The organism is Pseudomonas sp. RW409, assembly GCF_003184125.1.
In the GTDB taxonomy this organism is placed as follows: Bacteria; Pseudomonadota; Gammaproteobacteria; order Pseudomonadales; family Pseudomonadaceae; genus Aquipseudomonas; species Aquipseudomonas chlororaphis_I.
On the sequence record NZ_QHHP01000041.1, the window covers coordinates 189,468 to 247,138 of the forward strand.

Genomic DNA, 57,671 nt, shown 5'->3' on the forward strand with positions numbered 1-57,671 from the left:
GAATTTCGAGACTGAAAGCTCCGAAAAGGTGATCAGCCTTCTCACATCCGTACGCTTGCCTGTGCCTGCGGCGGGGATAGGGTTGATTCAGATCCCCCTCGGTTCGATTAAGCCGACTCGTACAATGGAAGGCACGTCAGTAGGTTTGCCCCACCGCTTGGTTGTAACCCTCAATAAACAAGTCGTAACGTCGCTGTGCCTGAGCAAAATCATCACTCAACTGTTGGGGCGAGGCGTTGCCTGCCCAGTGCTCGTCGAGTGTCTCCAAGGCTCTCAGATAATTGGCGGCAGGCCATTTGACCTCGCGCCACAACTGCTGGAGGCCATCACTCTCGTAGTCCGAGTCGGAGGCGCCCCTGCTCTTATCCCAGGTTTCCCGCAGCTGCTTGATGGCCTGGGCCAGGCTTTGTTGGTTCAAGGTTTGTGCTGCTGCGGCGTTGTTTATCAGCGTCATGGTGTCCTGGGTTTTCAGGATCAGCTCAAGAACAAAGGCCGCATGAAACTTGTCCCGGGCCTTCAATTGTTCAAGCTGGACCAAGCGGTTCTGGCGATCGGCGTCATCCACCTCTTTGCGCAACTGCGACGAGATGACCAGAAAGCTTTCCACCAGCGGTATGAACGTAGTGTCACGCTCGGCCCGGTCAGCGTCGGTGGATGGAGGGGTATCCCAGGTGGGGTAGAAATCGAACAGTTGGGTGGCCGAGTTCACCAGGAGCAATTCCTGAACATAGCGCACGTGCAAGGCGGCCAGGCTTGGAATTTCTTCGCGCAGGCTGGCCTTCTGGGCTGAGGTCAGCAGGCATAGATCAGGGCGTCGGGTTTTGTTGTCCAGGCTACTGAGCTGCGGTCCCCGCTGGCGCTGGAAAAGCTCGGGATAGCGGGAAATAAACTCTTTGCGGAAGTCGTCGCTCGCGGGGCCCCGGGCGCGGTAGTTGAAGTAGGCCAGGCGCCAAGGCGTGTCAACACGGTTGATGCAGTCGATCAAGGGACGCAACACCGAAGCGCGAGCTTGTTGCTCGGCGCCCGGGCGATGCAACCAGCCGTTGATGGAGGCGAGCGTACCGGTGTTGCTGAGCAGGCCGAGGGCAATCATTGTCAAGGGCACGACCAGACACAGCGCGGTCAGGGTTTGGCGAATCATGGTTTTTTCTGCCCATTGAGTGTATGTCCGTACCACTGCGCCTGTGTCGCCGGTACCTCGCAACCCCGAACAGTTTCGCGCAAGCCCGCACACAGGTGCATGGCGATGGGTTGCAGTCCCTGGTCACGGCTGATCATCTGGCTATTGCCATACACCAGCAAGCCCACTACCGCCAAGACTACAGAGCCCATCATCACGGCGGACAACACCACTGAAGCGTTGCGCTGAAGACGAATCCTGCTGATCAAGGACTTGACCAGGCTTTTGCCCGGTACTCGACTCAGAGCCCCCAGCGTCAGCAAAGTCACCCCATAGCCGAGCAGGCCGCAAGTGCCGCTCGCCGCCCAGACCGCCAGCCCCATCACCCAGCAGGGCAGGATCTGCCGCAAGAACATGGGCGCCGGACGACGGGGGCTCAGCCAGGGTGAAAGACGTTGAGTCCAGCGCTGATCCAGGCTCCAGTGACGATCGGCCACTGGTATCCATAACCACAAGACCACGACCATTGGAATGGCCATCATCGCCATCCAGAACAGCGCTGCCCCCAGGCTCGACGCCATAGCGTTGGTGCTGTTCAGTTGATCTCCGATTATCTGCCCGACGCCCATGCCTGCCAGGGCCGCATACATCGGCCAGGTGCTGCCGGCACCTTCCCAGGCACGCCAGAAATAAGGATCCCCCTCGGGCATCTCGCGACACAGGTGCGGGTACTGAGTGAGGATGCGCGCGCTCAAGAAGCGGCAGGCGTTCCAGTCGGCCTCCATGAAACGCCGGGCCAGGAGGTGGCGCTGCTCATGCGTCAGCGGGGCGAACAACATCTTGGCGGCGCGGCATTGCGGGTTGCGCAGGTCAAGCTTCGCCAGCCGTCGTTGCTCCACGATAAAACCGTGGTGATGGCTGCGCTCCAGTAACTGCTCCCATTCCGGGTGGGGGCAACGGCTGTGGGAACCCGTACTTTTCCAGCCTTGCTGAACGCAAATGGTTTCGAACAAGTCCTCGGACCAGAACCAGCTGGCAAGCAAGGTGCGCGCGAGCATGGCGTTCAACCAATCGTGGCGCTCCAGAGGCCTGAGCCATTCAGCCTTGCTCAGGTTGAGGAACATGTTGCTGAAGGCTTCGGCTTGCCCAAGATCCAGCAGGCGACACAAGGTCGTTTCGATACGCAGGTACGTTCGGGCCAGCAACTGCTCAAGAGCCTGGAGGGGCAGGGCGGGGTGATCGTCCCGCAGCCAAAGGTTGAGCCAATGGAAGTGTTCCAGCCCCCATTGACTCAGCTCCATTGCCTGCTCGGTGTCGTCCAGGCACAGGCTCAACAGCTGAACTTCAAACTCGTGTGCGCAATAACAGCTCTTGGCTTGTTGGTAGCGATCCGCCAGATTGGCGACGCTAGCGTTTTCCAGGAGCTGGGCGGCCAGTTGCTGGCCGATGCTGGGGCCGCTTGAAACGGGGACCTGCTCAAAGGGAGGAAGCGTTTCTAGCAGCACAACTTCAGGTGCTTCGAGCGCCATGAAGTCGTCGTTATGGCTCCAGTCCAGGGCCTGCTCGTAGGCTTCGCGCAAACGCTGGAAGCCTTGCGGGTCTTCATCAGGGCGATGCTGCTTGAGCAGCAGCGCGTACTGACGCTTGATGCTGCGGGTGTCGGCGCCCGGTGCAAGCCCGAGGAATTCCCAGCAGCTCATCGCCAGAGACCCTGTTCCAGTTCATCGAGATGGCGGGTCATTTGCAGGCGGTTTTCACGGATCAGACGTTCATCCTGGCTTTCCAGAATGTGCTGGAAATGGCTGGCCATCTGGTCCAGTTGCTGGCGCAAATCTCCCAGGCTCTCTTGGTATAAACGCTCGAGCCTGGCGATCAGCAGGCTGTTGACCTGTTGTTCCCGTGGGTGGATTTTCAGGTCGGCCAACTCGGCCAACCGCGCCTTGATTTGCTTAGGATCAAGCACTCCAGGGTTGTTTTCGATGACCAGGCTGCGGGTTTCGCCGGTCAGCGGAATATGCACTTCAGCTTCCAGCAACCCGTTGTTGTCGTAGGTGAAACGTACCTGAAGGCTGACTTCTCCAGCCGGTGCCGGCGGCACGGCGATGTCCATTTCACCGAGGAAGACGTTGTCCTTCACCCAGCGGCTCTCGCCCTGATAGATCTTCACCTGCACCTGTTTCTGCCGGTCATGCAAGGTGGACACCGATTTGACCTTGCTCACCGGCACCACGTTGTTGCGTTCGATAATGGGCAGGAAGTGGCCGCTTTCGATACTGCCCGCCACACTGTTGGCGATCTCGACCCCCAGGGTATAAGGGCAGACATCGGTCAACACCACCTCTTCCAGCGCCGCATCCCGCGCTTTAAGGGCGGCCTGGACCGCCGCGCCCAAGGCAATCGACTGATCGGGGTCCAGTTGGATCGAAGGAAAGCGTCCGAATAACCCAGCGACCATTCGGCGAATCATTGGCATGCGCGTGGTACCACCCACCAGCAGCACCTCATCCAGCTCCGAAGGGCGAATGCGCGCATCGCGCAGCGCCGTTTCGATCGGTGTGCGCAGCCGGGTCAGCAGCGGCGCATAAAGCTCGGCCAACTGCTCCTGGGTGAAGGTCTTCGACCACTCCAGGGCGCCGTGGTGCAGGCTGAAGGTGGCGGTTTCCTGGTTGCCCAGGGCGTGACGCACCCGTTCGGCTTCGCGGCGCAGGCGATGGGCGAGGTTGGGGTCATCGAGCTTGGGCATGTTCGCCGCACTAGCCTGGCCAGACAAAAAGGCCTGAACCAGCAAGGTGTCAAAGTCTTCGCCACCGAGGAAGTTGTCACCGGCACTGGCGCGTACTTCCATCACCCCGTCAAACAGCTCCAGGATCGACACATCGAAAGTGCCGCCACCCAGGTCGAAGACCAGGAACGAGCTGGCGTTGTCACGCTGGTGCAGACCATAGGCCAGTGCCGCCGCGGTGGGCTCGTTGATCAGCCGCTCGACCTTGAGGCCTGCCAACTCTCCGGCGATCTTCGTGGCTTTGCGCTGGGCGTCATTGAAATAGGCAGGAACGCTGATCACCGCCTCGGTGACCGTTTCGCCATAGTGACGCTCGACATCTTCCTTGAGGCTGCGCAACACCAGTGCCGAAAGCTCCTCGGGGCGGAACAGTTTTTCCCCCAGGCGCACTTCCTGGGCACTGCCCATATGCCGCTTGAACAACGAAACGGTTTGCTTGGGGTGGGTTTGCAGGCGCTCTTTGGCGGCCTGTCCGACCAGAATCCGCCCTTGATCATCCAACCCGACCACACTGGGGGTGAGGAACCGATCCAGGGCATTGCCGACCAAGTGCGGCGCGCCTTCACGCCACACGGCGATCAAACTGTTGGTGGTGCCAAGGTCAATACCGACGATCATCGTGTGCGCAATTCCATGTCTATACAGCTCTGTCGATACCAGAGTGATGGCTATTTAATATTGCGCATTCTGAGTGATATCACAGAGATATCGCAAGGCGGTTGAGAACTCTCTGTAGTTGAAGTCGGGCTTTCATTGAAGCGGCTGAGCCGCGGGTGTTGCCTGTTAGCACATCGATTTGCCAACGGACGCTCCGCCATCGACAAACAATGTCTGGCCGGTGATAAAGCCGCTCTGTTCCGATAACAGGAAGGCGATGGCCGCAGCGACTTCATCCGGCTGACCGAGCCTGCCCATGGGAACGCTTGCCAGGTAACGCGCTTCACCGTCGCTGCCCAGCGGATTGCCGGCGCGGAACAACTCGGTTTCCGTGGGGCCTGGAGCAACGGCGTTGACGGTGATCCCGGTGGTTGCCAACTCCAAGGCCCAGGACCGCGTGAAGCTGACCAGTGCGGCTTTTGCCGCGGCATAGGCGGTGCGGTGTGGGATCCCCAGGATGGTCAGGCTGGAGATGTTGACGATCCGTCCCCAACCGCGATTGCGCATACCCGGCAGCAGTGCTTGCGTTGCCTGCAAGGCGCTATGCAGGTTGATCCGCATGACCTCATCAAAGTCGTCGAGCTGTATATCGCCCAATGCCTGCGGGCGCACCAGGCCAACGTTATTGATCAATCCATCGAAGTCATAACGAGAAACGAGCCCCGCCAGCGTTTTTTCGGTCTGCGCCCGGTCGCCCAGATCGAGGGAAATGAGGGTGCCGGGAAAGTGTGGATCATTGCTGTTGCGAGCGATGCCGACTACATGGTGGCCCGCTTGGGACAACTGGTTCGCGAGTGCACGCCCGATGCCTTTGCTGGCGCCAGTGACAAGGAAAGTACGAGTTTTCATTGCAGAGCTCCAAACACCCGGCAACATCCGGGATCGGGGAGGGGGGCAGCGCCAGGATGTGGCGCGCAATCAACCAGGGCGGAATCGGAAGCATGCCCTGTCTGGATACTCTATTGATCTGTGTTGTGGCGATAAACCACCGCCAGGGGAATTCATTTTGACCTGGAAAGCAATGATCGCCGGGACAACAAGGTTGAAGCGGGCGGGTAAGTCACAGCACCTTGCCGAACAGTCGGTTTTCATGGGTTTCATCCTGGAAGGAATAGGACGGCGACCCCATCTGCACATAGCCTTGCCGAGGGTAAAAACCCAGTGCGCGATCGTTGCCAATCCAGACCGTAGCCCAAAGCAAGGATGCGCCGCCAAGGCGAGCGTACCTTTCAGTCTCCTGAAGCAACCTGTGGCCGATTCCTCGGCCGGTAAATCGCTCTTGTACATAAAGGCGCTGCAGCTCGGCAGCATCGGGCGTCGAGATCAATTCATGGGCGGTGCGCATGGCTACCTGGGCAAAGCCGATGAGATGATGATTAACCTCGGCAACGATAATCGAGGTGTCAGGCCGGGCCATCAGGTTTGCGATGGTCGCGGGTGAAAACGCTTCCAGCACCTCCCGGGCGATTGAAGCGCGGATACCTTCGGTGGCATAGGTATCGAGAAAGACCTGCATGCCAACCACGCCAATACACGGCGCATCCTGGAGCAGCGCATCGCGAACAATGATTGGGGAAGTGTTGGTGTCGATCATTGTTCAATCCTCAATTCTGCCAGCACTGTGCGTATCGTTCGCACACCCCATAACGCTTGTCCAATTCGGCCATGCGCGCCCAGTTTTCCGCCATTACCTCCTTTTGCAGTTGGTCATTGAGCTGGCGGTAGTACTGCAACATGGCACCGTTAGTGGCCAGCGCCTGAGTGACGTCGGTTGCCTGGGTATCAGGCACCAGCGCCTTGATGGAGGGTGTCTCCAACCGGGAGAGACGCGTGCGGTACTCAACTTTGTACTGCTCAAGCGCGTTGGCCTTTATCCCTTGCGCTTGAACCAGGTAAGCCGCGACGTTCTGTCGATATTGGGCCCAATAGGCATCCGGCAGATCAAGGTTCATCTGCAGTTTGCGCTTGTCGACCAGCAGATCGACCGTCTCGACCTGAACGCTCTCGCTCAGAGAAGTGACCCCGGGTTTCATCTCCGTGATGATACTCTGCGAGACAATCTGCTCGATCAATCCGTCACGTTCCGGGGTGCCCGGCAGGCCTTTTGCAGGCACAGGGAACAGGGCGTTAGCGCCCATGCAGCTAGGTATTCCATTATTCACCAGCGGGACTGGTGAGCGCGCCACTTGGCCCTGCACCCGGTGCAGGCGTTTAAGCCTGGTCACGCACTGACTGCCGGCGCTATTGAACGTCAGCTCGTATTCAGCGCCACTTTGCGGCTTGAAGGAGAAGGCCGTACCACACACCGAGCCTGTCCCTTGGGTATTCAAGTGCAGCAGCTGCTCTTTTTTCGGAGATAGCCGGATTTCCAGATAAGGCGTTTTCTCAGAGGCCGGTGGCATCGACATGTCCACTCGCCTGCGGGTATTGGCGAGGAACAAGTTATTGAGGATGCCCGTGGTTTGCCCACCGCAGTGCTGCTCATCGAGCACGCTCAACGTGGCACTGCTCATGTCACTGATAAAACGCAGCTTGGCGGCGTCTGGTTCGGTTGCGTCCGGGTAACTGCCCGATACACTGCAGCCACTCAGGGTCAATGCGCAAGCCGCGGCACCCAATACACGACCGGTAAAAAAACGACTCATAGAGAGGTGTCATCCTTAACGCTTGAGTTGAGAAGTGCCGCATCATAATGGGAAAGCCACATTTTGTTTCGATGGACCGAGGATTGAATGCACAAGATAAGTCAGCTGTTTGTGATTGGAGTCACAGCCTTGGTGAGTGCCTGCTCGGCATTGCCGCCCGAAATGGCCCTGGACTCAAAAGTCTATTCCGCAGAAAACGCCGGCCTGGTCCTGGGTGCGCTGATCGAGGGCGGCCCCTATGGCACCTGGATCAGCTTTCGCGACGTCAATACCGGCAAAACCTACGGCTGGGCCCCTAAGGATTATTACTCGGCATGGCTGCCCGCAGGCACCTATGAGGTGAGCGACCTTGGCTCGCGTCGCGGCGTCATGGGGCCGTACTCGAAACCCCTGCGCTTTACCGTGACGAATGGCCAACTCAATTACTTGGGCGAGATGACGTACGGATGCCCACTCGCTGCGCACCCGGCAGCCATCTATGGCGTCAAGAACTGCGGCATTCTTGCGCTAGCAACCTGTACGGTCGACCGCCCCAGCATTGCCGTGTGTGTGGTGGACAGGCAGGAACAGTCAGTTCGAACCTTCGTGAAGCAGCACCCGCAATACTCCGAGCTTCCAGTCAGGCCGGCAGTGATGTCGACGCATTGAGGAGGTGAATCAGCTTGCGTAACCGCGACCGACATTGTGATTCCCTCCGTAGGAGAGGACAGCGTAGCAGTAGCTTTACCGTGAATTTGAGGAGTCGGCTCCCTCTGGTATTGTTTCCGCCTAGGCAGGCCATCAGGCCTGCCTGGTTGTTCGAGAAAACGGTTGTCCAGACTAACGTACGGTCATCTTTTTCCGATCTTCTTCTGCTTCAGCCTGGAAGACCTCAATGAGTTTCTGGTTGTAGTCGTCCAAATAGGTCTGCAAACCCTCCCGATCAACGAGTCGCACCCCTGCGGTGGTAGCAAGCTCCTTGGCTGACTTCGTGTAGTACGAATTGGTGACGACCATGGCTTCGTCACAACCGTAGAACGCCTTGGCAGAGATCGCTTGCTGAACGGCAGCGTTGCCAACGGAGCCCGTGTAGTTTTTGGCTTGGATCACCATGTTCTTGCCAAAGCGGCTCACGAACAAGTCGGCCCCTTGATCGGCAGTCTTCTTGGTTTCCTTTACGTCGAAGCCAATGGTTTGGAAAATCTCGACCAGGAACGCCTCGAACTGGAACCCGTCCATCGCGTCCACCAAATACATGGTGATGAATCGATTTGGATTGAAATGCTCAAGCTGGCTTCCCAAGCGCTCGACAAGGATATCGAAGTAGATACCTTCGCAAAGACTGAGCCCGGAGCGGAAGGCGGGCAATGAAATCAAGGGAGTGTTGGCCGTAGCGTTCGCTTGAGCGTTGAACTGGACACCCTGGTACGCAAGATCGTTCTCCCAGAGGTAGTAGTAGAACAGAGCGAGATCGGATCTGAACGTCGTTCCGGCCTCATCGATCCATGATCGGAGGGTCTCGGCCAAGTCGGCTTTGATGTGGCGGCTGAGCTCTCTGGAGAAGCCAAGATAGGTCGAGTTGAATGCAGTGGTCAGAAGCAGTTTGTCCAGGAGCGAGGGCAAGCCTTCAAGCTCATCGAACCCCTTGCGGATCAGCACCTCGCGAAACAGCTCACGTTCGGTGTACACACCATCAAGCCTAGGGCCTGGTACGCCGGCGTCGTTGCTGCTGGAAGAGGTTTCACGGGTAGTGTGGATGAAGTTCGTGAAGTAAGGCTGCTTGAGCTGCGCGTATTTTCTCAGCACATTGTTCAGCAGATCGTTCAGCTGTGCCTGCTCTTTCTTCTTGCCCAGGAAATCTTTGATGAGCCCCTTGGATTGATACTGAAAGTCCGGGTAAAAGGAAGGATCGAGTGGCGTCAGATGTTGAGCACGCAGCTCCGCGGAGGGTGATACTTGAGAGCTGTTGCACCAAGGGCAGGTTGTCTCAAAAGTTGTTCTGTTGCATCCATTGCATTGGTAAATCATGGGCGTCCATTCCGGGCTGAAGACTGAGATGTGGTGCTAGCCGGTACGTCTCAATCTTGATCAGATGCCGCCAAAGGGTAGGTGATCGTCCTGAAAGGTCTCGGTGCTCGATAGCAGAAAATAGCCTATTGCCATCTACCGGTCTACGTCGGTCATTTGAACTCGATACCTGTGTGTCAAAGCAACTCAGAACTAAGACTGATGATCGACATTTAACAAGTGGGCGATGTCATTTGTTCATAAGTCGCTCGCAAACCCACCACACTTGGCTCAATGCGCTCAAAATGAATGTGCTTGTTCATCGGTTTATGTTCATGGATCGCGAATGGCGGGCTTTGGCACAGTTTCCTCACACGACCACCAGGTTTCTTCGACTGTTGGGCGCAGCGCTATTTTTGGCGGTATCGCCGTTATCACTCGTCCGTCGCTTTTTTGATCCTTGAAGCAGGGAAGGGTGTGGTACCTCCTGACGCTGCTGAACCGCTTATTAAGGACAAGTGCGCAGGCTGTTCGGCATTACTCGCGTTATGCCTTAAGATAGCCGGTTGCCGAAAGAACCGTCATGGCCATAGCCATGAAGGGCTTTCATCCTTTACAAATAAGTGTGGTGAAGATGAACAAGCCTTTCATTTCGCTGTGCCCTGAAATTACTCGGGCACATGCGCTGACGTTGAAGGATTGGTTGGAGGATGAGCGCGTCACTTGCTATCTGAGCGATTCACGTGACGTTTCCCGCTCCATCGAGCAAGTCATTGATCGGACTCAATTACCGATCCTGACCCATTTATTCAACCGGGGCGGCCGATTCTTCATGGCCTATGACCGGCATGACGCCCCGGTGGGCTTTGTCCGTCTCATCAAGACCGGCTCGAATTGCGAGATAGTCCTGGTCATCGGAGACAGCGACAAATGGGGGCGAAACCTTGGCGCCCGCACGATCCGCGAAGGCATGAAACTGGCCTTCCTCGACATGCGGGCCGAGAAGCTCATCGCGAAGATCCACCCGGACAACGCGCGCTCGCTGAAAGCCTTTCTGCGCAGCGGCTTTCTGCTTGAGAGCGAAACGCCGGCATTGAAGTCATTTTCCATGACGGCGGGGCGCTATCTCCAGTTCTTGCGCGAAGGTGCCGTTGGCGGCTCCACGGGGATCTACATCACTGAAATCGACAAGGCCAGGCTCGAGAGTCTGATCGCGCTTGAGCAAGGCCCGGCCGTTGTTGAACTCGAACATGAGCTTGAGCGAGCCATTGTCGTCAAGCCGCAGCAGGTGGCGCGCAATGTCGTCACGATGAACTCCAGGGCTTTGCTGCAGTTGGACGACGAAGAGATCGAAGTGGCCTTGGTCTACCCTGACGACGCGGACAGCAGCGCCGGGAAGCATTCCGTGTGTTCCGACATCGGCGCTGCCATCCTGGGCTATCAGGAGGGGGACGCCATCGACTGGCGAATTTCTGATCGGACCCGCCGGATTGAGATCAGGAAAGTGCTTTACCAGCCGGAGGCCGCGGGTGATTTCCACCTGTAATTGCGCCTTTAGCTCAGTGTTCGTCCATCAGGCGCGAAGATCCCCCAAAGGACGGGGCCGCGCTTTCCGTGCCTGATGCCAACCGTCTGCCACAGGCCGCGCCGTTCAATGACGCCGGCGACATCTGCAAATACAACCTCGATATTAGCCAGGGTGGTTGAGTTCTGACGGGCACGCGGGATGTAACGAGTAACACACTAGGACAGGAACTGCTTGAGCAACCGCAGGTTCTGGTCCCGGGTACGCGAATCGATCTGCGGAAAAGGTGCCGTTTCAGTGACGAGAATGGGTAACGGCGCCGCATCTCCAGTTTGCACGAGCAACGGTACACGCTGACCGGAAGAGAAACGACACTGAATCAGCTTCATCGGTAACCACCTCATTAATGGCCCTTTAAGAAAGTGGATGATAGAAGCGGGTTTGCCGAATCAAGGTCTTACGAAGCACATGAACACATCTGACATAGTATCTGATTTAACATAATATACATTATGCGTATATCTATATGGAGGCTTGGGGGGTGTGGGTGTCGTCGTCACTTTAAAATCAGAAAAATCATCTTAAAAAAATATTCTCGAAAATTCATGGGCCTAGGAATTCACGAAAATGATTCTTCGTGGTTTAAGCACATGAAGTAATCGGTGCTGTCCCACTCAGTACATTGGACTGAACCATGGACTACATCCATGAGACCCAGCCGACATTTTAGCTCTTCGCGGCCTCACGTGAGCATGCCTGTCGTCGGCTTTCGCCTCACGTTCACGGTTTTGCTCACAGATTAGCGCTACAGGCTCTGGTGCGGCCTCTGCCGTCGCCATAATGCCTGACTTACGTCATGCACAGCGAAGGCCCACCTGCAAACACGTCGCTGCGTGAAATCTGCAGCGTTCAGCGTGGAGTTCGTGCGCAGAATTCAAGGGCTGCCATATGTGGAAAAGACAAACGCCGGCTGATGTATTTGCAGATGCTGAAGGTTTGGCGGTTCACACCTTACGCTTGAAGGCTGTGGAGCTTTCCTGCCACCAAATACCCTGGAAGCTCGCCAGAATCTGGCTGGATGAAAAGCTCAGTAAAATGCTAGTCCAGTAACGTTGTTAACCACAATTTTGACTTGTTAACCACGGTGGTTAACAAGTCAAAAACCAAGTTTACAGAATAATACTGAACCTGCGTGTTAGCCTTGATTTGCCTAGGGCGCCTAGGATTTCAAAGCTCCGTATTGCGGTTCGAATTCCGTGGTTTGCCAGTCGAAATATTTACATCTATTCGGGCTGCTCCATTTTTAGGCACCCTGCTAGGTTTTGTACGAAAAGTATTGCCGCATACAACGTAGGCTGCAGGCCAGCGTGACCATGGCTGCAAAGCTCCTGGCCAGCTTGTCGTAGCGAGTCCCTATTCTGCGGTTCTCTTTTAGCCAGCCAAACATCCGCTCAATGATGTTCCGCTGTCGATACTTTGGACGATCAAAGAGTCGGGACAAGCCCGGTCGGGGTTTGCGTGGCATGGCGCGCAGCGGGATCACCGGCTGCATTCGGTAACGGTCGCAGTAATGACGCAGGTGTTCTGCGTCATAGCCTTTGTCAGCCAGTAACCAGCGACTACGCTTGCGTGGTCGCCCCGGCTTACCGGGAATTCGCACCTGATCCAACAGCGGTTGGGCGTGGGCGATATCGCTGGCTTGCCCCGACGAAAGGATGAAGCGTAAGGGAACGCCATTGGCGTCGCAGACCATGTGGATCTTCGTAGTAAGGCCGCCTCGACTGCGTCCCAGGGCATGGTCTAGCGGTTCTTCAGGCCCCCCTTTTTCCCGGCGCCTGAAGAGGCTCGGGTTGCACGTACCGCTGTGGAATCGATCATCCAGGTGTCCAGATCAATCAGTCCTTCCCGGTTCAGTCGAATATGCAAGCGCTCCAGTACTCGGTCGAACGTGCCGTCGTCGCGCCAGTCACGAAAATGCTGATACACCGTTGACCAGGGCCCAAAGCGTTCCGGCAGGTCACGCCAGGCTGCGCCCGAGCACAGGATCCACAGGATTGCGTGGAGTACCAGACGATCATCACTGCGTGGTCGACCCATTTTCTGCTCTGGAGAAACCAGATCCCTGATCAATTCCCACGATGCGTCGGAGAGTTCGTAACGCTTTGCCATGCGGGCCTCCAGCCAATCATGGCGGCAATTCTAACCGCACCGACTTTTCGTACAAAACCTAGATTAGGTAGGAGCTGATCAGAGCGTCATTAAGCGTCAAGTCTGACGAGTGATTTATGCTCTTGAGGATAGTCTATGCACCACCAATCGCCAAAGGCACCCTAACAGGCTCTAGATGGAGAACAAAGGCGTGGATGCACGATCCAGTTTATGCAGTCACCCGTTTCGCCAACATTTGCAGCGGGCGACTGTCCGATGGTCGACAGAAATCTGTGCCCCAAAATCGGCACAAGAGCTCACTTATGCCCCTCCCTCCGACGGGCCTTGTAAACGTTTATATGCAAATCCAAAAGTAGTGCAAACGGACGCGCAGCGCAAGCAGACCGTTGGGCCTACTGGGGATAGAGGAATTGCACAGAGTGCAAACTTGAGAAAGTGAATGAAGCGGATGCGCACTGCAGCGCTGTGGCCGACGAGGACAGTCGAACGCTATGAGATGTGTTGCCGCTGACGGAAAACTGACCCAGTAGTTCAACATTAAACTTGATTAAATTTTAGCTTGATCGTACGACGAGGTAATTAATGTGTCGTCATGACGTCTTTGGATAAGCGTTGCAAGTGCTCCTTCTGACTCTGTAGGGCTGCGATGATGCTGCGTAAGCTCGTAGCGTCTTCACCCGTGATTTTTTCCAGAATGGTGTTAAGGTCGGCTGCACACGCCTCATTAACGAAAGCAATTTCCACCAATCTCAACTGCAATGCCTGCAAACGGTACAAGGTATTCATCACCCTCCCTTCTTATATTGGGATATAAGCAGAATCTTACCATCTGAATCGCTTTGTTCGAGATGGACATGCACTCACGCTAACCGATATCAAGGTTTCACATCTTTAAGATTCGTCTTAAAAGCTTCGCTTCGCATGCGCGAGGGGGGGCAGTTAATTTCTCGTACAAATAACCAAAGGTTTTCGAGACAATTCTCAATTAACGCTAACGGTTTCACAGCTAATATAGATGTGAAAGGCTGCAATAAACCCCTTTTTTCTGCCCGCAAAATACTGAATGCGTGCGCCCAACTTATTACAAGAGACTTAGTTCAAATGGACACCCCCAGTATCTTGGTGCTTGAAGACCATTCGCTTCAACGCAAAGCCGCGGTCAGCGTTTTGAGCCGTCTCGGCTACATGAGTATCATCGAAGCAGCGGATGGGCATGATGCAATAGAGAAGATCCAAGCAACCGGTGGGGTGGACATAGCGCTCTGCGACCTCGATATGGCTGGCATGGATGGCCTGACGTTCCTGCGCCAGGCACGCAAATTGGACCTGGTGCACAGCATCATTATCTGCAGCTCGCTGGCCGAAGATTTGTTATCGACTATCAATCATATCGTTAATCTGCAGGGTCTGAATCTTCTTGGAATCATCACAAAGCCGCTTTGCGCTCCGATGCTCAAAGCATTGCTGTTAAAACACAAGTCAAAGCGTTTAGAGCCCGACAAATCGAGCGTGCGCTCAGAGTTGCCAAGTGAAAGCACTATACGAAGAGCCATCGCCAACCAGGAATTCAGGGCCTATTTTCAGCCTAAATTCAGTCTGCGTACTGGCGAGATTGACGGGGCGGAAGTACTCGCACGCTGGCAAACGCCCGATCAAGGTTTAGTCTCTCCCGCGTTGTTTCTCCCGGCCATAAAACGCTACGGCTTGGTCAATGAGCTGTTTTACAATTTGTTCGCTCAGGGACTAAGTCTGCAAAAGCTTATGCAGTCCCATGGCAAACCTTTCAAGCTCGCATTCAATCTGGACGTTTGTCAGTTGAATAATCTTGATCTGGTGGAGCGGATAAAAATCCTGTTACGCACGCACGGTGCGTCGCCTCAAGGACTCATTTTTGAACTGACTGAAACAGGCCTCTTACAAATTCCGCATGTCGGAATGGAGAGCATGGTGCGCCTGCGCATGTTGGGGGTTGGGCTAGCTATCGATGACTTCGGCGTGGGTTACTCCTCATTAGAGCGCCTGTGCCAGATGCCGTTTACCGAGTTAAAACTGGATGCCGGCTTTATCCAACGCATGGATCAGCACCGCTACATCAAGGTGATCCAAGGATCGTTGTCATTGGCGAAAGCCCTCAACATACGTGTTGTGGCAGAAGGCATCGAAACTGCCGAACAAGTGCGGGGCCTAGCGCAGTTAGGCTGCCAATGGGGCCAAGGATATTTTTATGCACGCCCCATGAGTTGGGTGCACATGGTCGGATGGCGCTTTGAAGGTGACCAATCAGCCTGGAGGCGTGCCTTCGCTGCACCCGAGCGTTAGCACAAGCTTGCCCCACAATACCGACTGCATCTGAGGCATGCAGCGCGCTTTGAGACAATTCCCTATTCCTTAGGAGTTGGAAACAATTCAGAATTGTCTGATATCAATGTAGGACTAATCTTGTTTTGTCCTTAGCCAAAAGCTCAGCGTTAACAAGGTCAAGGTCCCACCGCGCCCATCATGTCTTGGAGGACAGTATGAACTGGTCCATCGTTAACCCGTTACGCTTGGCAGTGTTGGATGATCATTCGCTGATTCGTCTCGCTCTGAAATCACGATTGGCTCGCGAAGCGGAATTCAAGGTTGTGGGCGTGTACGCAGGCAGTTCAGAGTTGCTCTCGGCGATGCGCGAGATTCAGATCGATCTGCTGATTCTGGATTACAAACTTCAAGACGGTGAGCTGGATGGACTTAACCTCATCAGGCAACTGCACAAGCAATACCCTGATCTCAAGATTCTGATCTCATCTTCCGAAGAGAGACCTGCTGTAATCAATATGGCAATAGGTGCCGGCGCGGGCGGGTTTCTTGGCAAGTCCCAACCAGTTGATGATCTGATCACAGCCATTAGGACCACGGCATCGGGCCGCGCTTATCTTTCCGCACAGGCTGCGTTCGAACTGCGCTCTCTCCCTGTGCCGGGCAATGAACCCGAGCAGATGGAAGGTAAATCCCAATCGCAGACCGATACCTTCCTTAACAATCCGTTGCTTTCACCCAAGGAAAAGGAAGTGTTGCGCTGCTGCCTGGACGGCTTGGGGGTGACGCAGATTGCTCTGAAATTCTCGCGCAGTCGCAAAACGATCAGCGGCCAAAAACAGTCTGCGTTTAAAAAACTCGGGATCCGTGGCGATGCTGAATTGTTCATGCTGCAGCACAGCCCTCAGAGCACGCTTTAGCCTGGCCGTGCTTACCAACTGCATCACGCCAGGCTTTTACGCAAGCCTGCGTGCGCGCTTAACATACCAAAGGCCAGACTCTCTATGCTGCGCAGTTTTATCTTTGTCGCCGTTTTAACTATCGTCGCCCCTGATTACGCGTTGGCTGCAGATCCACCTGCACTAACGTTGTACGGTCGCTCTGACTGCAAAAGCCTGCAAATCACACTGCCTGAAAATGATTGGGCTTGGCTGCGAGAAAAACGCCGACTGGTATTGGGAGTTGCTCAGCCAGATTTCCCCCCCTACGAGATGACCGCAAGTGGGTCACGTTATGAGGGCGTCAACGCCGATGTGGCATGCATAATCGGCCAAGCGTTGCACCTGGAAATCACCGCAAAGGCGTTCTCCGATCGGCGCAGCGCACTTGCAGCACTTGAACGCGGCGAAATTGATCTGTTGGGAAGCTCCAACAACTTTGAAACAACGGACGGCTCAACACTATTGAGCAAGCCATATCTCAAAACAGATCCTGTCTTGTTCATTCGCGCCGATGACCGACGTCCACAGCCGCGCGATTTGGCAGGCTTGCGCGTTGCGGTCGCCGATGACTATTTGCCGCTCAATCAACTTCACGATAAGTACCCTGCGGCGGAGTTTGTCCCCTACTACTCGGACGAGCAGGCATTGGCGGCGCTCGCCTTTGGAAAGGTTGACTTGTATCTGGGCGACACCCTCTCCAGCAGCTACTTGATTAATCTGAATTATTTTAATTACGTCCGTCTGCACTCCTTTGTAGACATCGATACCGGCGGTTTCAGCTTTGCTTTGCGCCGCGACAATCAGCAGCTACGCCGATTGCTTAATGTTGCATTGGGAGAGATGGGAGACACACGTAACGCTGAAATCACCAAACGTTGGTCAGGGGGCGGCGGTGCACTGACGTCCAAGCGAATTGATCTTTCACCCGCCGAAGAGCGTTGGTTGCTCCAACACCCGGTCACTCGCTTCGTGGTCAATGATGACCAGGCGCCCTTCGCTTTTTTTGATTCGCACGGCAATTTCAGTGGGATTGCTGCCGACTTGCTGGAAGTGATCCAGCGCCGGACCGGTTTAATGATAAAGGTACAGCGCACCGACAAATTCGCCGATTTGAGCAGCGAGTTAATGAAAGGCACTTCCGACCTGTCACTGCTTTCTCCGACGGTCGCGCACGAATCCGAGATGCGATTTACCCACCCCTTTATTTCCAGCCCATTTGCGATCATCACAAACAAGGGGTTACACGCGCCCGCAAGCTTGCAGGAGCTTCGCGGCAAGCGTGTCGCTGTGCCTGCTGACTCAGCTGAGCGCGAAGTGCTGCGCAGTTATCCTGATATTGAAGTGGTTACCGGCGCAACAGTACTCGAGGCGATGGCGATGGTAGCCGGCGGCCAGGCGGATGCAATGCTCACTACATTGCACAGTGCGCGGTATTACATTGCTCACCTCTATGAAGACCGCCTGCAAATCACCAACATTATTGGCAACAACAAAGGTTTTTTATCCTTTGCTACGCGGCGCGCCGACACCGAATTGGTCTCGATACTTAATAAAGCACTGCTCAGTATTCCGCCCGATGATCTTGACGTCATACTCAATCGATGGCGTCCGATCGCAGCGTTTTCCGGGTTGACTTGGCGCGATTACAAATCTTTGATCTACCAGATTGGCGGCTTCGCCTTTCTGATTATTTTTGGTTCATTGGCGTGGAATTTTTATATTCGCCGACAGATCCGCGAGCGTCGCCAGACTGAACGCCTGCTAAACGATCAGCTCAAATTCATGGGTGCATTGATTAACGGCACTCCGCACCCGATTTATGTTCGTGACAGAGAAGGTAACCTGCTGACCTGCAACAATAACTATCTGGAAACTTTCGGTTTGACCAGTGAGGATGTTGTTGGCAAGACCGTCTTGGAAAGCGGTAAACGCAACCATGAGGAAGCGGTGCAATTTCATGAGGACTATCTGCGCGTTATCGCCCTGGACGAGCCTTACGAAGTCGATCGAACCCTGCATGTTGGCCAGACAAAGCTGATTATTTACCACTGGATTCAGCCCTATCATGATTCCTCTGGAGAAGTTCGAGGGGTCATCTGTGGCTGGATCGATATCAGCGAACGTCGTGAGTTGATCGAAGAACTACGCGCCGCCAAAGAACTGGCCGACGAGTCCAGCCGCGCCAAAACCACATTTCTGGCAACCATGAGCCATGAAATCCGCACGCCAATGAGTGCCGTGATCGGGATGCTGGAACTCACGCTCAAGCGCGCCGAACAGGGACATTTTGATCGGCCGGCAATCGAGGTCGCATACGACTCCGCAAAAGGCCTGCTTGAGCTGATCGGCGACATTCTCGACGTGGTGCGTATCGAATCAGGCCATGTCAGCCTTTCGCCCAAGCGCGCAAACCTCCGGGAACTGGTGGAGTCGGTCGCACGGGTATTCGACGGTTTAGCCAGGCAAAAAGGTCTGGCCTTGCGTTTGGACATTGATGCGAATGTCAGTTGCGATGTGTTGGTAGACCCGATGCGCCTTCAACAAGTGCTGTCGAACCTGGTGGGTAACGCCATCAAATTCACCGACACAGGTGAAGTACGTGTGTCGATCCGAGGCCAGCGCCTGGCCGATGAGCGCCTGCAGGTTGACTTGCGAGTGGAAGATACAGGCATTGGCATTTCGAACTCGGATTTGCAGAAATTGTTCCAACCCTTCTCCCAAGCAAACCATGGTCCCTCATCGCGAGGCGGCACCGGCCTGGGCTTGGCAATTTCCCGCTCACTGTGTGAGCTGATGGGTGGAGATCTGGAAATCTCCAGCACGCTAGGCAAGGGCACTTGTCTGGATGTGTCGCTGTATTTCAACATACTGACGCCCGTTGACCATAAACCCGCTCAAACAGTTGCCGGACCCGTTCAAGGCGCTACCGCCTTACGGATTTTGGTAGTAGATGATCAAAGTGCGAACCGGTCGCTGTTGGTACAGCAATTGAGTTTCCTCGGGCAGTCTGTACGTGACGCGGCGGATGGCGCCGTCGCCCTTGCATTTTGGCGCAGTGAGCCTTTTGATATTGTCATCACCGACTGCAACATGCCGGTCATGAATGGCTACGACCTCGCTACTAGAATTCGTGAGGATGAACGTCAATTTAAGCGTAAACCCTGCGAAATTTTTGGTTTCACTGCCAATGCACAGCCGGAGGAAAAAACGAAGTGCATCAACGCGGGGATGGACGATTGCCTGTTCAAGCCTATCAGCCTGAACACGTTATCCAGCTTACTGGCAAGCTGGCAGCAGGCCTCCGATCAAACCCCGCCTAACGTGGATACGGGCACTCCAGTCGCTCCTTCCGGTTCGATTCTCGAACACATGCAAGAGCTCACTGGCGACGATCCGGACATGCTTCGCGAGCTATTACGTGAAGCACTGTTGAGCTGTGAAAAAGACCTGCGAGAACTCCAAAGCTTGATGGTGGACGGCGAACCCGCGTTGCTCGGCGACTTGGCACACCGCATAAAAGGTGCGGCGCGGGTGGTCAATGACGGGCAAGTGATTCAAGCCTGCGATGATTTGGAGGCTGCCTGCCAGGCACCCATTATCAACCAGCCGCAGGTTCACCAAGCGGCGCAATGGTTGGTACAGGTTCAGACGCAACTGATCGCGAAGTTAAAAAGCCTAGGGCCTGACCTGTAAAAACGCTGCTATGAGGTAAAGCTTTCGCCAGTAACACAATCGCCCTGCTCACTTGAGCATGGCGACTTCACCTGCCTGTTTGCTGTACGCCTGCCATTCCCGCAAAACAATGTCATACGGTAGGTAAACACTGAGCCGATCGCTTGTTTTAAGCTCACCAAATGCGGGGTTTTTACCCATCCACATTCCCACCGTAATACCCAGCACAGCTCCATCCGCGCCGTACACCGGCCCTCCAGACATCCCCACAACGAGAGGCGCGTCGTTCACTGCATATGACGTGGTGTCTGATGCGCCGGGCAGCTTCATGCGCATGCCTTTGGCGACCCCCTGCCCCTGCACCGTCATTAATAATGGGCTGAACCCCACAACGGTAATCGCCTCGCCTTTGACATAATTTCGCCAGACCGGGATTGCCCCTTCAGCCTTGTGCTTGATAAACGCCAAATCACAGCCGGAGCTGCAGCTATACCCAACGTTCGATATCAGCGGTATGTGTTTGACCGACACCGCATACTCGGGATTCCACTGCACGGCATTACCCTGGAACATGTAAGGCAAGGGGAAGCCGGAGCTCACAACAAAGTGCCCTTGATAATTTTTGTCTGCGGGAACAAGGTGCGGCACTCCGTTACAACCGGCCAGCACCAACGACGAAAAACAGGTCACCCAAAAACGCCCCATAACCACCCCCACAACTGCCCTGGAAAGTCACGGCGTGCGCCACTCGCTGGCACCGTGAGCAGTAATCTCCAGACGAGACACTGCACAACTCCAGACTAGAAGCAGGAATGGGAGTTCACCACCGGGCGAGAAACTAAATATTCGGTCTGGCTCGGTGGTGTTACATGCTGAACGGCTTCTGCACGACACGGCATTGCACCGTATCGATTACTTACCTCTAACCCTCATGTTTTCAGTTGAACTTGTAAAAAATGCTCGCAGTACGCTTGGTTATTCGGACGTAGCCAGCCAGCCCGTCAATGAGCCAGCCCCGGCATACTGACGCAGAATCGCCTTGTAGCCCTCGAATCGCTGGGCCACTTCGCCGACTCGGTTGTTGTAATGGTCGTTTTCCGCGATTAACACATCCAATAGGCTGCGTTTGCCCAAGTGATACCACTGATCGAAGAATGCCTGGCGAATACGGTCAGACTCCACTGTCAGATCGCGATAGAGGTCAGCCCGCCCAAGCAGCGTGTGGGCGTCGTGATCAGCCGTGCGGATCTGGTATTCCAGGTCCAAGCGCTGCTCTTCGGTCCGCTGTCGGCTGGACTCGGCACGTTGCAGCGCCGCCCGTTCGGATGCACGCGTGGAACCGCCACGAAACGCAGCCCAGGTTACCGACACCGTAGTTTCCCAAGGCTGCGGTCGACCGAGCACGTCTCGAGCCGTGTTTTTACTGATAACCCAGTTCAATTGCGGTAATGCTGAAGATCGCACGACCTTTGCGTCCATCTCTGCAGACTGAGTTTGCGCCTTGCCCATATGAATGGTCGGGTTATCGTCGACTTTGGCCAATAACGTTTCTAGATTCGCTGGTTGGATATTCCATTCAGCGCTGCTGGGAATCATCACAGGCCGCTCGCCTATACGTTTACGCAACTTGATCTCAGCGTCACGTGCCTGGCTCTCTGCTGAGTCCAATGCCGCTTGCGCCTGCAAAAGCCGAGCTTTGGCCTGGGTCAGTTCGCTGACTCGGCCTTTATCCACGGCAACAATACCTGCCAGCATTTTGACCAACTCATCCATACGCTGCACAAATTGCTGGCTGATATCGACGATCAAGCGCTGTTTGCCCAGCTCAACCATATTGGAGGTGACGTCATAGGCGGTGCTTTCAAGTTCGGCTTCGATGCTGGAACTGGCCGCATTGGACAAATATTTGCGACTTTTGATGGTGTTGCGAATTCGGCCCCAATCATAGACGGGCGTGGTCACGTTAAGGCTTACCCCGCCAGTTGCCGCGGAGTCGTAATCCGAACCAGAGCCGAAGCGTGCTGTTTTTGCCTGGCTGCCAAGGTCAATCTGAGGCAGACGCTGGCCCTTGGCTTCATCGATGTCTGCCAGCGACGCCTCGTAATCAGCCTGTGCGCGCTGAACCTGAGGGCTGCGCTCGGCAGCCGCCTGAATTGCCCGATAAAACATCGCGCGCAACTCCACTTCCGAAGGCCCAGCCACCCTCCCCGCTCGCCCCGGCCGTTGCCATGACGACTGAGTAGCCAGCGCAGAAACGCCCTGGATCTCCGCTTCGGCAGCCAGCTTTTGCGCCGGCGCCGGCGCCGGTACGTTACTCGACTTCGCGACCGATTGTGGCGCGATCAGACCTGGTGACATAGCCGTTTTACCTGCGACCGATGGCGTCGCCGGCTTGGCTTTCTGCGGTGTGCTCAATGGTTCAACGGGCGCGCTCTCGAACCGGGCCGGCGGCGCAGCGTCCGGTACGCGGGAGAACTCAAGCAGCTGTGCCTGAATAGTGGTTGACCACAATTGGATAGACAGCAACGCCGTCGCCGACAAAACATTAGGTAAGGCGTTAAAACGGGCGAGCGCAGACTTTCCGTCACGATTGAACCATGAGCGTGATGGGTGGGGTGTTTTCATGACTAGCGTTCCCGGAAGGCTTCACGTGCCTTGAGCACGGGTTTGAGCAAATAATCAAGAATGGTTTTTTCACCGGTGCGGATTTCCACCGAGGCGATCATGCCCGGGATGATCGGCAGTTTTTTGCCGCCGGCGCTCAGCTCACTGGTTTCGGTCAGGACCATGACCCGATAGTAGGTATCGTCCTTGCGAGCTGGGCCCGCTTTCTCGTCGTCTTTGAGCGTGTCCGGACTGATGTGCTCCACTCGTCCTTTGAGCCCGCCGTAAATGGCGTAATCGTAGGCGGTTATTTTTACCGTTGCGGGCAAACCGGGGTGCAAAAAGGCCACATCAGAAGGCTTGATCTTGCCCTCGACAAGCAACTGTTCTTCAAGCGGCACAATCTCCAGAATGTGCTCACCCGGCTGGATAACCCCACCAATGGTATTTACGCGTACGTTCTTCACGGTGCCGCGTACAGGCGCAGTAATAGTCGTGCGGTCTACAATATCTGCGCGACCTACCAGGTTTTCACTGATCTGCGAGAGCTCAAGTTCGGCCTTGGTCAGCTCAGAGTTGGCATCGGCCTGAAAGCGATTGATGCGCTCGACAATCTGCGATTTGATCTCGTTCGCCTGACGTTGAATACGCAACAACTCAACCTCAGACATCAAGCCCTTGGCGGCCAACGGCTCCGCCAAACGAATTTCACGCTTAGAGAGACCGTAGCTGCGCTCGAGCGCATTGACGCTCTCTTCCAGCGCACGTTTACGAGCCACGTAAGCACGGGTTTCCTGGGCGATCACAGCAGGGTCCTGCTGGACGATGTCGTCGAACACCAACGGCTGTTTATATGCCTCAGAACGTAAGCGGGTGATGGTTGCCTTGAGGCCGATCACCTTCGACAGCGCCTCGCGATAACTCGACTTAGCGCGTGTTGGGTCAATGCGCAGCAACACCTGCCCCTTTTCCACCACATCGCCTTCGCGCACTTCCATTTCCGCCAGAATGCCACCTTCAAGACTCTGGATGATTTGCTCACGGCTCAATGAGACGATCTTGGCCTCGCCTCGGGTGATTTCTTCGACGCGCGCAAAGTGCGCCCAGATCAATCCGCCGACCAATACAGTGGCGATGAGATACAACATCAGCTTGGAACCTGGCGTGGTTTGCGTCAGCAAAGACTCGCGCACATCGTTCATGTAGGCCGCATCGCCCGGCGCCAAAGGCGGCGTGGCGGATGCTCGGCGGCGAAAAATTTTATGGATCATTAAGCGGTTTCCTTGACTTGCACGGCGTCGCCAGTGGCAGCGCCACTACCCGCCCCTGCTTGGTCGGGGGCATCAGGCTTGTTGTGCTTATTGCTGGACAACGCCGCCAAGACCTGGGCTTTGGGCCCGTCGGCGACGACCTTGCCTTCATCGATCACAATAATTCGGTCGACCAGCTCCAACAGGGACGGACGGTGGGTTACCACCACCAGCGTATGGCCTTCAGTGGCACGCTTGAGATGGTGTAAAAACAGCGCCTCGGTCTGGCTATCCATTGCGCTGGTGGGCTCGTCGAGTAGTAGCAACTCCGGACGGGCGAGCAAGCTGCGCGCCAGCGATACCAACTGGCGCTGGCCACCGGACAAGCCTTCTCCCATCTCACCAATCGGCAGGTTGATACCCCGTGGGTGCCTGGCGGCGATATGGTCCAGCCCGGTCAAACGCAGAACCCGCAGGAACTCATCGGCGGTGGCTTGCGGTCGGCCAATCATCACGTTCTCGCGCAACGAACCGTAGAACAGCCGCGCCTCTTGCCCGACATATCCGACCATCTTGCGCCAGTCGGCCGGGTCGATTTGATCAACGTCCAGGCCATCGCTGAACAGCTGCCCGCTGACCGGCGCATAGAGTCGGGCCATCACTCGCAACAGGGTCGACTTGCCACTGCCGATACGCCCGATGACGGCCACTCGTTCGCCAGCCTGAATGGTCAAATTGATATCTTGCAGGATCGGAGGATTGGACTGCATAGGCGGCGCCGGGTAGTCGAAGCCGACGTCCTTGAGGCTCAGTTGCCCGGTCAAGGTCGGTTTCGCGAGGTATTCGCGGCTGACATCTCGGTCAACCGGTAAGGCCATTAGTTTGTTGAGCGAGTTAAGCGCTGCCTTGGCCTGCTGGAAGCGCACGGCCAGCCCCACGACTTGCCCGAGTGGCGCCGTCGCACGACTGGCCAACATGACGGTGGCAATCATCGCGCCCATCGTCAGCTCGCCGGCGTCGATCAGGTAAACGCCGCAGATCACCAGCACGACGGTTTGCACTTGTTGGAAAAAAGTCACAATCCCCGTCGCCAGGCTGGACAGTTTGCGTGACTTCATCGCAGTTGCTGAAGCCAGCGCGCTGAAGGTTTCCCAGCGGCGCTGCATATAGGCCTCACCGCTTACTGCCTTCAGCGACTCAAGACCTTCGACAGTCTCGATGAGCACGCCCTGTTTGAGCGACGACTCACGAAGATTTTCCTGCATGGTGCGGGCAAGCGGCCATTGGATGATGACGCTAATGATCACGATCAAGGGAATCAGCAACAGCGGGACAAAACCTAAAGGACCGCCGATGATAAAAATCACCCCGACGAACATCAGTACAAAAGGCAAATCGGAGACGGCCGCCAACGTTGCCGAGGTTGCAAAATCGCGGACAGATTCAAACTCGCGCAGTTGGTTGGCAAAGGAGCCAGAGGATGCGGGTTTGTGCTCCATACGCACCGAGAGCGCTTGGCGAAACAACATGGCCCCGAGCACCAGGTCCGCTTTCTTGCCGGCCATGTCCAACAGGTGGGCACGGACATACCGCGCAACAGCCTCGAAGACCATAGCGATGGTCACGCCGATACCCAGCGACCACAAGGTGACAAATGCCTGGTTGGGTACCACGCGGTCATACACGTTCATTGTGAAAAAAATGCTCGCCAAGGCCAGTACGTTGATCAGCAGCGCACCGATGGCGGCGCTGCGGTAGTACTGGCGGTAGCGCCACAACGTGCTGAGCAGCCAATGACCGTCCGAGTGAGGGGTTTCTTCACCCGCGCGCTCATCAATCTTCGCGCGAGGCTTAAGCAGGATCGCGTGGCCGGCGTACAGCTGATCCATCTCTTCCTGCCCGACTTCCACCGCCTCCAAGCTGACTTCCGGCAAGATCAACTGATAAAAAAAGCAGCGCTTGCCGTTCTCATCAAGCGCTTCGCGTCGCCCCACCAACACTGCGCCGCCATGTTCCTTACGCAGCACCACCATCGGCGTCAGTTGCAGGGGCAACGCCTGCGCACGACGCTCGACCAGCCCCGCTGACAAGCCAGCGTTGGCCAATGCTGCCAGCGCCAGTGACGGTGACAACAAGCCACCTTTGGGCAAGCCTGCGGTCAAGGCTTCGGGGGTTTTACCAAGGTCGTAGTAATCACAGACCCAGGACACGCTCTCCAACAATGAATCCTGGATACTGGGCTGGGGCGCAGGTAAAACCCGGGCCTCCATGCTTGAGGTGACAGGCATGTCATTCGCCATCAAATTAGGTCCTGGTGTGAGCAGCTGCGCGCCAGATGCGGGCCGCTGTAGGTGAGGTTTACAAGTTATTCATGCGGCTGACGCAGCGGCTGTGCCGATGGGGCGCTTGAAACCGATAAGAGAATTCTGACGCGTCGGTGGTGGCGCCAGAACAGGACTTGTCTCAAAAGGTGGGGTGGCTGCGAGGGCAGTAAGCTCACAAGTCGTAAGTAATACCTACGATTAAATGAGGGTGCTGTTGAGCTCCAGCAAGCTGCTAAAGCGGCGGCACTGCCAGCATTTTCGTCGCCTGATACTCCGTTTTCGCAGCCTCGCTAAAGCTCGACAGCTCCTACAGGGAAGCTGCTTTTTTGGTTGGAGCTTGGTTGTACCTGCGAACGCCATGTTCAGCCGCGACAGCAATCAGATGTGGGAGCTGTCGAGCCCCAGCGAGGCTGCGAAGGGATCGCCGCGCCGTACCTGCAGCAAAACCACAGCGCCTGCATCGCAGTCTCTAAGGCAAGCGTGAGTCCTTCTGAGTCCGGACTTTCAACACCACGCGGTTGTTTGGCGCGTAGCACGCGCGCTGCTCGGCACGGCTGCCGTAACAGACATCCACCACCGGATCGCGATGACCGCTGCTGGACGCACTGATCAACGCTTGAGGAACCCCCTGGGCAATCAGCGCTTCGCGCACCGCGTTCGCGCGCCGCAAACCCAGCAACTGGTTCTCTGCTTCATCACCCAGTGGATCGGTATGTCCCTCGATATGAACCTCACGCAGCGGCACACCGTCTTTTTGCAAATCCTCGATGAACTGCTTCAACGCCTGTTTGCCCGACGCAGACATGACCAGTTTGCCGCCGACGAACAGACGTTCCGTCGTGAAGCTGTAGTCTCGATCCGCAACCTTCTGCGTTTCCAGAAAGCCGTAATGGCGGCAGGCTTCGACTGTCGAGGCCCTCGACAGTACGTGGCGTTGGGCGTGTGCTGCTTTCAGATAGGCTTCAGCTTGGTCGCGCTCTACCGCCAGCGGCAACGTCGTGCCATCTTCGCGCACTTGCAGAAAATAGGTTTCGCCGCCTTGCAGCGTCGCCTGAAACAGATCGCGGCTCTTGCCCGGGTACAATGGCTCGTCCCCCAGATAAGCGCCCAATACGTGTGTGCCGGGTACTACACAAAATGCGCTGTAGCCTCCCGACAACAGGCTGGTGTGGAACTCCCGGTCGATGTACACATGCGCACCGCCCTGGCGCTGTGTGCCCTGCGCAGAACGGTAATACACCACTTGGGCCTGATCAGCAGCCACTGGCGGCACTGGCTGGTAAGGCTTAGCGCTTTGAGTTGCCAAGGGAGTTGCATAGAGTTCTTGGGCGAACGGCACACTCGAAATAACGACGCTGAGCGCCAGGTATCGCCGCCAGTGGCTTGCGGAATATTTGATCATAGCTACGCCATGGCCAGCCAACAGGCTGGCGATTTAGGAATGGGTATGGGGCTTGCGCCGGCAGGTAGATTTCTCAACCGGCCGACACAAGACGCAGGTATCAGGGCGTAGTAGCGCCTATGTCGACTCGAATCACTACACGTCGGTTCTGCGCGTTGCACGCCACTTGCTCTGCACGGGAGCCCGCGCAATCAGCAACCAACAATTCATTGCTGCCCGCACTGACGGCACCAATTTTATTGGCAGGCAGGCCGCCTTCGATCAGCAGGCTGCGAACTGTTTGCGCGCGGTTTAGGCCGAGCGCTCTGTTCGCGGCCGCCGAGCCGACGGGGTCCGTGTGGCCGATCACATCGATTCGACGCGGTACGACGGCATCGTATGCCAGCTGTTGGGCCAAGGTGCGAATAGCGTCACGCCCCTCACGGGTGATGTCACGAACGCCGGACTTGCCGAAATCGAACAAGACGTCGCCCGAAAGCGTGTAGTCCTTAACCGTGGCAGGTTTGACGGACGTCTTGTAGTTGCACGCCTCCACACGGGATGCGCGCGACAGTGCATGCACCTGCGCGCGGCTGCCTCGCAACTCGCGCTCAGCAGTGTCTTGGCTCACCAGCAGCGATGGATTGTTGGTATCTACACGGTAAAAGTAGATTTTCCCGGCATCCAGATTTGTATCAGCGGCTTTGCCCGTTTTACCCAAATACCGGGGCGCGTCATCGAGGTAACTGCTCAGTACATGCTTACCTGGCGCCAAGCAGAATTGGGTATAACTACCCGGCAACAATCCATTGTGGAACTCGCGATCAACGTACACGTTTGCCGCCCCGTGAACTGGAGTCGTCTCTGCATTGCGGTAGTAAATGACCTGGACCTGTTCGGCAGGCGCAACATTGCCGGATGTGTATTGAGTACTGAATGCATGGGACGAAGGCACCGCCCATGCTGCTATTGGTGCCATGCTGATTAAAGATGTGGCACAGAGTCTGACCATTAGATGTTTTTTTTGCTTGTGCATATACGACGCTCAGCCTTGTGCGCTGACCAGAGGTAACGCCCGCGGCTAGAAAATAGGAAATTAGTGATAGGGGTGGACAGAGTAAATACCGCCCCCCCTTAAAACTTAAACTAAATTTTGTGCCACTTCATGCTGAACAAGAAACTCTGCACCAAGCGAGGAATTTTGATAAACGTCGTAAGCGATGCCAGCAACTGTGACTTCTCCCACAGACGCCCAGCTTTCTGCTTTAATTCCATCTACTAATAAATCGTGCAACCTATTAGCCTCCTCAGAGCACCCTTTCAGTACGACCTGCAAATTATCATCATCAATAAATAGATTTTTTTCGCCTCTCGACAACAAGCTATTTAAATCTAGCTTGGAATCATAATCAGGCAAGCGTTGAGGCTCGGACACAATGTTATTATTTAATAATGGATCTGAATTATCAATTGGTGGGCAGTACTCTTCCAGACCTCCTTCAGAATTGACCTGCTCAGAGCCATCATGCGTTGTATTTTCATTGTACAAAGTGTTGCTCAAAGAGTGTTCGGTTTCGAATACACCACGAGATGAAGAAGTTGATTCCCCCCAATCTACGTAGTCGATTTTAAAGCCTACATCAAATTTTGTAGCCTCTGGACCTATATCCAACTGAAATCCGCTAATTTTTCTGCCAGATGGATCTTTGTAACTAAACTCAGTTGCTGGTGGTTCATAGTCAGCTTTAGAGGCACGCAAGAACTCTTCATGAATGACGGTGCCGTTCTCACCCAATATTTTGATTTTCTGCGCTTTGCCATCCAGATTAAAATAGCCCATGACAATTGAATCAGTCAATCCAGGGAGTTTGTATTCCGTTACCGTATTTATAAAGACCAGCAACCCATCAAAACCCGGATATCCAGCATGGCTCAAGGCTATATAATCTCTGTCTTTTGCCCCTCCCCCTGATGATACCACGCGAACATTTAAGCCTGAGCTGAAGGTCCTATCTTTGAAGGTGCCTGGGTAATCAGAAGTGGAGAATTCCTCCCTGCCGATAGCGCTCTGCTGCACCTTCAAATCAAAAACATTTGAACTCTGGCTAATATTGCCCGCCTCATCACTGCTCGTTATTTTAAAACTATGTGAGCCATCAACAAGCCCAACAGTTGGCGTAAATGTCCATCTACCTTCGTCATCTGCAAAAACGCTACCAATCTGCGCGCCATTATCGTAAATGACGACCGTACTGTTCGCTTCAGCTGTACCACTAATCGCAGGTTTATCATCATCAGTCGAATCACCCGACTTCAAATCCCCCTTACTTGCGCCCTGGTCATCGTAGGCCGCCTCAATCGTTGGCTTACTTGGCGCTAAAGTATCAATAGTAAGAAAAAAGTTATCCGACTTCGCACTATTACCTGCAGCATCAATAGCTTGGGCTGTCAGAGTATGAACGCCATCACCTAATGCCTTATCCGGGGTAAAGGTCCACTTACCCGAACTGTCCGCTATCACGCGACCGATCTCTGCACCTTTGTCCGAGATCACCACCGTACTGTTAGCTTCTGCTTTACCGCTGACAGTAGGCTTGTTGTCATCAGTCACTGCGCCTGCTTTCAGATTACCTGTAATCGTGCCCTGATCGTCGTAGACAGTGTCAATCGTCGGCTTGCTCGGTGCCACGGTGTCAATCGTGAAGCCAAAACTGTCCGACGTTGCACTGTTGCCTGCGGTGTCTATCGATTTGACTTGAAGCGTGTGGGCGCCGTCGGCCAAAGCCGTGGTTGGGGTAAATGTCCACTTACCCCCACTGTCGGCAGTCACACGGCCAATTTCTGCGCCTTTGTCAGAGATAACCACGGTGCTGCCAGCTTGCGCTTTGCCGCTGATGGTAGGCTTGGTGTCATCGGTCACAGCGCCTGCTTTCAGGTTGCCGGTGATCGAGCCCTGATCGTCGTAGACGGTGTCGATTGTCGGCTTGCTCGGTGCAACGGTATTCACCGTCAACGCAAAGCTGTCTGATGTGGTGCTGTTACCGGCTGCGTCGATGGCTTTGGCTGACAAGGTATGCGCGCCATCCGCCAATGCCGTGCTCGGGGTAAACGTCCAGCTACCCGAACTGTTGACTTTGACGCGGCCAATCTCTACGTCTTTGTCGAGGATGACTACCGTGCTGTTGGCTTCAGCTTTACCGCTGATTGTAGGCTTATTGTCATCGGTCACAGCACCGGGCTTCAGGTTGCCGGTGATTGTTCCCTGATCGTCATACACCGTATCGATGGTTGGCTTGCCCGGCGCGGTGGTATCCACCGTTACCACGTAGGCGTCTGAAGCGGGCCCCACATTGCCGGCCTTGTCTTCGTTGGTCACGGTGAAACTGTGCTCGCCGGTGTTCAGCGGGCTTGGGGTGAAGCTCCAGTTACCTTTGTCGTCAACTTCGACACTGCCCAACAGGCTGTCTTTGTCGTAGACGTGCACAGTGCTGCCCGGCTCGCCAGTGCCCGACAGAGTTGGCGTGGTGTCGTCGGTGAAACCGCCGTTGGCAATAGAGCCTTGAATATCACCCACGTCATCGGTGATATCACCGATAGCGGCTTTACCCGGTGCGGTGGTGTCGACCGTCAAGTCGAATACCGAGGTAGACTGGCTTTCGCCGCCGGCTGCAGTGACTACTGTAGCGGTCAGATGATGTACACCCTCAGCCAAGGCGTTGGTTGGCGTGAAGCTCCACTCGCCTTTGGTATCGGATTTCACCGAGCCCAGCAAAACCTTGCCATCGTAAATGTTGACCGTTGAGTTGGCGGTGGCTTTGCCGTTCAGGGTTGGCGTGGTGTCGTCGGTCACGTCGCCGTTGGCCAGATTGCCTTTTTTGCTGCCGACATCATCAACGACGTTACTGATGGTGATTTCAACTGCACGGGTATCAACGGTGAAGTCAATCGCAGCGCTCTTGTCGCCTATGTTACCGGCCTTATCCACCACCGCAGTGCTTAGGCTATGGCCGCCATCAGCAAGACCTTTCGTCGGTGTAAAGCTCCACTCACCTTTGTCGTTGACAGGTGCACGGCCAATTTCAGCGCCTTGGTCATAGATGATCACGGTGCTGTTGGCTTCGGCTTTACCAGTGAAGGTTGGAGTGTTGTCATCGGTGGTATCGCCACTGACGATTGGGCCTTTGACGGCGCCAACATCATCGCTCAGCGCAGCTTCAGCCTTACCCGGCGCGACGGTGTCGACGGTGATCGGGAACAGGCCGGTTTGCGGGCTGATGTTACCTGCCGCGTTGGTCGCGGTGGCCGACAAGTTATGCAGGCCGTCCTTCAAGTCTGCACTTGGCGTGAAGCTCCAGTTGCCGTTGGCATCGGCATTGGTGGTGCCCAGCAATTTGCCGTCGCTGTAAACAGACACGGTCGTGCCTGCCTCGGCAGTACCTTCCACGGTTGGACGCGCATCGTCACTCACGTCGTTCTTTTGCAGTACGCCAGTGATAGCGCCCACATCGTCTTTCACCGCCGTAATCGCCGGGGCAGCAGGCGCACCGTCCGCCATCACGTTAAACGCAAAACCTTCAGACATTTCGCTGACGTTGCCAGCTTTATCGGCTGCAGCAACGCTGAGGCTGTGCGCACCGCCGCTCAGCGGAGTGTTGGGCGTGAAGGTCCATTGGCCTTTGTCATCCACCGATGTACGACCGATCTCGACTTTTTTATCGTAGATGATCACGGTACTGTTGGCTTCGGCTTTACCACTCAGGGTCGGCTTACTGTCGTCGGTAGTATCACCGGCTTTCAGGTTGCCCTGCACATCGCCCTGGTCGTCGTAGACCGTCTCGATGGTCGGCTTGCCTGGTGCGGTGGTATCCACTGTGACTACGTAGGCGTCTGAAGCGGGACCGACATTGCCAGCCTTGTCTTCATTGGTCACGGTGAAGCTGTGCTCGCCGGTGTTCAGCGGGCTCGGGGTGAAACTCCAGTTGCCTTTGCCATCCACTTCGACGCTGCCCAACAGGCTGCCATTATCGTAGACGTGCACAGTGCTGCCCGGCTCGCCAGTGCCCGACAGGGTTGGCGTGGTGTCGTCGGTGAAACCGCCGCTGGCAATTGAGCCCTGGATAGCACCCACGTCATCGGTGACATCGCCGATAGCGGCTTTGCCCGGCGCCGTGGTGTCTACTGTCAGGTCAAAAACCGAGGTTGGCTGACTTTCGCCGCCGGCTGCAGTTACCACGGTGGCGGTCAGGTGGTGAGCGCCTTCAGCCAAAGCTTTAGTTGGCGTAAAACTCCACTCACCGTTGCTGTTGGACTGAACCGAGCCCAGCAATACGTTGCCGTCATAGATGTTGACGGTGGCATTGGCCGTGGCTTTACCGTTCAAGGTCGGCGTGGTGTCGTCGGTCACGTCGCCGTTGGCCAGATTGCCTTTTTTGCTGCCGACATCATCAACGACGTTACTGATGGTGATTTCAACTGCACGGGTATCAACGGTGAAGTCAATCACAGCGCTCTTGTCGCCTATGTTACCGGCCTTATCCACCACCGCAGTGCTTAGGCTATGGCCGCCATCAGCAAGACCTTTCGTCGGTGTAAAGCTCCACTCACCTTTGTCGTTGACAGGTGCACGGCCAATTTCAGCGCCTTGGTCATAGATGATCACGGTACTGTTGGCTTCGGCCTTGCCGATAAAGGTTGGAGTGTTGTCGTCAGTCGTATCACCGCTGGCGATCGGGCCTTTAACGGCGCCCACGTCATCGCTCAACGTTGCTTCGGCCTTCCCAGGTGCAACGGTGTCGACGGTGATCGGGTACAGTCCGGTTTGCGGGCTGACGTTGCCGGCCGCGTTGGTCGCGGTGGCCGACAAGTTGTGCAGGCCGTCTTTCAAGTCTGCACTTGGCGTGAAGCTCCAGTTACCTTTGGCATCGGCTTCGGTGCTGCCCAGCAATTTGCCATCGCTGTAAACAGACACGGTCGTGCCTGCCTCAGCGGTGCCTTCTACGGTTGGGCGCGCATCGTCAGTCACTGCGTTTTTTTGCAACTCGCCAGTTATCGAGCCGACGTCGTCTTTGACGGCAGTGATAGCCGGTACAGCAGGCGCTCCGTCAGCCGTTACTACAAACTCAAATGCAGTGGATGACTGACTGACGTTACCCGCTTTGTCCATTGCAGCAACGCTAACGCTATGCGCCCCGCTGCTCAGCGGTGTTTTAGGCGTAAACGTCCATTGGCCCGTACCATCAACCGGCGCACGGCCGATCTCGACGTTTACGTCGTAGATAATCACGGAGCTGTTGGCTTCAGCTTTACCACTCAGGGTTGGCTTGCTGTCGTCGGTGATATCACCAGCTTTCAGGTTGCCCTGCACATCGCCCTGGTCGTCGTAGACCGACTCAATAGTTGGCTTGCCTGGAGCGGTAGTATCGACAGTGACCACAAAAGCATCGGATGGCACACCGACGTTGCCGGCCTTGTCTTCGTTGGTCACCGTGAAACTGTGCTCGCCGGTATTCAGCGGGCTTGGGGTGAAGCTCCAGTTACCTTTGTCGTCGACTTCGACGCTGCCCAACAGGCTGTCTTTGTCGTAAATGTGTACGGTGCTGCCTGGCTCACCTTTACCCGAGAGCGTCGGCGTGGTGTCGTCAGTGAAACCGCCGTTGGCGACAGGGCCCTGGATCTCGCCCACGTCATCGTTCACGCTGCCGATTTCGGCTTTGCCCGGCGCCGTGGTGTCTACCGTCAGGTCAAAAATCGAGGTTGGCTGGCTCTCGCCGCCCGCTGCAGTGACCACGGTAGCGGTCAAGTGATGAGCGCCTTCGGCCAAAGCATTGGTTGGCGTAAAGCTCCATTCACCTTTGCTGTTGGACTGAACAGAGCCCAGCAACACCTTGCCGTCATAGATGTTGACGGTTGCATTGGCAGTGGCTTTACCGTTCAAGGTCGGCGTGGTGTCGTCGGTCACGTCGCCGTTGGCCAGATTGCCTTTTTTGCTGCCCGCATCATCAACGACGTTGCTGATGGTGATTTCAACTGCGCGGGTATCAACGGTGAAGTCAATCGCAGCGCTCTTGTCGCCGAGGTTGCCAGCCTTATCCACCACTGCAGTGCTCAAGCTATGGCCGCCATCAGCCAAACCTTTGGCCGGTGTAAAGCTCCATTCGCCTTTATCGTTGACCGGCGCACGACCGATTTCAGTCCCTTGATCGTAGATGATCACGGTGCTGTTGGCTTCTGCTTTGCCGGTAAAAGTCGGGGTGCTGTCATCGGTGGTGTCACCGCTGACGATTGGACCTTTCACTGCGCCCACGTCATCGCTCAACTCGGCCACGGCTTTGTCAGGCGCAACGGTGTCCACGGTAATTGGGTACAGGCCAGTTTGCGGGCTGATATTGCCTGCCGCGTTGGTCGCGGTGGCTGACAAGTTGTGCAGGCCGTCTTTCAGGTCTGTGTCTGGAGTGAAACTCCAATTGCCTTTATCGTCCGCTTTGGCAGTGCCGAGCAACTTGCCGTTGCTGTAGACCGAAACCGTAGAACCCACCTCGGCGGTGCCTTCAACGGTTGGACGCGCATCGTCGGTGACTGCGTTCTTTTGCAGCTCGCCGGTGACCGAGCCGACGTCGTCCTTGACCGCAGTGATAGCTGGTACAGCAGGCGCGCCATCAGCCGTTACGACAAATTCAAATGCGCTGGATTGCTCGCTGACGTTACCGGCTTTATCCGCAGAGGCGACGGTCAATTTATGGCTGCCACTGCTCAGCGGCGTGTTAGGCGTGAAGGCCCACTGCCCCTTGTCGTCAACCAATGCCCGGCCGATTTCCTGGCCTTTGTCATAGATGATCACAGTGCTATTGGCTTCAGCTTTACCACTCACTGTCGGTTTGCTGTCGTCAGTGATATCATCGGCTTTCAGATTGCCTTGCACATCGCCCTGGTCGTCGTAGACCGACTCGATGGTTGGCTTGCCCGGCGCGGTGGTGTCCACAGTCACCACAAAGGCTTCGGAAGGCGCGCTGACGTTCCCGGCCTTGTCTTCGTTGGTCACGGTGAAACTATGCTCGCCGGTGTTCAGCGGGCTTGGGGTGAAGCTCCAGTTACCTTTGTCGTCGACTTCGACGCTGCCCAACAGGCTGTCTTTGTCGTAGACATGCACGGTGCTACCCGGCTCGCCAGTGCCTGATAGTGTTGGCGTGGTGTCGTCAGTGAAACCGCCGTTGGTAATCGAGCCTTGAATATCGCCCACGTCATCGGTGATATCACCGATAGCGGCTTTGCCCGGTGCCGTGGTGTCGACCGTCAAGTCGAATACCGAGGTAGGCTGGCTTTCGCCGCCGGCTGCAGTGACGACGGTAGCGGTCAGGTGATGAGCGCCTTCGGCCAAGGCATTAGTGGGCGTGAAGCTCCACTCGCCTGTGCTGTTGGACTGAACCGAGCCCAGCAGTACCTTGCCGTCATAGATGTTGACGGTTGCATTGGCAGTGGCCTTACCGTTCAAGGTCGGCGTGGTGTCGTCGGTCACGTCGCCCTTGGCCAGATTGCCCTGCTTGCTGCCAGCGTCATCTACAACGTTGATGATCGAGACTTCGACAGTACGGGTATCAACACTGAAGTCGATTGCCGCGCTCTTGTCGCTCAGGTTACCGGCTTTATCCACTACAGCCGTGCTGAGACTATGGCCGCCATCGGCCAATGGTGTGCTTGGGCTGAAGGCCCAGTTACCCTGGCCGTCAGCCTGTGCACGCCCAATTTCAGTCCCTTGATCGTAAATGATCACGGTGCTGTTGGATTCTGCTTTGCCGGTAAAGGTCGGGGTGCTGTCATCGGTAGTGTCACCGTTGACGATTGGGCCTTTCACCGCACCGACGTCATCGCTCAGCTCAGCCTCAGCCATACCTGGTGCGAGAGTGTCCACAGTGATTGGGTACAAGCCGGTTTGTGGGCTGATGTTGCCTGCCGCGTTGGTCGCAGTGGCCGTCAGGTTATGCAGGCCATCTTTGAGGTCAGCATCTGGAGTGAAACTCCAGTTACCTTTGTCGTCCGCCTGGGCAGTGCCGAGCAATTTGCCGTTGCTGTAGACAGATACCGTGGCACCTGCCTCGGCAGTACCTTTAACGGTTGGACGCGCATCGTCGGTAACGGCGTTCTTTTGCAATTCGCCAGTGATCGAGCCGACATCGTCCTTGACCGCGTTGATAGCCGGCACAGCAGGAGCGCCGTCAGCGGTCACGACGAATTCAAAACCGTCAGATACCGCGCTGACGTTACCGGCCTTGTCAACCGCAGCAACATTAACGTTATGGGCACCGCTGCTCAGCGGCGTTTTAGGCGTGAAGGTCCACTGACCCTTTTCATCTGCAGGCACACGACCGATTTCTACGGTTTTGTCGTAGATGATCACGGTGCTGTTGGGTTCTGCTTTACCACTCAGGGTTGGCTTGCTGTCGTCGGTAATATCACCGGCTTTCAAGTTACCTTGCACATCGCCCTGGTCGTCGTAGACCGCCTCGATGGTTGGCTTATCGGGCGAGGCGGTATCCACCGTTACCACGAAAGCATCGGACGGCGCGCTGACGTTGCCGGCTTTGTCTTCGTTGGTCACGGTGAAACTGTGGTCGCCGGTGTTCAGTGGGCTTGGGGTGAAGCTCCAATTACCTTTGTCGTCGACTTCGACGCTGCCCAACAGGCTGTCTTTGTCGTAGATATGTACAGTGCTGCCGGCCTCGCCAGTACCCGATAGGGTCGGAGTGGTGTCGTCGGTGAAACCACCGTTGGCAACCGGGCCCTGGATATCGCCCACGTCATCCATGACTTTGCCGATGGAGGCATTGTCCGGAGCGGAAGTGTCCACCGTCAGGTCGAATACGGAGGTAGGCTGGCTTTCGCCGCCTGCAGGAGTGACAACGGTTGCGGTCAGCGTGTGATCGCCTTCGGCCAACGCGGTAGTTGGTGTAAAGCTCCACTCACCTCTGCCGTTGGCTTGAGTGGAACCCAACAATACATTGCCGTCGTAAATGTTTACGGTTGCATTGGCGGTGGCCTTGCCATTCAAGGTCGGAGTGGTGTCGTCAGTCACATCGCCTTTGGCAAGGTTGCCTTGTTTGCTGCCTGCGTCATCAACGATGCTGGTAATCGAAACTTCCACGGCGCGGGTATCCACGGTGAAGTCGATGGCTGCGCTCTTGTCACTCAAGTTACCGGCGCTGTCCGCTACCGCGGTGCTCAAGCTATGACTACCGTCTGGCAAAGCTTGAGTGGGCGTAAAGCTCCATTCACCTTTGTCGTTAACCGGGGCACGACCAATTTCGATCCCTTGATCGTAGATGATCACTGTGCTGTTGGCTTCTGCTTTGCCGGTAAAAGTCGGGGTGCTGTCATCGGTGGTGTCACCGCTGACAATGGGGCCTTTAACCGCGCCGACATCATCGGTCAACGTCGCAGCTGCTGTATCAGGCGCGACGGTGTCCACGGTGATTGGATACAGGCCGGTTTGCGGGCTGATGTTGCCTGCCGCATTAGTCGCGGTAGCGCTCAGATTGTGCAGGCCGTCCTTGAGATCCGCGTCCGGAGTGAAGCTCCAGTGGCCTTTGTCGTCCGCCTGGGCAGTACCGAGCAACTTGCCGTTGCTGTACACCGAAACCGTGGCACCTTCCTCGGCGGTACCTTCAACGGTTGGACGCGCATCGTCGGTAACAGCGTTCTTTTGCAATTCGCCAGTGATCGAGCCGACATCGTCCTTGACCGCGTTGATAGCCGGCACGGAAGGAGCGCCGTCAGCTATCACGGTGAATTCAAAACCATCAGAGACCGCGCTGACGTTACCGGCTTTGTCAGACGCGGCAACGCTAATGTTATGCGCACCGCTGCTCAGCGGCGTTTTTGGCGTGAAGGTCCACTGACCATTTTCATCCGAAGGCGCACGGCCGATCTCGACGTTTTTGTCGTAGATAATTACGGTGCTGCTGGCTTCAGCTTTACCGCTCAGGGTTGGCTTGCTGTCGTCAGTGATATCACCGCTTTTGAGATTGCCTTGCATATCGCCCTGATCGTCATACACCGATTCGATACTTGGCTTAACCGGGGCAGTCGTATCGACTTTCACGATATAGGGATCAGACTCCGCCGAGGTGTTGCCGGCAGGATCGGTGATACCTACGGTGAAACCATGCTCGCCATCTTCCAGAGGTTGTTCCGGGGTAAATGTCCACTGACCATTGTCGTCAACAACCACTTCACCGATAACCTTGCCGTTATCACTGATGGTCACTGTTGCGCCTGGCTCACTGCTGCCACCCAACGTGGGTTGATTGTCGTCGGTGATTTCGCCGTTTTTGATAGGCCCTACAATGGGCCCGATATCGTCGATAGCGCTTTCAACACCTGGATTGATTGGCGGGGTGGTATCAACGTGAATGACCCACGGATCAGATGGCTCTGAGCTATTGCCCGCCGGATCGGTAATGATCACGCTCATGTCGTGATCGCCTTCAGTCAACTCAGTGCCGGGCGTAAAGGTCCACTCGCCCTTTTCGTCGACGACAACCTTGCCGATCTCGTCGCCGTTGTCGATGATCGTGACTGTGTCGCCAGGCTCGCCTTTACCTATGAACGTCGGTGTTGTGTCATCCGTAACGCCACCATTGGCAATCGAACCTTGAATCGAACCCTGATCATCCAGCACGTCGCCAATACCAGGCCCGTCTCCGCCAAGCTCTGGCTTTTGCGGGCTAACGGTATCGATGGTGATGACATAAGGTGGGGACGACAGTCCGATGTTGCCCGCAGCATCAGTGGCACGAACCGTAAATACGTATTCGCCGTCAGCCAAGGCATCCGGCGTGAACTGCCAAGCACCGTTGGCGTCGGCTTTTGCGGTTCCCAGCAGTTGCCCGTGATTGAACACGAATACCAAGCTACCCGCTTCGGCGTGGCCATTGAGTGTCGGGGTCGTGTCGTCGGTTACACCCTGACTGGCAATCACGCCAACTTGCACACCCACATCGTCAGTGATGCTATCAATCACTGCTTGCGCGGGCGCCTTGGTGTCGACTTCCAACTCGAAGCCCTTGGACGGTTCGCCACCTTTTGGGGGAACCACGACAATCACATGCTGGCCGTCACCGAGCGGCGTTTCAGGTGTGAACTCCCAATTGCCCTTCTCGTCTACAACGACTGAGCCAATTTCCTTACCGTTGTCTGTGATTTTCAATTCAGAACCGGGGTCGCCGGTACCATTGAACGTCGGGGTGGTGTCGTCGGTGATATCGCCGGGCTGCAAGGGGCCCTGCTTGTCGCCGACGTTGTCGGTGACAGTGCCAATCTCTGGCTGCGTGGATGGAGCAGGCACGACCTGAGGTCCAGGCCCAGTGTTGTTGGAACCACCGTCATCGCGCGAAGCAGCGATGCCTGCACCGGCCAACGCCAACGCCCCCAAGCCCATCAAACTTGGCACCAGAAAACCCGAACCGGCCAATGCCACCAAGCCTTGACCGAAGCCACTCAGTGCTTCAATACCCAATACTTGAGGCGACGCAACATCTTCCAACAAGAAGGTGACTTCGTGGTCGTGTTCGGCATCCGAAGCGACATAGGGGTAATACGTGCCGTCTTCCGCCATGCCGACTACTTGGCCGGTAGTGTCGTAGAAGCCCTCGATAATGAGCTGTGGCTCATCCAGCTCTGTGCCTTCCAAGCTGATGAAGAGGTCTTTGCCAACGCGCTTAACCGTAATGTTCTCGGGCGCGAAGCCTTTCTCGCCTTCGGCGAGAATGTATTTGCCACCTTCAATTGCTTTGATTCGAAGTGGCTGGCCGTGCTTCGAGGCTCGAAGCTCCTGCGCCTGAATGATCGTTTTGCGATCCACCACTGCAATGCTCACTACATTAGGAGTCACGTGCTCTACCTTCATTTTGGTCAGGTTGCTTTTTTATGTCGCCATGGCGACATACATATAAATTAACCAGAGCATGCCGTTCGCCAACGGAGCTCTTGGGAGCGAGAGTTTTGTTTAAAGAAAAGCCATGGGATATGAGACCTGTCTCATTTAGCTGGCGCGCACATAAAAACGACCACGTAATTGCCGCCGACAGGACACCAGGTCGCAAAAGATGAGGAGGAAATCAGAGGGCCTCAAGCAGCCCTTGGGACAAGGATATTTATAGATTCAAAGAAGCTAGCTGCTTGAAGAAATCGAGATCGTTTTTCAAGCCAAGCTTTCGATACGCATTTCGCTTCTGAGCGCTGATGGTTTTGACACTCTTTACAGAACCGCTCGCAATTTGCGTTACCGTTAACCCCTTCGCAAACAAGCGAAGAACGTCACGCTCGCGACTGGATAGTACGGCGCTGACGGTGATGGTGGATGGGACGCCCCCTTCCCTAACAGCACAATCAATCAACTCAAGACTGCAATTTGCCGCCCATCCAGAGCGGAAATAGAACTTACCCGCAGCCAGCCTGCGAATGGCATCGACATAATCAGCAAGCGGCTGAGTTTTATACAAAATGCCATGAGCACCAGACAACCTTAGTCGCGCCTCGGTAGGCGAGTGAGGCCCCTCCAGCAGTATTAACAATTTTGGCGCAGACTTCTCAGGGGCAAGCTTATCGACAAACTCCAGGCATTCGATATTTCCTGGCATGCATCCTATCACCAACACCTTCAATTTCTTCCTGCGTGCCGCGCGCAGCGCCTTAATCGAGCACGCATAGGCACCGATCACTTCAACTCCCGGTTCCTTGAGCAAATATATGCACAAGCCATAACGTATCAGGGCGAGTTTGTCGAATACACCTACTCGGATTGGGCTCAACATAAAGACTCCAACTTTAGCCGACTGCTTGGACTTTTTTGCGCAGGACAGCTCTAGCCACCGGGAAAACTGATTGAGCCGATTCACACCGCACTCAAGCTGGCTTTAGCTCCCTTCTTATGCGCCTGAATGCCTATCTACATATAGGCGGCAAGATCCAACATACCGACCCTGCTCGATCCACGCCGCAAGACTTGTCTCAAAATGAATATCAGGTCAGCAGCGATAAATCTATTTTTAGTGTTTCAGGACCAGGCAACGGTGTGTACGGCCGCCGTTTGAGACAATTCCTAACGCAATCACACGCTACTGACGTTACTGTGTCCACCTCGAACACCTCCACCCTTCACTCAATACTTCCGAAAGCGATTGGCAGCTATAGAGGAATATCGATCACGCCACTACAGGGCTCCAATAAAATCTGTGTGAATTGGTAAAAAATTATCAGGTGCGCACATCAACCTTGCGTTATGAGCATGGGACATCATGAAATTTAGAATTGTATCCGCGGTCTTTTTTTCAATATTTTTTGTGCTGGCAATGCCCGTTAAAAACGCTGATGCCGGGGGTTGGTTTATTCCAGAAGTTTCTACAGTTGCTATCCCCGTCAAGATAGAAGTTCCTAACAATGCAGCAATCGGCACCCGGCTATGGAAGTCAGCCTCGGTTACATCCACATTGATAGATGGAGCAGCCTCATTCACTGCACAGATCGCGGGCAGATTGAATGATCGGGTGCTCGCTCCAGGGTTTACGGATGTTTACAAAACCAACATTCCTGGTCTTGGAGTGAAATGGATGGCCATATGGAAAGCCCGTAATTTTCCTGGAGGGCGCAAGATGGTTGTCAGTCATGAAAGTGAGCACAGCCCTGGACAGACGGGATGGGTTAATAATGATCAGTATGTGCAGGAGATTTGGCTTGAACTCTATAAAATTGGCCCCATACAAAGTTCGCGCGTATCATTGAAAAGCTCAGTAATAGTTCAATTCAATTGCCCAGGTTGCAAAGCTTGGAATATTAGCACGTCCGGTGAAACGGAATTAGTGGCTGGCCCAGTGTGTACCGCTTCATCGCCCACGATTCCTGTATCGCTTAGGAGAGTATCAATAGAGCACTTCAGTGGTGTAGGCAGCACTTCGGACGCTCAAACTTTCAATATTACTCTTTCTTGTTCGGGCGGAAGGCCGGGCAGCTCAGTAAATGCACGCGTGCAATTAACGGACGCCTCGAAACCTGAAAACGCCTCAAATCACTTGACGCTTAGCTCAGATTCCACAGCCTCTGGGTTAGGTATCAACATATTGAAGGACGGCGCTGCACTAGTATTCGGCCCTGACTCAGCATCATCGGGCGCAAATCAATGGAGTGCAGGAGTTATTGCACAGGGCGTGTCCACTTTCCAAATTCCGTTGAGCGCCAGATACGTACAGATCGCTCCCAAAATTGTCTCAGGAAAGGCAAATGGTAGGGCGACCTTTACGATCAGTTATCAATAGCGACTCTCAGCAGAGACTCTTCCAGTCTTCCCCGCGGTTGTTTTTTACTGCCACGCCTACCCCATAACCGAAGTATCTCTGACGTCTTGAGACATTTCTCATTTTCGAAAGCTGCGCGAAAACTCAAACTATAACCTCCAACTTAAACAGGTAACGAAGATGTCAAATCTTTTCAAGAAACTCATTCCCCTAGCTATCGTAGGCATTGTTAGTTCTTCAGCGATAGCCGCTGATGGCACTATTAACTTTACCGGCGAAATTATCGCAGCTTCTTGCGCTATCAGCGGCGCTTCTGGTACGAGCGTGGGCGGAGCGACCGGAGCACAGACCATCGACGTGAGCCTTGGCAAGGTGAGTAGCGACTCTCTCCGCGGCACTTCCAGCGGTACTATTGTTGGCGGAAAAGGTATTAATTTGAGCCTAAACTGTGGCGGAACCGCTGCAGGTTTGAAGTCCGTAAAGTTGCAGTTTGACCCACTCAGCGGCTCGGGTTTAGATGCCAAGCAAAGCACACTCCTGAAAACAACTGGTAGTGCACAAGGTGTTGGTATCGGGATTTATGACACCGACAATAAACTTATCAATCTTGCGGCAAACGAAACGATCAGTGGTTCGCTGGTTGAGACCGGTGAAGCCGGCAAAGAACAGTACACGGCCAATCTTAATCTGCGCGCAGGCTATGTAGCCAACGGCGACACAGTCAAAGCTGGTGTTGCTAACGGCACCCTGCCCTTTACCTTGACCTACGAATAATCCGCAGCAAAGGGAGAAGCTTAGGTTTCTCCCTCTCACCAGGAGTTGCCATGAAGTTTTCTCTGTTCAAACGCGTTGCACTGGCTGGAGCTATTTCACTGTATGCATCTATAACCAGTGCAGGTATTACATTGGACGGTACGCGTGTCATATTTTCTGCTCCCTCTAAAGAAACATCCATGGTCGTCAAAAACCAGGGCACGGATGACATCATGGTGCAATCGTGGGTGGAATCGAATACCCGTTTACAAACGGCTGATGTGCCCTTTGCTATTACTCCGCCACTTGTGCGCCTGGGCGGTCAGAAACAGCAAGTCCTACGTATTCTTTATCAGGGTCAAGGTTTACCCACAGATAAAGAGTCTGTTTTCTGGCTCGCCGTGCAGGAAATCCCGCAAAGGGCTAAAGATGAAAATGCACTGCAGATCGCTATTCGTCAGAGGGTAAAGTTGTTTTATCGCCCGGCGAACCTACCAGGGTCCGCCATCGAGGCGGCTAAGAACTTGCAGTGGCAACTCGTGGAGCAAGGCGGCGAGACAGCGCTGCGCGTCACTAATCCATCTGCATTTCATGTGTCATTTTCCGGCAGCAGCGTAACGATAAGAAACGCGCTAAGTAAGGACGGCTACTCTGCCCCCGCCGAAATGCTGGCACCTGGCGAGACCCGTACAACCATTATTCCGGGCGTATCGCATTTCAAATCCGGCTCCGTGACAGTCGCATACGACAGCATTAATGACTACGGCGGCTTGGACCACATCACCAGTAACGTCTCGAACTAATCCGGTAAAGACTTGCTTTGATGGCGTGCGACTCAGTGCGCAGCCTGCCCCTTCCCGCACGACTCCCTAACATGGCCACCGCTTTGGCCCCCGGTGCTTGACTGCAAGGATTCCCCATGTCTTTTTTTCAGAAAGAACTCAACTCACGAATCGTCGGCTGTGTTTGCACGGCCGCGTTTTTGACGCTGGGATTGACCTCTGAGGCTAGCGCTGCGGGGGTCGAGTTCAGCGAGGCGTTTCTGAAAATGGACGGTGCGCCTGTTGATCTGAAATTCTTTGAGCAGGGCAGCTCGGTACTACCCGGTGTTTACAGCGTCGACCTCTATCTGAACGGGGTGCTAATCAAGCGCCAGGAAATCAGTTTTATTGCTGACGCTTCGGGGCAAGTAAAGCCCGATGTATCGCTGGGCTTGCTCAAGGAGCTTGGGTTTAACGCAGGAAAGGCGCAGCAGGATGGACTCATCCCAGCCGACGCCAAAGATGACACGTATCTTGACGTCGCGGGCCAAATCGCCGGTGCCGCTCTGGACTTCGATGTCACCAACCTTGCGCTGCAGGTAAGCCTGCCTCAAACGTATGTGCGCAGTTATTCGCGAGGGTACGTTGACCCGTCGGTGTGGGATCAAGGTATCACCGCCTTTTACAGTGACTATCAGGCAAGTTTCAATCGAAACACCAATGAAGGCACGCAATCCGACTATCACAACCTGAACTTGCGTAATGGGTTCAACATCGCCGGTTGGCGTTTTCGCAACGAGTCCGCGCTGACCGGCGGGACAGGCATGAAAGATCAATTCTTAAGTAATCGCACGTATGTGGAGAGTGACGTTGTACCGATGAAAGGCAAGCTATCCTTGGGCGAACTTTACACACCGGGTGAGATCTTCGACAGCGTAAGGTTTCGCGGCGCGCAGATCGCTTCGGATCTGGGTATGCTGCCTGACAATGAGATCGGTTATGCACCTGTGATTCGTGGCATCGCCGAGACCAATGCCACTGTCGAGGTCCGTCAAAACGGTTACGTGATCTACTCCGCGCAAGTCCCACCTGGGGCTTTCGAATTCACGGATATCTACCCAAGTGGCTCCAACGGCGATATGCGGATCAGGATTACCGAATCGGACGGCCGCGTACGCGAATATCAACAGTCTTATGCTTACCAGCCAATCATGACACGACGAGGCAATCTTCGTTACAGCATGACCGCCGGTGAGTATCGCTCCACAGACCAACCTTCGCCTACCTTCACAGAAAGCACAGCGGTCTACGGTGTCACGGACAACATCACAAGCTACGGTGGTGTGTTGCTAGCGCAAAATTATCGCGCTGCCAACCTTGGCGCGGGCGTCAACTCTGGCATTGGCGGCATCTCCTTCGATGTCACAACCAGCACGTCGGAAAGAGCAAATGGCAAGGCCGACAAGGGCCACAGTGTCCGTTTTTTATATTCCAAAACACTGAACGCCACAAACACCACATTTACCATGGCCGGTTACCGCTACTCCACCGAAGGCTATCGAAGCTTCAGCCAGCATGTGGACGACCTTACGCAGTGGGAGCACGCAGGGTTCAGTGCGCAAAAGAGTCGAATCAATCTGCGCGTCAACCAGACCGTGTCTCAACGTAGCTCGATCTATTTGAGCATGGACGAAACCAGTTACTGGAAGCAGCAAAGTCGTACGCGCAATTGGCAGTTTGGTTATGGCAGCAGCGTGGGCAGTGTCAGTTACAACGTCGCTGTATCGCGTATTCAGAGCGATCCCCTGGGCGGGGGTGCAGACACACAACTTACCGCCAGCATCAGCATGCCGCTGGGCAGCCAACGTCGGTCTCACCGTTTGACCAGCTACGCAATTAGCTCGAACAAAGGCGATTCCTCATTGCAGTCCAGCGTATCCGGTTACCTGGACGACCAGGCAGCACTCAGTTATTCGGCGCAAGCAGGCCACAGTAAAATCAACGGCAATACTACCGGCGCCAGCCTGGATTGGGACACTCCTGTCGCCAAACTGCGAGGCGGCTACAGCCAGGGCCGAGATGACGATCATATTGACATGAGCGCTTCCGGCTCATTGGTAGCACACAGCGGTGGCATCACCTTGGGTCAGCCGCTCGGCGAGACATTTGGGTTGGTGGAGGTTCCGGATACTCACGCGGTGGGAGTGGCTGGTTGGACTGCAATCAAAACCAACAGCAAAGGTTATGCAGTTGTGCCTCATATGCAACCCTATCGCTACAACTGGTTGAGCCTGGACACACAGACGTTGGGTACAGACGTCGAGATCAACGACATTTCCAAAGTGCTGGTGCCAACCCGTGGGGCCATCGTCAAGGCTTCGTATGCCGCGCAGACCGGTCGCCGCTCACAATTTGTCTTACGACCTGAAAAAGATGGCGCTATTCCTTTCGGCGCCCAAGGGTTTGACGAACAAGGCAAGCCTGTGGGTATCGTCGATAATCTGTCGCGCCTGTTGGCGTTCGGCGTCAAGGACAAAGGCGCACTGGAAGTTCGCTGGGCTGAGGGTAGCTGCAAGGTGAATTACGAGTTGCCGCCAGTGAACAAAGACCTGGCATATGAGCGTATTGACGCGGTTTGCCGGTCGACGTGAACCTTCGAGTGTGCCTATCGACGCCCTTGCCTCCCCTACCCTGTTATAACGCCTAATACTTATTTCAGGCGTATCAATTAACTCCCGCTTCGCGCAACCAACTGATGTTTGAAAAGCAAAAAAACTCTCTTAGGGATGGTCTGAAATAGACCGACATTTTTCGTCCACTTCGCAATCAGCGATTTCAAAAACGACGGCAGGCCAAATACGATCAAATCCGTCGCTTACTTCATGCTTTTCGGCTGCTGCGAGCACCTTGCAGCAGCCATTCCCCACATTACAGACGCACCTCTCCTGCATTCGTCAGTAAATGTCGGCGAGCCATCCACAGGTTCGACAGGGCGAACAAGGTGACCATCTGGGCCGTATTCTTGGCCAAGCCACGGAAGCGCACTTTGGTGTAACCGAACTGTCGCTTGATCACATCGAAATGGATGTTCAACCTTGGCTCGCATCTGCGCTTTGGCTTTCTCGATCTTGCGGAGCGCTTTGTACAAGGCACTGCGCTTGCCATGTTTCTGGTAGGTGCTGCGTCGGGCCGCAATCTGCCAGATGACCTGACGACCTTCATGCTCGGGGCGCTTCTCGACCCCGGTATAGCCAGCATCGGCGCATACCACGTTCTCTTCGCCATGCAGTAGCTTGTCGACCTGGGTGACGTCCGCGACATTCGCCGCCGTGGCCACCACGCTGTGCACCAGGCCCGATTCTTCGTCGGCACCAATGTGCGCTTTCGCGCCGAAGTAGTACTGGTTCCCCTTCTTGGTTTGATGCATCTCCGGGTCACGCTTGCCGTCCCGGTTCTTGGTCGAACTCGGTGCATGGATCAGCGTGGCATCGACGATGGTGCCCTGGCGCAGCGACAGGCCTCGATCCTCCAGATAGCCATTGATCACCGCCAGAATCCCAGCCGCCAACTCATACTTCTCCAGCAGGCGTCGGAAGTTGAGAATGGTGGTCTCGTCGGGAATGCGCTCCAGGCTCAGCCCGGCGAACTGGCGCAGGATGGTCGTCTCGTACAGCGCTTCCTCCATCGCCGGATCGCTGTAGCCGAACCAGTTCTGCATCAGATGCACGCGCAGCATCGCCATCAACGGATACGCCGGACGACCGCCTTCACCCTTTGGGTAATACGGCTCAATCAGGGCAATCAGACCCTTCCATGGCACCACCTGATCCATTTCGATCAGGAACAATTCCTTGCGGGTCTGCTTGCGCTTGCCGGCGTATTCGGCGTCGGCGAAGGTCATCTGCTTCATCGGGAAACTCGGGCAACGGGATCAGCGTATTTCACCAGATTCGGGAAGTCTTCTTCAGGATTTCCTTAGCATTAACAAGGAGCGTTTTTATTTTGTCTCGAGGAGCGCTACACCACGTGGGTCATACCAACCTCCTGCAATAGCGAATCACTGTGCAGAGTCGATTGCTGATAACTACTATAAGCAATGCCTGCAACGTTTACCGCGCCGAGGTCCACCCATTCACCGTCGTCGCCCGAACCTACAAACGCCCCTAGGTCAAGCAGGTCTGCGGCTTGGCCCTTGACAAGCATTTGCTGTGCGCCGAATTCGACATCTACAAACAACTCATTTTCACCAGGCGCCAACACATCGGTACGGGCAAGTGACAGGTCATTTTTGCCTATGTCTGACGAATTCAGGATCAGTTCGGACGCCTCCAACAGTGACGACTGTTCTTGCAGAACATTGAACACAGTGACACCAGGGGTTGCAGGCCCGGTCGCATCGACCCGCGCCATCGCCAAATCGTCGAGCCAGAAGTCATTACCAGTTCCGGAGTGCTCGGTGTTGTGGATCGACAGCGTTACCGTGCCAGTAGACGTTGCGGTATAGCTGCCTACAAACTGATGAGATCCTGCTGTTGCTTTAACCTCAGCACCTGTCGCAACCCCATCAACCATTAACCCAAGACTGGCGGTAACCTCATTGGAAATTAATTGCTGACCCGTTTTGAACATGAATTGATATGAAACGCCAGCCTCCACTTGAACCTTGATGGACATCACCGTTCCGCCCCAGTCGCCTCCGTTTTGCGTGAGCGCGGCGATCAAATGGCCTCCATGACCGTCGTCGGTGATAGAGGTCGAGGTTGTGTCAGTTCCGTACCTTCCTGCCAGTTTCCAGCCTTGCAAGGTTTTATCGTTGAAATCCCAAGTGGTGCCTACCTTGAAATCGAGTCCGCTGCTGGCACCGCCGCTGATGCCTACATCGTTACGCGTCACCGCGGTCAAATCATGGCTGCCTGGTAATAGCTCAGGTAGAACGAGGGTCCATGCACCGGATGCGTCTGTCATGGCTGTGCCCAGTACGACACTACCGTCGTAGACCTTGATCACACTGCCTGGGTCTGCAGTCCCTTTGACAGTGGGCGTGCTGTCATCAGTAATCCCGGAGCGCGGCACGTTACCGGTCAACCCGCCCGCATCGTCGTATACCGACAGAATCTTCGGCACACCTGGTACGCCTGTGTCGATTTCAACTACCCAAGCCTCACTGGCCGGGCCCGTCGTGCCAACGTCGTTGGTGGCGGTTACGCTGAAGCTGTGCGTACCGTCCGCGCTGGTCGGGACTGGAAAACTCCAGGCACCTTTGGCGTCAGCGTACACACTGTCGATCACACTTTTACCATCATGGATGGTTACCAGTGCGTTGCTGGTGGCGGTGCCACGCAGGGTCGGAGTGGTGTCGTCGGTACGTCCGCCGTTGGCGATCGGGCCGGTCATCGTACCGGCGTCGTCAGTAACTGACGTGATGCTTGCAACTGGCAAAGACGTATCGATTTCAACCACCCAAACCGCACTGGCCGGGCCTGTCGTACCAACGTCATTGGTGGCGGTTACGCTGAAGGTATGTGTGCCGTCCGCGCTGGTCGGTACTGGGAAACTCCAGACGCCCTTGGCGTCAGCGTACACACTGCCGATCACACTTTTACCATCATAGATGGTTACCAGTGCGTTACTGGTGGCGGTGCCGCGCAGGGTCGGCGTGTTGTCGTCGCTGCGTCCACCGTTGGTGATCGGGCCGGTCATTGTACCGGCGTCATCGTTGACTTGTGTGATGCTGGCGACTGGCAAGGAAGTGTCGATCTCGATCACCCAAGCCGCACTTGCCGGGCCCCTCGTGCCAACGACATTGGTAGCAGTCACGCTGAAGCTGTGCGTACCGTCCGCGCTGGTCGGTACGGGGAAACTCCAGACGCCTTTGGCGTCAGCGTACACACTGCCGATCACACTTTTACCATCATGCACGGTGACCAGCGCGTTGCTGGTGGCGATGCCATAGAGGGTCGGCGTGTTGTCGTCGGTGCGACCGCCGTTAGTGATCGGGTCGGTAATCGTACCGGCGTTGTCGGTGACTTGTGTGATGCTGGCGAATGGCACAGAAGTATCGATCACAATCTGCCAAACTTCACTGACTGGACCCGTGGTACCAACGTCGTTGGTGGCGGTTACGCTGAAGCTGTGCGTACCGTCCGCGCTGGTCGGGACCGGGAAACTCCAGACGCCATTGGCGTCGGCGTACACACTGCCGATCACACTTTTACCGTCATGCACGGTTACCAGTGCGTTGCTGGTGGCGGTGCCACTCAGCGTCGGCATGGTGTCGTCGGTGCGCCCGCCGCTGGTGATCGGTCCGGTAATCGTACCGGCTTCATCGGTGACTTGTGTGATGCTGGCGACAGGCAAAGACGTGTCGATTTCGACCACCCAAGCTGCACTAGCCCTGCCCGTGGTGCCGACGTCGTTGGTGGCAGTGACGCTGAAGCTGTGCGTGCCATCCGCGCTGCTGGGTACCGGAAAACTCCAGACGCCTTTAGCGTCAGCGTACACACTGTCCATCACACTTTTACCATCATGGATGGTTACCAGTGCGTTGCTGGTGGCGGTGCCACGCAAGGTCGGCGTAGCGTCGTCAGTTCGGCCGCCGTTGGCGATCGACTCAGCAACCGTACCGGCGTCGTCAGAGACTGACGTGATGCTGGCGACTGGCAAGGCTGTGTCGATTTCAACCACCCAAGCCTCACTAGCCGGGCCCGTCGTGCCAACGTCATTGGTGGCAGTCACGCTGAAGCTGTGCGTACCGTCCACGCTGCTTGGTACCGGAAAACTCCAGACGCCTTTGGCGTCAGCGTACACATTGCCAATCACACTTTTACCGTCATGAATGGTTACCAGTGCGTTGCTGGTGGCGGAGCCAATTAGGGTCGGCGTAGCGTCGTCGGTACGGCCGCCGTTGGTGATCGGATCGGTCATCGTGCCGGCGTCGTCAGTGACTGACGTGATGTTGGCGACTGGCAAGGAGGTGTCGATCTCAACCACCCAAGCTTCACTGACCTGGCCCGTCGTGCCAACGTCGTTGGTGGCGGTTACGCTGAAAGTGTGTGTGCCGTGCGCGCTGGTCGGGACCGGGAAACTCCACAGACCTTTGGCGTCAGCAAACACACTGCCGATCACACTTTTACCATCATGCACGGTGACCAGCGCGTTGCTGGTGGCGGTGCCATGGAGGGTCGGCGTGTTGTCGTCGGTGCGTCCACCGTTAGTGATCGGGTCGGTCATCGTACCGGCGTCGTCGGTGACTTGTGTGATGCTGGCGACTGGCAACGAAGTGTCGATCTCGACTGCCCAAGGAGCGCTAATCGGACTGGTATTGCCTGCGTCATCCGTGGCGGTGACCGTAAACTCATGCCGTCCATCAGCACGCTCCGGCACCGTAAAGCTCCAGTTACCCTGCGTGTCGGCAGCTACGCTGCCGATTGCTGTACCGTTGTCATATACCGTAACCAGTGCTTTCGCTTCGGCAATACCACTTATAGTCGGCGTTGAGTCGTCGGTACGGCCCGGATTTGAAAGCGGATCGTTCATCGCGCCGGCGTTGTCTGCGACCTGCTGAATTAACACCGAAGGAGGCGTTATGTCGATGCTGACGACATAGGCGTCGCTAGCGATACTGGTGTTACCTGCCGCATCGCTGGCGGTCACAGTGAAACGCTGCTCACCTTCCGCCTGCTCTGGCACGGTGAACAACCAATGCCCATTTGCATCCACACGCACGCTGCCGAGGATCTCGCCACCGTTGTAAATCGTGAGCAGGCTTCCCGGTTCCGCCGAACCGGATAGTGTTGGAGTGATGTCATTGGTCTGCAAGCCATCAGCGACTTCGCCCACGGCTGTACCCTTGCTGTCCACTGCTGCAGCGATCCGTGGCTGCTCCGGCGGTGTGGCATCAATTTCTATCTCATAAGTGGCTGACGCTGCACTGCGCTGGCCGTTAGTATCAATGGCTACCACGCTGAACACGTGCTGACCATCCGCCAAAGCCAACGGCGGCGTAAACCGCCACTGCCCCTCGGCATTCACTGGTACCACACCAAGACTCTCACTTCCTTTGAAAATCTCCACCTGCCCACCAGGCACACCGCCCCCGCTCAAGACGGGCGTGTTATCAGCCGTTAAGCCTCCACGCTCGACGACGTGGGGATCGCTATCTGAATCTGAATGAACGGACTCTAGACTCGGCGTTTGTGGCGGTGGTGCAGTTTTGCTCCCGCCCTTATCGTGTAACAACCAAGCCAATGCAGCAGCAGCCCCCAGTCCAGACAGTATTTCCTTCCAGAAAAAACCATCGGTACCCTGCAAATCAGCCATAAATCCACTGAGCGGTTCTCGACCCAGAGTTTGCGGTGAACTGACCCCATCCTGTAGCAGAACGGCGATTTCGTCCGGGTCTCCGCTGACCGCCGTATATGGATAAACTTCTCCATCAGACGCCATACCCACTACTTCGCCGGGGTGATCGTAAAATCCCTCAATGATTACCTGTGGCTGGTCGGGATCACTGCCCTCCAGCGTTATGTGAAGTTCCCTGCCGACGCGCTTGAAATTTACATTCTGAACGGCCGCGCCACCGTCGGTGTTCGCGATGAGGTAGCGAGCGTTACTCACGGCATGAATGCGCTGCGGATTGGTAGATCCAAGTGACAGGGTTTCAAGAACGCCCTTACCGTTGATCACGGTCAGGGAAACAGATTGATTGCTCAAACAATACTCCTCACTAGAAAAAAGGAGCTATTGCTCCCGGGGATTTCTACACCGAAACACAAGGGATATCGGCGTTTTAATGACCCGGCAGTGTCTGAGTTAACTCAGGCAGTTGAAATAAGCTTGTTCTCAAAATGCGCTCCAAAAACGGATACAAGCCGGTCATGGGCAAACTACAGGTCGTCATTGGTCATCCGCAACTACTAGGCAAACCTTGGTTTCATGTCATTGAATACCGCGAGCTTAGCGCGATGACACAGAGTGGTACCGCCGATCAAGGCCGAGTGCGCTGACGCTTGCTCTGCAATGTCTCTCGTAACTGAGCTAACTGCGCTTCGAGGGTGTCAGCTCGCGCCTGATGTGCAATGGCGTTACGCTGAGCCTCTACTAGCATCTGCTGCGCTGCCTCGGCGCGTGCTCGCAAGGCTGCTCCCTCCTGCTCTCCTTGTTCCTCCGCAAGTTCAGCGCGCGCCTTATGGGCTGCGGCCTCGCGTTGGCAATCGACCAGTGCCGCGCGGCAGACTTCCAGCGTTTGCCGACTATCCGTCAACAGGCACTGGAGTTCGCGCACTTCTACTTGGCGTGACTTGCCTTCTTCCCTCGATCGATCAACTTCACGATACGCTCGCTCCTCAATACCACGTACATACGACTCTTGCGCTGCCCGCTCTTGGTCGGTCTGCTGCTGCAGCATTTCAAGCTTCAGTTGCGAAGCTTGCAACTGATCTCGTACTAACCCGTAGGATTGCTGCAGGGCACTACGTTGATCCTGTAGATCGTCGATCTGCGCCGCGCGCTGTTTCAACAACAATTCCAGGTCCGTCAAACGAGTCTCGCTTACTTGCTGTGCCGCCTTTGCGGCAACAGCATGTTGCCGAGCGAGTACGGCGTCCTGACGGGCCTGGTTCTCTACGGCGACAACTTGCTCGCGTTCGGCAGCCAAAACTTTACGTTGTTCGGACAATGCTTGTTCGGCAACACCCTGCGCCAGATGGATCGCCTGTTGCCACACCGCGACAAAGGCCTGCGACACCTCGCCCGGCAATGCCGGCAGGCGGGTCTCGCCATTCAGACGCTCGGCTAGCCGAGCCCACCATTGATCGAGCAAACCACCGACCCGTGCCGGACTGCCGCGCCCCAGCTCCAGACGCACCCGCTCCACCGTCGGCCGTTCACCGCGCGCCAGGACCGCGTCCGCGGCAGCAAACACGTCGTTTTCCGGTACCCCTACCGCCATGACTCACCCCCGGCTATATTAGATCTGATAATAAAAGATTATCCGACGTTATTTTCTGAGCAATGGAATTATCATACGTTGAACGTATTAAATATTACAGACCAACTGCCCTTGGTCGACGAAACCCCGCTGGACTTACATTTTCTCGCAAGCAACGCCCAGGCCGCCGCCGCGGCATTCCTCGCCGCCGGCACCGCAGCCAATACCGTGCGCAGCTACCGCAGTGCCCTCGCCTACTGGTCGGCCTGGCTGCAACTGCGTTATGGCCGGGCGCTGGGCGATGCGCCACTGCCCGCTGCCGTGGCCGTACAGTTCGTCCTCGACCACCTGGCGCGGCCGCTGGCCGACGGCAGTTGGACCCACCTGTTGCCCCCGTCGATTGACGCCGCGCTGGTCGCCGCCCGGGTCAAGGCCAAGGTGGGGCCGCTGGCGTTTAACACGGTCAGTCACCGTCTTTCGGTACTCGGTAAATGGCACCGGATCAAGGAGTGGGACAGCCCAACCGAGGTGTCGGCGCTGAAGACCCTGCTGCGCGAGGCGCGCAAGGCGCAGTCACGTCAGGGCGTGGCGGTGCGCAAGAAAACCGCGATCGTGCTCAAGCCGTTGCAGGCGCTGCTCGCCACCTGCGACGACGGCGTGCGCGGGATTCGCGACCGCGCCCTGCTGCTGTTAGCCTGGAGCGGCGGCGGGCGGCGGCGTTCGGAAGTGGTGGGCTTGCAAGTCGTCGATGTACGCCAACTGGATGCCGACACCTGGTTGTATGTCCTCGGCGCCACCAAGACCGACACCGGCGGCGTGCGCCGGGAGAAGCCGCTGCGCGGCCCGGCCGCAGCAGCGCTCGCCGCCTGGCTGGACGTCGCCCCCGCTGACAGCGGCCCGTTGTTTCGCCGGCTGTATAAAGGCGATAAGGTCGGAGCCACAGGATTGTCGGCGGACCAAGTGGCGCGTATCGTCCAGCGTCGCGCGCAACTGGCCGGACTGGAGGGCGACTGGGCCGCACACAGCCTGCGTTCCGGCTTCGTCACCGAGGCCGGGCGCCAGGGCGTGCCGCTCGGTGAAGTGATGGCCATGACCGAGCACCGCAGCGTGAGCACGGTGATGGGCTACTTTCAGGCGGGGTCATTGCTCAGCAGTCGCGCCACGTCGCTGCTGGGGGATGGCGAGCCATTCACTCAAGGCGACTCGCCGAAGGCTGAAGCCAGCGAAACCGATCCAGGCGAGCAATGATGCTTCCTGCGTTCGGTGGTGATACCGGACAGATGCTTTGTTCCGAGCACGCTGCCGGGGAGGCCTTGCCATCAGCGGGCACTAACGCTGCCGATGGCAAGGCCGCGCTGGGCCGCGCGAGCCCTTAATCGCGTGCGTGCAACGAAAACCGCGCATCCCTCAGCCATTTCCCGTTTGAGCGGCTTGACCCAACACCCTTAAGCCACCCATGGTCACGGCGACTTGGAGCGGCCTCACCCTCGAGGGACATCTGTAAACGATCGGCGCGCCGAAAAGCTCAGGCCTGCTGCGCTTCACGCTGGACGACATCCAGCAATGCCTCCAGCGTCTGGTCTGGCTCAAGGGCCAGGAAGCTTTCAGCGATCAACGTCAGCGGGTGAATCTGCAGTACAGAGGCCAGCTCCATCACCTTCTCGAGCGTGGGACATTTCTTTCCCCGCTCCAGGGTGCTGAGGTAAGTTCGGCTGCTCACGTCGGAAAAATCTTCTTGCGTCAGCTTACGCTCCAGCCGCCGCGCTTTTAACGCCGTCCCAAAGGCCTGCTTCAGTTCCATTTGCATCGCTCACAAAAGGAACGATGAAGCCTTTTTGAATACTTTAGGGCTACAATCTATAGGGTTCGTTTTCTGAGGGCGCCACGATGTTTTTTACTCAGTCAGGTGCAGAGCTCCATCCACCTCTACCATTTGATCTCAAAATTAAACGATGGGCAGTGGTCGAACAGGACCTAGACAATCCCTGGTTTCATGTGTGCATCAGGATGACGGAAGAAGAAATCGAGTTCGGTCGCACCCTGCTGGTCTCCGACGTGGAGTACCTGGAGCGAGTACTCAATGAAGTCTCGCCGTTCGGCTCGGTGTGTTCGGTGATGGTTATGACCCCGCCTCGCATGAATGCTTCGGCACATTGGCGCATGGAGCACGTATTGGCCATCAACACCGTGCCAGATGAACCCTCAGGACAGCCCCACGTTCGCCTGATCGTGGAGCATGGGAAAACTTACGACCTGCTTCGTGGCAAAACCATCAAGCAAACGGAAGTATTGCCGCGATGCATCTATTCAGCCCCCTAATTGGAATAACACGTGATCTCATGGCACTCAGGGGGCTATTTCACGCATCCCAGCGAGTTACCTCAGTCGCTTTAAACTGTCTCTAGATGCCGTACATCCGATCCCCGAACAAGGCACGAAATCCAGGTCCCGCGCCGTGTCGCAGTTCAAACCATTCTCGAAGCCCCCAATAACTGCCACCCAGCAAACTCCGATACACCTGTTCCGGACTGCCAGGGAGGGTATGACCAAGCTCGCGGCAACTCTGTACCAGTTGAACCCACCAGTAGTTCGAACGCTCAAGTTGTAAAACATAGCAAGTAACACCCATCGCAATGAGCCGTATCCATACAGACGAATACCGGTCCGCTTGCTTTAAAAATTCATCTACACCAATGTCGATCCATTTGGTTTTTCCGTATTTTTTCAGCCCGAGACGCTGAGAAATTAGGTGCGCGATGGGAAACGAGTCGCAAAATTCGGTAGTAGGTCGCATCGCTAATTTCATAAGATCCTGGATAACAGGCAAACAGCCAAACTTAACTTCTGTACCATTTAAATGCTTCGCCACAAATCGCTGCAGTATGAATGCCAGGCTGTTAATGGCCAACTTAAACACCGTTATTGGTTTCGTCGCGTCAGACTCCTGCGATGCGCGATACCAGGGCCAGGGCCGTAGGTCGCCATGCCAAGCATGAATAAACCGCTGCTGGTCAATTGAAGAACATTTTAAAGCATCAGCAAAAGCGTCGCCAAATTTATTACCCAGAGTCTCAAAAGTATAATTAGCATTCGGAATGTCCACCATACGCCCACCGTGGCGCAGACAAATAACATACCAATAATGCTCCCAGTCACACCGCCAGTAACATTCATGGATGGTCTGCATGTCCTCCATCAAGCAATGTGGACAGTAACTGGTTCGATTGTAGAATGGAACGATTGGCCAGAACGACTCGTACTGCGCACGATACAACTCGCTGGGCATCAGTAAAAGCCCCCGTAATTTGGCCGGATCAATTTCATAGAGTTTAGAAGCCCCATTGGCGCACCTTTCCATTTCGGCTTCGACAATTTTTTTTATGACGCGAACCTTCTCCTCGGATAGGCATTTTCTGTTTAGTTGCCGAAATACCCATGACAGCACCGATTCGTTGCAGTAAAGATTATTCATAACTTTAAGACGGGAGGCATCTCCGCCCTTCCGAGTTTTAGCATTTCAAGGTTAACAACTTCTACCCCCTCAACGATTGACCACGCAGCCGCCCGTTGAATGAGTTTAACGATTCCATCGGT

35 protein-coding genes (1 of these 35 only partly in view) are annotated in these 57,671 nt (G+C 55.6%); 11 read left to right on the forward strand and 24 right to left on the reverse strand.

Going from position 1 to position 57,671, the window contains the following annotated elements; all coding sequences use genetic code 11:
• Positions 1 to 136: 136 nt before the first annotated feature.
• The 6 genes from DK261_RS21355 to DK261_RS21380 form a co-directional block, all read right to left on the reverse strand.
• Positions 137 to 1,141, reverse strand: coding sequence for a DUF3829 domain-containing protein (locus DK261_RS21355; RefSeq protein WP_110176285.1), 1,005 nt, complete (start codon positions 1,139 to 1,141; stop codon positions 137 to 139).
• Positions 1,138 to 2,700 (reverse strand): hypothetical protein, encoded by a 1,563-nt coding sequence (locus tag DK261_RS21360; RefSeq protein WP_146218549.1) that lies wholly within the window; start codon positions 2,698 to 2,700, stop codon positions 1,138 to 1,140. The genes DK261_RS21355 and DK261_RS21360 overlap by 4 nt, the downstream gene beginning before the upstream one ends.
• 116 nt (positions 2,701 to 2,816) lie before the next feature.
• Entirely contained in the window at positions 2,817 to 4,520 is a 1,704-nt protein-coding gene (locus tag DK261_RS21365; protein WP_110176289.1) for a molecular chaperone HscC, read from the reverse strand.
• A 165-nt stretch (positions 4,521 to 4,685) separates the two neighbouring features.
• On the reverse strand, positions 4,686 to 5,408 hold the full coding sequence (locus tag DK261_RS21370; RefSeq protein ID WP_110176291.1) for an SDR family oxidoreductase: 723 nt from the start codon (positions 5,406 to 5,408) through the stop codon (positions 4,686 to 4,688).
• Between the two features lie 211 nt (positions 5,409 to 5,619).
• Positions 5,620 to 6,153: a GNAT family N-acetyltransferase gene (locus tag DK261_RS21375; protein ID WP_256597593.1), complete on the reverse strand. Its 534-nt coding sequence runs from the start codon at positions 6,151 to 6,153 to the stop codon at positions 5,620 to 5,622.
• Between the two features lie 10 nt (positions 6,154 to 6,163).
• Positions 6,164 to 7,204 carry a hypothetical protein gene (locus tag DK261_RS21380; RefSeq protein ID WP_110176293.1) on the reverse strand — a complete coding sequence of 347 codons (1,041 nt, stop codon included), beginning with the start codon at positions 7,202 to 7,204 and terminating at the stop codon, positions 6,164 to 6,166.
• A gap of 87 nt (positions 7,205 to 7,291) precedes the next feature.
• Between DK261_RS21380 and DK261_RS21385 the strand changes: the two genes are divergently transcribed.
• Positions 7,292 to 7,852: a hypothetical protein gene (locus DK261_RS21385; RefSeq protein ID WP_110176295.1), complete on the forward strand. Its 561-nt coding sequence runs from the start codon at positions 7,292 to 7,294 to the stop codon at positions 7,850 to 7,852.
• A gap of 171 nt (positions 7,853 to 8,023) precedes the next feature.
• On the opposite strand, the gene DK261_RS21390 is transcribed toward DK261_RS21385, so the two are convergent.
• Positions 8,024 to 9,211, reverse strand: coding sequence for a restriction endonuclease (locus DK261_RS21390; protein ID WP_110176297.1), 1,188 nt, complete (start codon positions 9,209 to 9,211; stop codon positions 8,024 to 8,026).
• Positions 9,212 to 9,773: 562 nt separating this feature from the next.
• Here DK261_RS21390 and DK261_RS21395 point away from each other — a divergent pair.
• Positions 9,774 to 10,736 (forward strand): bifunctional GNAT family N-acetyltransferase/nucleoside diphosphate kinase regulator, encoded by a 963-nt coding sequence (locus tag DK261_RS21395; protein WP_028684000.1) that lies wholly within the window; start codon positions 9,774 to 9,776, stop codon positions 10,734 to 10,736.
• Between the two features lie 197 nt (positions 10,737 to 10,933).
• Here DK261_RS21395 and DK261_RS33605 read toward each other — a convergent pair whose 3' ends face one another.
• From DK261_RS33605 to DK261_RS21410, 3 genes are all read right to left on the reverse strand, one after another.
• Positions 10,934 to 11,104: a hypothetical protein gene (locus tag DK261_RS33605; RefSeq protein WP_157756474.1), complete on the reverse strand. Its 171-nt coding sequence runs from the start codon at positions 11,102 to 11,104 to the stop codon at positions 10,934 to 10,936.
• 926 nt (positions 11,105 to 12,030) lie between these two features.
• A protein-coding gene (locus DK261_RS21405) for an IS5 family transposase (RefSeq protein WP_110176299.1) occupies positions 12,031 to 12,884 on the reverse strand; the annotation gives its coding sequence in 2 pieces (ribosomal slippage) (positions 12,031 to 12,542 and positions 12,542 to 12,884; 855 coding nt in all).
• A gap of 579 nt (positions 12,885 to 13,463) precedes the next feature.
• Positions 13,464 to 13,670, reverse strand: coding sequence for a hypothetical protein (locus tag DK261_RS21410; RefSeq protein WP_041983822.1), 207 nt, complete (start codon positions 13,668 to 13,670; stop codon positions 13,464 to 13,466).
• A 315-nt stretch (positions 13,671 to 13,985) separates the two neighbouring features.
• Here DK261_RS21410 and DK261_RS21415 point away from each other — a divergent pair, with 315 nt between their 5' ends.
• The 3 genes from DK261_RS21415 (at position 13,986) to DK261_RS21425 (ending at position 19,816) form a co-directional block, all read left to right on the forward strand.
• Positions 13,986 to 15,203: an EAL domain-containing protein gene (locus tag DK261_RS21415; RefSeq protein WP_041983820.1), complete on the forward strand. Its 1,218-nt coding sequence runs from the start codon at positions 13,986 to 13,988 to the stop codon at positions 15,201 to 15,203.
• Between the two features lie 197 nt (positions 15,204 to 15,400).
• On the forward strand, positions 15,401 to 16,102 hold the full coding sequence (locus DK261_RS21420; RefSeq protein WP_041983818.1) for a response regulator transcription factor: 702 nt from the start codon (positions 15,401 to 15,403) through the stop codon (positions 16,100 to 16,102).
• Between the two features lie 84 nt (positions 16,103 to 16,186).
• Positions 16,187 to 19,816 carry an ATP-binding protein gene (locus tag DK261_RS21425; RefSeq protein ID WP_041983816.1) on the forward strand — a complete coding sequence of 1,210 codons (3,630 nt, stop codon included), beginning with the start codon at positions 16,187 to 16,189 and terminating at the stop codon, positions 19,814 to 19,816.
• A gap of 48 nt (positions 19,817 to 19,864) precedes the next feature.
• On the opposite strand, the gene DK261_RS21430 is transcribed toward DK261_RS21425, so the two are convergent.
• The 8 genes from DK261_RS21430 to DK261_RS21465 form a co-directional block, all read right to left on the reverse strand.
• The gene (locus DK261_RS21430; RefSeq protein WP_231999326.1) at positions 19,865 to 20,500 is read right to left on the reverse strand and encodes a serine protease; all 636 of its coding nucleotides are present in this window, start codon (positions 20,498 to 20,500) and stop codon (positions 19,865 to 19,867) included.
• 270 nt (positions 20,501 to 20,770) lie between these two features.
• Positions 20,771 to 22,420: a TolC family protein gene (locus DK261_RS21435; RefSeq protein WP_041983815.1), complete on the reverse strand. Its 1,650-nt coding sequence runs from the start codon at positions 22,418 to 22,420 to the stop codon at positions 20,771 to 20,773.
• A gap of 2 nt (positions 22,421 to 22,422) precedes the next feature.
• Entirely contained in the window at positions 22,423 to 23,670 is a 1,248-nt protein-coding gene (locus DK261_RS21440) for an HlyD family type I secretion periplasmic adaptor subunit (RefSeq protein WP_041983813.1), read from the reverse strand.
• Positions 23,670 to 25,949, reverse strand: a complete 2,280-nt coding sequence (locus DK261_RS21445; RefSeq protein WP_041983812.1) for a type I secretion system permease/ATPase — start codon at positions 25,947 to 25,949, stop codon at positions 23,670 to 23,672. Before DK261_RS21445 ends, DK261_RS21440 begins: the two co-directional genes overlap by 1 nt.
• Positions 25,950 to 26,442: 493 nt before the next feature.
• Positions 26,443 to 27,375, reverse strand: coding sequence for an OmpA family protein (locus DK261_RS21450; RefSeq protein WP_041983810.1), 933 nt, complete (start codon positions 27,373 to 27,375; stop codon positions 26,443 to 26,445).
• A 100-nt stretch (positions 27,376 to 27,475) separates the two neighbouring features.
• Complete coding sequence (locus DK261_RS21455; protein ID WP_041983807.1) at positions 27,476 to 28,390, reverse strand: OmpA family protein; 915 nt, start codon at positions 28,388 to 28,390, stop codon at positions 27,476 to 27,478.
• Positions 28,391 to 28,495: 105 nt separating this feature from the next.
• Positions 28,496 to 40,237, reverse strand: coding sequence for an Ig-like domain-containing protein (locus DK261_RS21460; RefSeq protein ID WP_158286944.1), 11,742 nt, complete (start codon positions 40,235 to 40,237; stop codon positions 28,496 to 28,498).
• Between the two features lie 262 nt (positions 40,238 to 40,499).
• Entirely contained in the window at positions 40,500 to 41,159 is a 660-nt protein-coding gene (locus DK261_RS21465) for a response regulator transcription factor (RefSeq protein WP_052443023.1), read from the reverse strand.
• Between the two features lie 483 nt (positions 41,160 to 41,642).
• Here DK261_RS21465 and DK261_RS21470 point away from each other — a divergent pair, with 483 nt between their 5' ends.
• From DK261_RS21470 to DK261_RS21485, 4 genes are all read left to right on the forward strand, one after another.
• Positions 41,643 to 42,656, forward strand: a complete 1,014-nt coding sequence (locus tag DK261_RS21470) for a fimbrial protein (RefSeq protein WP_139658035.1) — start codon at positions 41,643 to 41,645, stop codon at positions 42,654 to 42,656.
• 159 nt (positions 42,657 to 42,815) lie between these two features.
• Positions 42,816 to 43,409 (forward strand): fimbrial protein, encoded by a 594-nt coding sequence (locus DK261_RS21475; RefSeq protein ID WP_041983806.1) that lies wholly within the window; start codon positions 42,816 to 42,818, stop codon positions 43,407 to 43,409.
• Positions 43,410 to 43,459: 50 nt separating this feature from the next.
• Complete coding sequence (locus tag DK261_RS21480) at positions 43,460 to 44,191, forward strand: molecular chaperone (protein ID WP_041983804.1); 732 nt, start codon at positions 43,460 to 43,462, stop codon at positions 44,189 to 44,191.
• A 116-nt stretch (positions 44,192 to 44,307) separates the two neighbouring features.
• Entirely contained in the window at positions 44,308 to 46,800 is a 2,493-nt protein-coding gene (locus DK261_RS21485; RefSeq protein WP_041983802.1) for a fimbria/pilus outer membrane usher protein, read from the forward strand.
• Between the two features lie 277 nt (positions 46,801 to 47,077).
• Here the strand turns inward: DK261_RS21485 and DK261_RS21490 are convergent.
• From DK261_RS21490 to DK261_RS21500, 3 genes are all read right to left on the reverse strand, one after another.
• Positions 47,078 to 48,059 (reverse strand): IS5 family transposase gene (locus tag DK261_RS21490; RefSeq protein ID WP_041983800.1). Its coding sequence is split into 2 segments (ribosomal slippage): positions 47,078 to 47,224 and positions 47,226 to 48,059, totalling 981 coding nucleotides; the frame shifts between segments, so codons are not numbered across the junction.
• A 107-nt stretch (positions 48,060 to 48,166) separates the two neighbouring features.
• The gene (locus DK261_RS21495; RefSeq protein ID WP_041983798.1) at positions 48,167 to 52,861 is read right to left on the reverse strand and encodes an Ig-like domain-containing protein; all 4,695 of its coding nucleotides are present in this window, start codon (positions 52,859 to 52,861) and stop codon (positions 48,167 to 48,169) included.
• Between the two features lie 274 nt (positions 52,862 to 53,135).
• Positions 53,136 to 54,098, reverse strand: a complete 963-nt coding sequence (locus DK261_RS21500; RefSeq protein ID WP_110176303.1) for a DNA-binding protein — start codon at positions 54,096 to 54,098, stop codon at positions 53,136 to 53,138.
• A 78-nt stretch (positions 54,099 to 54,176) separates the two neighbouring features.
• On the opposite strand from DK261_RS21500, the gene DK261_RS21505 reads away from it, so the two are divergent.
• The gene (locus tag DK261_RS21505; RefSeq protein WP_110176305.1) at positions 54,177 to 55,325 is read left to right on the forward strand and encodes a site-specific integrase; all 1,149 of its coding nucleotides are present in this window, start codon (positions 54,177 to 54,179) and stop codon (positions 55,323 to 55,325) included.
• A 277-nt stretch (positions 55,326 to 55,602) separates the two neighbouring features.
• Here DK261_RS21505 and DK261_RS21510 read toward each other — a convergent pair whose 3' ends face one another.
• Positions 55,603 to 55,878, reverse strand: a complete 276-nt coding sequence (locus DK261_RS21510; RefSeq protein ID WP_110176962.1) for a helix-turn-helix domain-containing protein — start codon at positions 55,876 to 55,878, stop codon at positions 55,603 to 55,605.
• Between the two features lie 206 nt (positions 55,879 to 56,084).
• Here DK261_RS21510 and DK261_RS21515 point away from each other — a divergent pair, with 206 nt between their 5' ends.
• The gene (locus DK261_RS21515; RefSeq protein ID WP_110176307.1) at positions 56,085 to 56,396 is read left to right on the forward strand and encodes a hypothetical protein; all 312 of its coding nucleotides are present in this window, start codon (positions 56,085 to 56,087) and stop codon (positions 56,394 to 56,396) included.
• A gap of 82 nt (positions 56,397 to 56,478) precedes the next feature.
• Here DK261_RS21515 and DK261_RS32940 read toward each other — a convergent pair whose 3' ends face one another.
• Together DK261_RS32940 and DK261_RS21520 are read right to left on the reverse strand one after the other, a co-directional pair.
• Positions 56,479 to 57,549, reverse strand: coding sequence for a hypothetical protein (locus tag DK261_RS32940; RefSeq protein WP_124315072.1), 1,071 nt, complete (start codon positions 57,547 to 57,549; stop codon positions 56,479 to 56,481).
• A protein-coding gene (locus tag DK261_RS21520; RefSeq protein WP_110176309.1) for a TniB family NTP-binding protein crosses the window boundary here: on the reverse strand, positions 57,546 to 57,671 show its final stretch. It continues 735 nt past the right edge of the window; only the last 126 of its 861 coding nucleotides appear in the window; the start codon falls outside the window, past its right edge — the gene reads right to left on this strand; its stop codon occupies positions 57,546 to 57,548. Before DK261_RS21520 ends, DK261_RS32940 begins: the two co-directional genes overlap by 4 nt.

What these genes read in the sequence shown, in the direction of transcription:
- DK261_RS21415 (WP_041983820.1), top strand. Translation starts at nt 13,986, where the DNA reads ATGGACACCCCCAGTATCTTGGTGCTTGAAGACCATTCGCTTCAACGC.
- DK261_RS21395 (WP_028684000.1), top strand. Translation starts at nt 9,774, where the DNA reads ATGGCCATAGCCATGAAGGGCTTTCATCCTTTACAAATAAGTGTGGTG.
- DK261_RS21455 (WP_041983807.1), bottom strand. Translation starts at nt 28,390, where the DNA reads ATGCACAAGCAAAAAAAACATCTAATGGTCAGACTCTGTGCCACATCT.
- DK261_RS21410 (WP_041983822.1), bottom strand. Translation starts at nt 13,670, where the DNA reads ATGAATACCTTGTACCGTTTGCAGGCATTGCAGTTGAGATTGGTGGAA.
- DK261_RS21485 (WP_041983802.1), top strand. Translation starts at nt 44,308, where the DNA reads ATGTCTTTTTTTCAGAAAGAACTCAACTCACGAATCGTCGGCTGTGTT.
- DK261_RS21425 (WP_041983816.1), top strand. Translation starts at nt 16,187, where the DNA reads ATGCTGCGCAGTTTTATCTTTGTCGCCGTTTTAACTATCGTCGCCCCT.
- DK261_RS21420 (WP_041983818.1), top strand. Translation starts at nt 15,401, where the DNA reads ATGAACTGGTCCATCGTTAACCCGTTACGCTTGGCAGTGTTGGATGAT.
- DK261_RS21390 (WP_110176297.1), bottom strand. Translation starts at nt 9,211, where the DNA reads ATGATTTACCAATGCAATGGATGCAACAGAACAACTTTTGAGACAACC.
- DK261_RS21430 (WP_231999326.1), bottom strand. Translation starts at nt 20,500, where the DNA reads ATGGGGCGTTTTTGGGTGACCTGTTTTTCGTCGTTGGTGCTGGCCGGT.
- DK261_RS21445 (WP_041983812.1), bottom strand. Translation starts at nt 25,949, where the DNA reads ATGGCGAATGACATGCCTGTCACCTCAAGCATGGAGGCCCGGGTTTTA.
- DK261_RS21440 (WP_041983813.1), bottom strand. Translation starts at nt 23,670, where the DNA reads ATGATCCATAAAATTTTTCGCCGCCGAGCATCCGCCACGCCGCCTTTG.
- DK261_RS21450 (WP_041983810.1), bottom strand. Translation starts at nt 27,375, where the DNA reads ATGATCAAATATTCCGCAAGCCACTGGCGGCGATACCTGGCGCTCAGC.
- DK261_RS21380 (WP_110176293.1), bottom strand. Translation starts at nt 7,204, where the DNA reads ATGAGTCGTTTTTTTACCGGTCGTGTATTGGGTGCCGCGGCTTGCGCA.
- DK261_RS32940 (WP_124315072.1), bottom strand. Translation starts at nt 57,549, where the DNA reads ATGAATAATCTTTACTGCAACGAATCGGTGCTGTCATGGGTATTTCGG.
- DK261_RS21500 (WP_110176303.1), bottom strand. Translation starts at nt 54,098, where the DNA reads ATGGCGGTAGGGGTACCGGAAAACGACGTGTTTGCTGCCGCGGACGCG.
- DK261_RS33605 (WP_157756474.1), bottom strand. Translation starts at nt 11,104, where the DNA reads ATGAAGCTGATTCAGTGTCGTTTCTCTTCCGGTCAGCGTGTACCGTTG.
- DK261_RS21465 (WP_052443023.1), bottom strand. Translation starts at nt 41,159, where the DNA reads ATGTTGAGCCCAATCCGAGTAGGTGTATTCGACAAACTCGCCCTGATA.
- DK261_RS21375 (WP_256597593.1), bottom strand. Translation starts at nt 6,153, where the DNA reads ATGATCGACACCAACACTTCCCCAATCATTGTTCGCGATGCGCTGCTC.
- DK261_RS21385 (WP_110176295.1), top strand. Translation starts at nt 7,292, where the DNA reads ATGCACAAGATAAGTCAGCTGTTTGTGATTGGAGTCACAGCCTTGGTG.
- DK261_RS21515 (WP_110176307.1), top strand. Translation starts at nt 56,085, where the DNA reads ATGACGGAAGAAGAAATCGAGTTCGGTCGCACCCTGCTGGTCTCCGAC.
- DK261_RS21470 (WP_139658035.1), top strand. Translation starts at nt 41,643, where the DNA reads ATGAAATTTAGAATTGTATCCGCGGTCTTTTTTTCAATATTTTTTGTG.
- DK261_RS21475 (WP_041983806.1), top strand. Translation starts at nt 42,816, where the DNA reads ATGTCAAATCTTTTCAAGAAACTCATTCCCCTAGCTATCGTAGGCATT.
- DK261_RS21510 (WP_110176962.1), bottom strand. Translation starts at nt 55,878, where the DNA reads ATGGAACTGAAGCAGGCCTTTGGGACGGCGTTAAAAGCGCGGCGGCTG.
- DK261_RS21435 (WP_041983815.1), bottom strand. Translation starts at nt 22,420, where the DNA reads ATGAAAACACCCCACCCATCACGCTCATGGTTCAATCGTGACGGAAAG.
- DK261_RS21370 (WP_110176291.1), bottom strand. Translation starts at nt 5,408, where the DNA reads ATGAAAACTCGTACTTTCCTTGTCACTGGCGCCAGCAAAGGCATCGGG.
- DK261_RS21355 (WP_110176285.1), bottom strand. Translation starts at nt 1,141, where the DNA reads ATGATTCGCCAAACCCTGACCGCGCTGTGTCTGGTCGTGCCCTTGACA.
- DK261_RS21480 (WP_041983804.1), top strand. Translation starts at nt 43,460, where the DNA reads ATGAAGTTTTCTCTGTTCAAACGCGTTGCACTGGCTGGAGCTATTTCA.
- DK261_RS21365 (WP_110176289.1), bottom strand. Translation starts at nt 4,520, where the DNA reads ATGATCGTCGGTATTGACCTTGGCACCACCAACAGTTTGATCGCCGTG.